Source organism: Mycolicibacterium insubricum (assembly GCF_010731615.1).
GTDB classification, from domain to species: domain Bacteria; phylum Actinomycetota; class Actinomycetes; order Mycobacteriales; family Mycobacteriaceae; genus Mycobacterium; species Mycobacterium insubricum.
In genome coordinates, this window is record NZ_AP022618.1 from 3,831,355 (window position 1) to 3,888,297 (window position 56,943).

The following is a 56,943-nucleotide window of genomic DNA, read 5'->3' on the forward strand; positions in this document are numbered from 1 at the left end:
TCCTCGGCCAGCGTGCGGGCCTGGGGTTTGATCTGCTGCGCGGCGAACACCCCGGCGACCGGCGCCAGCAGGCTGTCCCGGTTGAGCAGGTCGAGGTAGCGGGTCAGCTGCTCGACGCCGTCGATCTCCCCGCGGCGCTTGATCTCCACCGCGACCGACGTGCCGAGTTCGTCGCGGCACAGCAGGTCGACCGGCCCGATCGCGGTCGGGTACTCGCGGCGCACCAGCGTGTACCCCGCACCGAGCAGTTCGACGTGTTCGGCCAGCAGCGCCTGCAGGTGGGCCTCCACCCCGTCCTTCTGCAGACCCGGGTCCACGCCGAGTTCGTGCTGAGAGTCGTGCTCGATGTCCTCCAGGGTGATCCGCAGCTGCTCGCCCGCCTTGTTCTCCACCACCCAGACCGGGGTCGCCCCGTCGTCCGCCTCGGTGAGCCAACATGGCGGGCTCATCCAGTTCAGTGGTTTGTAGGCGCGGTCGTCGGCGTGCACGCTGACCGAGCCGTCCGCCTTGATCAGCAGCAGCCGCCGGGCGGAGGGCAGATGGGCGGTCAACCGGCCGACGTAGTCGACGGTGCACTGGGCAATCACGAGGCGCACCCGGACGAGCTTAGGGCACCCGTGACCGGACGCCGTCGCCCGACCGAACCACCGGGGTTCGTGCGGCGGATAGGCTGCCCAACGATGAGTGACGACCCGGAACCGGAGCGGCGCGTCGACCGCCTGCTGGAGCGCGCGACCCGGCAGAGCGGGCGGCTGACCTCGTCGCCCGAGTATGGCTCCTGGCTGCTCGGCAGTTCCAGCGAGAGTCCGCGCCGGCGCCGCGTCCGCATCCAATTCCTGCTGACGGTCGCCCTGATCACCTCGAACCTGGTCGGTATCACCGTCGCCATCCTGCTGATCACCATCGCGCTGCCGGAGCCGTCGGTGTTCCGCTCGGACGTGTGGTGGATCGCCGTCATCGTCACGCCGGCCTACATCGTGGCGGCGCTGGCCGTCGGCACCGCCTGGGTGACCGGGCGCACCGTGAAGGCGCTGAGGTGGGCAACCGAGGGACACCCGGCAACCCGCGCCGATCAGCGCCGCACACTGGCCACCCCCCTGCGGGTGGCGCTGATGAACCTGGTGCTGTGGCTGATCGGGACGGCCCTGCTGACCCTGCTCTACGGCCTGCACGATCCGCGTTACATCCCGAACGTCGGCTTCGTCATGCTGTTCTGCGGGATCGTGGTGAGCGCGGCCTGCTATCTGTTCACCGAGTTCGCCCTACGCCCGATAGCCGCGCGGGCACTGCAGGCCGGGCGCCCCCCGGGCCGGCTGCCGTCCGGGGTGACCGGCCGGATCATGAGCACCTGGCTGTTCACCACGGCGATCCCGGTGGCCGGGACCATGGTCACCGCCCTGTTCACCATCATGATCCACCAGCTCACCGCCACCCAGCTGTCGGTCACCGTGCTGTTCATCGGCGCCTTCGCGCTGACCTTCGGGTTCCTGCTGATGTGGGTCGCCTCCTGGCTGATCTCCACCCCGGTCCGGGTGGTGCGTCAGGGGATGGCCCGGGTGGAGGAGGGCGACCTGACCCCGACCCTGCAGGTGTTCGACGGCACCGAACTCGGCGAGCTGCAGCGCGGCTTCAACGCCATGGTGGCGGGGTTGCGGGAACGCGAACGGGTGCGCGACCTGTTCGGCAGGCACGTGGGTCGCGACGTGGCCGCGGCCGCCGAGGCTCAGGACGTGGAGCTCGGCGGCGAGGAACGCTTTGCCGCCGCGCTGTTCATCGACATCATCGGGTCCACCACGATGGTGTCCAACCGTCCGCCGACCGAGATCGTCGACCTGCTCAACCAGTTCTTCGCCATCGTCGTCGACGAGGTCAACGGTCACCAGGGCTTTGTCAACAAATTCGAGGGCGACGGCTGCCTGGCCGTGTTCGGCACCCCGAACCAACTGGACTGCCCCGCCGATGCCGCGTTGGCCGCGTCCCGGTCGATCGCGGCGCGGATCCGCACCGAGTTGTCCGGCGTCCACGCCGGCATCGGGGTCGCCGCCGGCATCGTGGTGGCGGGCAATGTCGGGGCGCACGAGCGCTTCGAGTTCACCGTGATCGGCCCGCCGGTCAACACCGCCGCGCGGCTGTGCGAGCTGGCCAAGTCCACGCCCGGGAAGCTCCTGGCCGCCGCCGATACCGTGCGCAGCGCCGGCGCCGCCGAGCAGGCGCACTGGAGCTTCGGCGACACCGTCACGCTGCGCGGCCAGCACCACGAGACCGTCCTCGCCCTGCCCCGCGACGGCGACGACCGCTAGCGGCCTCGTCAGGTCCGGCGACCGGGACCGTCATGTCGGTTTTCCGCTAGTAATCGCTTCCGGACCGTGCCAGGCTGGCAGTGTGCACCAGGATTTCGACCGCTGCTACCGCGCCGTCGGTTCGCGCGACGCCCGGTTCGACGGCTGGTTCGTCACCGCCGTGTCCAGCACCGGAATCTATTGCCGCCCAAGCTGCCCCGCCCGTACCCCGCTGCCGGCCAACGTCTCGTTCTTCCCGACGGCGGCGGCCGCGCAACGGGCCGGTTACCGGGCCTGCCGGCGCTGCCGTCCCGACGCCTCCCCCGGTTCACCGGCCTGGTCTGTGCGCGACGATCTCGTCGCCCGGGCCATGCGGCTGATCGCCGACGGCACCATCGACCGCGAGGGGGTTCCCGGGCTGGCGGCCCGGCTCGGCTACACCACCCGACAGGTGGAGCGGGTGCTGTCCGCTGAGCTCGGTGCCGGTCCGCTGGCTCTGGCCCGCGCGCAACGCGCCCAGACGGCGCGGCTGCTGACCGAGTGCACCGACCTGGCGTTCGGCGAGGTCGCGTTCGCGGCCGGGTTCGCCAGCATCCGGCAGTTCAACGACACCGTGCGAACGGTATTCGGCTGCCCGCCGAGTGAACTGCGCCGCCGCGCGGCGATGATCCCGGCTGCCGACTCGGCCGGTGCCATTGCCCTGCGGCTGCCGGTGCGCCGGCCGTTCTCCTACTCGGGGCTGTTCGGGCACCTGGCGGCCACCGCGGTGCCCGGCGTCGAGGAGGTCCGCGCCGGGACGTTTCGCCGCACCCTGCGGTTGCCGAACGCCACCGGCATCGTCGCGTTGAGGCCGCGCCAGGATCACGTCGCCTGCGTGCTGAGACTGGCCGACTTCCGGGATCTGCCGATCGCGGTCGCGCGCTGCCGTCGCCTGCTCGATCTGGACGCCGACCCGATACCCATCGCCGAGACACTGGCCGGTGATCCCGCGCTGGCGGGCGCCATCGCTGCCGACCCGGGCCGCCGCCTTCCCCGGACCGTCGACGAACATGAACTGGCGATCCGGGTGGTGCTCGGCCAGCAGGTATCCGTCCGCGCCGCCGGAACGCTGGCCGCGCGACTCGCCTCCACCCGGGGTTTGCCGATCACCGATCCCGACGGCGGCCTGACGCACTGCTTCCCGACGGCCGCCGAGATCGCCTGCCTCGATCCGAATGACCTCTCGATGCCCGAATCCCGTCGGCGAACCGTGCTGGCGCTGGCCGAAGCACTGGGCAACGGCGCCATCCCGCTGGGGCCGGGCTGCGACTGGGCCGCGACCCGCGCCCGGCTGATTGAGCTACCCGGGATCGGGCCGTGGAGCACCGAGCTGATCGCCATGCGGGGACTCGGTGATCCCGATGCCTTCCCGGCGTCGGACCTCGGTGTCCGTACCGGGGCCCGGATTCTCGGATTGCCCTCCGGCGCAGCCGTTCTGGCCACACGTGCCCAGAGCTGGCGACCCTGGCGGTCCTATGCCACCCAGTACCTGTGGGGCGCGGCCGCGTCGCATCCCATCAATCAATGGCCCCCGAAGGAGGCGGCATGACCAGCTACCGCATCATCGACAGCCCGATCGGCCCGCTCACCCTGGCCGGTGACGACGGGACGCTCACCCATCTGCGGATGGTCGACCAGACCTACGAACCGGACCGCGACGACTGGATCCGCGACGATACCGCGTTCGCGACGGCCGTCGAGCAGCTGGACGCCTACTTCGCCGGGGACCTGCACGAGTTCGACATTCCAATGGCCATGGACGGCACGGAGTTCCAGCGGCGGGTGTGGCAGGCGCTGTGCACCATTCCCTACGGCGAGACCCGGTCCTACGGCGAGATCGCCGCGCAGATCGGGTCTCCCGGCGCATCACGGGCCGTCGGACTGGCCAACGGGCACAACCCGATTGCCGTCATCGTGCCGTGCCACCGGGTGATCGGCGCCAACGGCAGCCTCACCGGCTACGGCGGTGGGCTCGACCGTAAGAAGCTCCTGCTGGCGCTGGAACGTGAATCGTCGCAGCCCGCGCTGTTCGACTGATCCCGATGACCATCTTCGATTCGCTGCCCACGCACCGCCCGGGCGTGGTGTGCTCGCGGTGCGCACCGACGGAATCGCGACGGGGTCCGGCCCTCCTGTCGGGCACCGGCACGATCTGTATCTGGCACTGGATCCGACCCGGCCCGAAGGCCCCGGCGCCGGACGGCTCATCGTTGCGGAGTTCAGGGTGCAGGAGGCGTTCCGCGCGACATACCGTGCGGACCTCGCCGAGCTCGGCGACGGCCTCTACCACGGTTACCTGGGATCCCGGCGCTGAATCCGATCAATCGTCGGTCCCGACAACCAGCGCCAGCTCGCCGGCCTCCCGGTCCAGCAGGACGAACTCGGTGAAGTGGAAGTTGATTTCGTAGTCGACGCGGCGGTCCTTCGGCAGACGCGCCAACCGGTAGACGGCCGTCGCGCGCCTCATCCGGGAGTAGACCTGCAGCTCCAGTTCCTCGCGCTGCTGATCGTCCAGCTTCCAGTAGTACTCGGCCCAGCCACGTAGCTCCGCCGATGCGTCGGCCGCATTCGTGGCAACGAAATCCGAAACACGCATCTGTTCAATGACGTAAGGGCCGTGGAGCACTCCGCAATTCCTGGCCTCGGGCCCGCAGTAGCCGTCGCGGTAGTACGACGATTTCAGCAGACACGCCAGTGCGGACGCATCGTCCACTTCCACGGACAGCCCGAACAGCTTCATGTGCACCCACTGGTAGGTGCCGTTGGAGAAGTTGACGAAGACCGAGTCCCGGTACGGCAGCATCCCATCGGCGGTTCTTGACATCGTGCCTTTCTCCTGCACCCGAGGGTCCGCGGTCTCGTCGGCCGTCAGGACAACAAGAACAGTTCGTTGGAGAAATCCGCTGAACTGGAGCACCAGAGCGCGGTGCCCCCGCCGAAGGCCAGCACCCGGTTGCGCGGGGATTCACCCTGCCGGCACGGACTGGCCACCATGCTGACATCGGCTCCCTGCGCGGACAGCGACACCACGGTCAGCGGGGCAGTCTGGGGCACCGACCCGCTCACCGGGTGCGGGTCGCGGTAACCGGCCGCGGTGAGCCAACTGTTGGTGAGCGCCCCGTGGTTGACGGGCACCAGCATCCCGCCGTAGTCGACGTTCTGTTGCAGGGACGGGTAGGACAATCGCGGTACCTCGAGGCCCAGGTCGGTGACCCGAAGCACGGTCGACTGGGTGGGGTAACCGACGTCCATGACCACCAGTCGGCGGTCGCGCCGGACAGCCAGGACGGTGTAGCTGTAGAAATCGGCTTTGAGCACCGCGGTGATCACGTACCCGTCCGGGGCCGACGGCGCAGTGAGGGTACCGGTGACCTCGGAACGCAATGCCAGACCGCCGGCATCCACCACGCCGATCACCCGGACCTCCCCCGACGTGTCCAATATGACGGGCCGCTCGTCGGCTATGCCCGTGGAGACCGCCGTGTCCTCCACCGGCTCACCCGAGTCCAGGGCAAAGGTCAGCAATCGCGAATCGTCGGTGCCGCCGCAACCCTGCACCACCATCGCCAGTGCCTGACTGGCCTTGCGGGTGAGGTGCACGTCGGTGGGAACACGGCAGTCGGCTTTCCACGGTTGGGTGCCATCCCCAGCGGCGCGGAATTGCCGGCTCGACGTCGGTGTGCCCGTCGCGGCGTCGATCATCACCAGGTCGGTACCCACAATCAACCCGGTGTCTTCGAATCGGCTCGCCGAAACCAAGGCCGCGAAGACCCAGCGCCAGTCGTTGCCGTAGGTTCGACCGCCGGCGGCCGACACCAATTTTCCGAAAGCATCGCTGCTCCAGGCGATCCGGCCGGTTGCGGCTTCGATCCCGTACGTGAGGGTCACCGGCCCCTTCGACGCGGTCTGCACCAGCAACCAGGGACCGTCGCGCTCGTACCGCAAATCCGGGCCGAAGGCGTAACTCACCGCCGACGGGAACTCGACCGTCCACAGGGTCCGTCCTTCGGGGCCGTAGGCGCGCAGAACCCGATCCGCGGCGACGGCCACCCCACCCGTCAGGGGCACGACGGCAGAAATCTTCCCGCCCGACGCTGGCGACGGATCCACCCGCACCACCCGGAAGATCCCCGATGGCCCCGAGCTCGCATACATGGCGGTCGACGCCGACGCCGCGGGACCGGGCTTGGTCCGCGCAATACCGACCATCCCCACCGCGGCCACGCATACGGCAGTCAGCACCGCCACCGAGGCCGTCGACCGCAAACGCCATCCGTCCAACCCGTCGCGACGTGCGCCGAGGATGATCCCGACCACCGTTACCGCGCACACCAGGCACACCCACCGGAACCCGAACCGCAGGTCGGGGACTTCCGGCAGATCCCGCACGGCCTCGACGCCCGCAACCGCGACGAATACTCCGCTCCCGCGCAGCGCGACCACCACCCCTGTCGCACTCAGAATCACCACTGCGGCGACGACGGCGCGTGCCCGGCGGCCCGGGAGCCACTTCGCCACCGCCACCCGGGCCACCGCCAGCAGCAGCGTGGCCACCGCGACGACGAGGGCCCAGCGGCCGACGGTCGCTCCGGTCCACCAGGAACCACCCGATCGGTACCACGACGGCGCGGCCCCCAGCATCCGGAGACCGACGGCGACCGCCCCAATCCCTGCGCCGACGAGGCACCCGGCCCGCAGCCACGGTCGATGGTCCGGCGAAACGTCATCGTTGTCGTCGTCCTTCGGCTCCGTACCGTTGGCGTCAGCAGATTCGGGCTCCACGCCCCAATCGTGTCACCCGTTCCCCGCAGCCCTCGTCACCAATCAGCCTGCCGGTAGTTTCGCTGTGACTTCCCTGTGATAGTGCTAGCCTCCGAAAAGGGACGCTGGGGAGGCGTCAGAAATGGGGAACCATGAAGGCTTTTCGAATCGCGGTGGCGGCCACGATGCTCTCCGGAGCAGCGATCGGACTCGCCTGTCCTGCCAACGCAGCGCTCGACGCCGGAACCTACAAAATGAAGATCACGTCGACCAACCAACCCCGTGATTTCAAGGTGGGCAGCGGGCAATACTGGAACGCCGAGGACTGTGGCCAGGACTGCCGGCACGTCACCATCCCCAACGGGGACGTCCCCTACGACTTCCAGCGAAGCGGTTCGACCTGGACCGCCGTCAATCCGAACCCTCCGGTCGGACCTGGTTTCACAGTCACGGTTGACGACAATTCCCTGGCCGGTTCGATGGCCTATGCGGACGGCGCTCAGTTCGGTTTCCAATTGACCAGGAACTGACCGGCAATAAGACATCCAATTACAAAACCCCCCGTTTTTGCGGGGGGTTTTGTGTGTGTTCGGCGGTGTCCTACTTTTCCACCCTGTTGGGCAGTATCATCGGCGCTGGTAGGCTTAGCTTCCGGGTTCGGGATGGGTCCGGGCGTTTCCCTGCCGCTGTGGCCGCCGTAACTCTATTTTATTGTATCTGGTGTCGTGGTGGTGGGTGGCGCGGCCCCGTTTGTGGGGGGTGCTGCCGGCCCGGTTGTCACCGTGGTCACCATTGAAGTGTGTTTTTGGTGGTGGGGTGTGGGTGGTTTGTGGTGGTTGCGAGACAGTGTGTCTATGTTTTCGTCATTGGTTTTGGCTTACATTTGTTCCCGGTCCGACCCTTTTGTGGGGGTTGGTGGGTGTTGTAAGTTTTCGGCCGGTTAGTACCAGTTCCCTGAACACCTTGCGGTGCGTGTAGGTCTGGCCTATCGATCCCGTGGTCTGCGGGGGGCCTTATCCCTCCTAGAGGGTGAGAAGCCTGGTCTTGGAGAAGGTTTCCCGCTTAGATGCTTTCAGCGGTTATCCTGTCCGAACGTAGCCATCCAGCGATGCCCCTGGTGGGACAACTGGTATACCAGAGGTTCGTCCGTCCCGGTCCTCTCGTACTAGGGACAGGTTTCCTCAAGCTTCTGACGCGCGCGGCGGATAGAGACCGAACTGTCTCACGACGTTCTAAACCCAGCTCGCGTGCCGCTTTAATGGGCGAACAGCCCAACCCTTGGGACCTGCTCCAGCCCCAGGATGCGACGAGCCGACATCGAGGTGCCAAACCATCCCGTCGATATGGACTCTTGGGGAAGATCAGCCTGTTATCCCCGGGGTACCTTTTATCCGTTGAGCGACACCCCTTCCACTCAGAGGTGCCGGATCACTAGTCCCGACTTTCGTCCCTGCTTGACGTGTAGGTCTCGCAGTCAAGCTCCCTTGTGCACTTACACTCAACACCTGATTGCCGTCCAGGTTGAGGGAACCTTTGGGCGCCTCCGTTACATTTTAGGAGGCAACCGCCCCAGTTAAACTACCCACCAGGCACTGTTCCTGAACCGGATATACGGTCCGAGGTTAGAGGTCCAATACGATCAGAGTGGTATTTCAACAATGACTCCACCCACACTGGCGTGCGAGTTTCACAGTCTCCCACCTATCCTACACAAACCGTACCGAACATCAATACCAAGTTGTAGTGAAGGTCCCGGGGTCTTTTCGTCCTGCCGCGCGTAACGAGCATCTTTACTCGTAGTGCAATTTCGCCGAGTCTATGGTTGAGACAGTTGAGAAGTCGTTACGCCATTCGTGCAGGTCGGAACTTACCCGACAAGGAATTTCGCTACCTTAGGATGGTTATAGTTACCACCGCCGTTTACTGGGGCTTAAATTCTCCGCTTCACCTTTAACAGTTAACGGGTCCTCTTAACCTTCCAGCACCGGGCAGGCGTCAGTCCGTATACATCGTCTTGCGACTTCGCACGGACCTGTGTTTTAGTAAACAGTCGCTTCTCACTGGTTTGTGCCACCCCCCACCGCTGCCCACCGCAAGGGTGTTGACAGTAGGGGGTCCTCCTTCTCCCGAAGTTACGGAGGTATTTTGCCGAGTTCCTTAACCATAGTTCACTCGTACGCCTTAGTATTCTCTACCTGACCACCTGTGTTGGTTTGGGGTACGGGCCGTGTGTTGGCTCGCTAGAGGCTTTTCTCGGCAGCATAGGATCACCGAATTCGCCTCAATCGGCTATGCATCACCTCTCAGGATTAATGAAACCCGGATTTGCCTAGGTTTCTCCCTACAGGCTTGCCCCAGTACAACCACTGACTGGTACGGCTACCTTCCTGCGTCACCCCATCGCTTGACTACTACCCGCCTGGGTCCCGCGCAGTAGCGGACTCCCGAAGGAGACCATCACCAGCCTTTTGGGCGGTTAGCAAAACGGATTCATCAGGGACGCTCACACACGGGTACGGGAATATCAACCCGTTGTCCATCGACTACGCCTGTCGGCCTCGCCTTAGGTCCCGACTCACCCTGGGCGGACTGGCCTGCCCCAGGAACCCTTGGTCTTTCGGCGGGCAAGGTTCTCACTTGCCTTATCGCTACTCATGCCTGCATTCTCACTCCCACACCCTCCACAACTCGTTCACACGGCTGCTTCACCGGATGCAGGACGCTCCCCTACCCAATACTTACGTATTGCCGCGGCTTCGGCGGTGTGCTTGAGCCCCGCTACATTATCGGCGCACAATCACTTGACCAGTGAGCTATTACGCACTCTTTCAAGGGTGGCTGCTTCTAAGCCAACCTCCTGGTTGTCTTCGCGACTGCACATCCTTTTCCACTTAGCACACTCTTAGGGGCCTTAGTACGATCTGGGCTGTTTCCCTCTCGACGCACGGAGCTTATCCCCCGCCGTCTCACTGCCACACTTACACGTACCGGCATTCGGAGTTTGGCTGACGTCAGTAACCTAGTAGGGCCCATCGGCCATCCAGTAGCTCTACCTCCAGCACGCAACATGTGACGCTGCACCTAAATGCATTTCGGGGGAGAACCAGCTATCACGGAGTTTGATTGGCCTTTCACCCCTACCCACAACTCATCCCCTCAGTCTTCAACCTAAGTGGGTTCGGGCCTCCACGCGGTCTTACCCGCGCTTCACCCTGGCCATGGGTAGATCACTCCGCTTCGGGTCCAGAACATGCCACTACACCCCTTACGGGGATACGCCCTATTCAGACTCGCTTTCGCTACGGCTACCCCACACGGGTTAACCTCGCGACATGCCCCTGACTCGCAGGCTCATTCTTCAAAAGGCACGCCATCACCCCACGTTAAAAACGAAGGCTCTGACGGATTGTAAGCGCACGGTTTCAGGTACTATTTCACTCCCCTCCCGGGGGTACTTTTCACCATTCCCTCACGGTACTAATCCGCTATCGGTCACTGAGAAGTATTCAGGCTTACCGGGTGGTCCCGGCAGATTCACAGCAGATTCCACGGGCCCGCTGCTACTCGGGAACCAACGACAACAGAGTTCGAGTTTTCACCTACCGGGCTCTCACCGTCTACGGCAGACCATCCCAGGCCACTTCGACTAACACGAACTTTTCTCACTGCTGCCCAGATCGGCGGATCTGAGAACGCTGGCCCCACAACACCGCATGCACAACCCCCGCCGGGTATCACATACACACGGTTTAGCCATCCTCCGCTTTCGCTCGCCACTACTCACGGAATCACAATTGTTTTCTCTTCCTACGGGTACTGAGATGTTTCACTTCCCCGCGTTCCCCCCCGACACCTATGTATTCAGTGCCGGGTGACACGACATCACTCGTGCCGGGTTTCCCCATTCGGACATCCTCGGATCACAGCTCGGTTGACAGCTCCCCGAGGCTTATCGCAGCCTCCTACGTCCTTCATCGGCTCCCAGTGCCAAGGCATCCACCATGCGCCCTTAAACACTTACAACACAAAACAAACCAAGAAAAATGAGAAAAAAGAATCACACTACAACAAACCACACCAACCAACACTGACGAAAAACCATCCCCCACAAAGAGACAGCCCCGCCAGAGCCGGCCACATCGTGCGGCTTGATGCTCGCAACCACTATCCACAAATCAAACACCACACCCCACCACCAAGCAGGGCGACAATCAGAACCCCCAACCAACAGTCAGGGACCAGCACCCACCACACCCAAAAAAACAGGGGGCGAGCCTGCGGGCCTGTTGCCTCAGGACCCAACAGTGTGTTCAGCGACCCCAGCCCCACGTTCCCGTAGACCAGGCGACACCCCCGAAACCGGGACGTGCCTCAATGTTTGTTGTGCACCCACCAGAATCCCACTACAGAACCCTGGCACCTCTCCCAACCACCAGATCCCACACGATTGCGGGGGCGGGGGAACCTTTACGGTATCGGTGCTCCTTAGAAAGGAGGTGATCCAGCCGCACCTTCCGGTACGGCTACCTTGTTACGACTTCGTCCCAATCGCCGATCCCACCTTCGACAGCTCCCTCCCACAAGGGGTTAGGCCACCGGCTTCGGGTGTTACCGACTTTCATGACGTGACGGGCGGTGTGTACAAGGCCCGGGAACGTATTCACCGCAGCGTTGCTGATCTGCGATTACTAGCGACTCCGACTTCACGGGGTCGAGTTGCAGACCCCGATCCGAACTGAGACCGGCTTTCAAGGATTCGCTCCACCTTACGGCATCGCAGCCCTTTGTACCGGCCATTGTAGCATGTGTGAAGCCCTGGACATAAGGGGCATGATGACTTGACGTCATCCCCACCTTCCTCCGAGTTGACCCCGGCAGTCTCTCACGAGTCCCCACCATAACGTGCTGGCAACATGAGACAAGGGTTGCGCTCGTTGCGGGACTTAACCCAACATCTCACGACACGAGCTGACGACAGCCATGCACCACCTGCACACAGGCCACAAGGGAACCGACATCTCTGCCGGCGTCCTGTGCATGTCAAACCCAGGTAAGGTTCTTCGCGTTGCATCGAATTAATCCACATGCTCCGCCGCTTGTGCGGGCCCCCGTCAATTCCTTTGAGTTTTAGCCTTGCGGCCGTACTCCCCAGGCGGGGTACTTAATGCGTTAGCTACGGCACGGATCCCAAGGAAGGAAACCCACACCTAGTACCCACCGTTTACGGCGTGGACTACCAGGGTATCTAATCCTGTTCGCTCCCCACGCTTTCGCTCCTCAGCGTCAGTTACTGCCCAGAGACCCGCCTTCGCCACCGGTGTTCCTCCTGATATCTGCGCATTCCACCGCTACACCAGGAATTCCAGTCTCCCCTGCAGTACTCTAGTCTGCCCGTATCGCCCGCACGCCCACAGTTAAGCTGTGAGTTTTCACGAACAACGCGACAAACCACCTACGAGCTCTTTACGCCCAGTAATTCCGGACAACGCTCGCACCCTACGTATTACCGCGGCTGCTGGCACGTAGTTGGCCGGTGCTTCTTCTATAGGTACCGTCACTTACGCTTCGTCCCTACTGAAAGAGGTTTACAACCCGAAGGCCGTCATCCCCCACGCGGCGTCGCTGCATCAGGCTTGCGCCCATTGTGCAATATTCCCCACTGCTGCCTCCCGTAGGAGTCTGGGCCGTATCTCAGTCCCAGTGTGGCCGGTCACCCTCTCAGGTGGCTACCCGTCGTCGCCTTGGTAGGCCATCACCCCACCAACAAGCTGATAGGCCGCGGGCCCATCCCACACCGCAAAAGCTTTCCACCACAACCCATGCAGGCCGTAGTCCTATCCGGTATTAGACCCAGTTTCCCAGGCTTATCCCAAAGTGCAGGGCAGATCACCCACGTGTTACTCACCCGTTCGCCACTCGAGTACCCCGAAGGGCCTTTCCGTTCGACTTGCATGTGTTAAGCACGCCGCCAGCGTTCGTCCTGAGCCAGGATCAAACTCTCCAAACAAAAACCCCCACACAACAGTGCAGGCACGATTTTCAATCAGAAAAAATGATCACAAACAAAAGACACCAAAAACTGGCATCCAAAAAAACAACCACACCCTAAACGGGAAAAAGAATGCGGCCAAAAAACAACAAACAAAAACCACCAAACACACTATTGAGTTCTCAAACAACAGGCCGTGACAGTACCGAAGGCTTTTCGGCCTCCAGACTTTGACTTTCTGTCTTTGCTGCCCTCTCCGGGGCAACCCGACCAGCTTAAGCCGATCCGGTCTGGCAAGTCAAGCTGGCATCTGGGGGATCTTTTGTGATCGCGCCCACACGCTGCCGGACTCTGCCTATACTACCCGCTCGATCTCGGCTCCCAAACCCTTGAGGTTCTCCACGAACAGCGGATAGCCCCGATCGATGTGGTAGACGTCGTGCACCTCGGTCTGGCCGTCGGCCACCAGGCCGGCCAGAACCAGCCCGGCGCCGGCCCGGATGTCCGAGGACCAGACCGGCGCACTGGACAGCTGCGGGATACCGCGGACGACGGCGTGGTGGCCGTCGGTCCGGGCGTCGGCTCCCAGGCGGATCATCTCCTCGACGAACCGGAACCGCGCCTCGAAGACGTTCTCGGTGATCATCGAGGTGCCGTCGGCGATGGCGGCCAGCGCGATCGCCATCGGCTGAAGGTCCGTCGGGAAACCCGGATAGGGCAGCGTCGAGACATTCACCGCCCGGGGCCGCTCGTACTGGGTCACCCGGAAGCCGTCGTCGCTCTGGGTGACGGTGGCGCCGGCGTCGTGCAGCTTGTGCAGCACGAGTTGCAGATGGGAGGGATCGACCCCGGTGATGGTTACGTCACCGCGCGTCATCGCTGCCGCGATCCCCCAGGTGGCCGCGACGATGCGGTCGCCGATGCACCGGTGCCGGGTGGGATGCAGCTTGTCGACCCCGGTGATGGTCAGGGTGGAAGTGCCGGCGCCCTCGATCAGGGCGCCCATCCCCACCAGCATGTCGCACAGGTCCACCACGTCGGGCTCCCGGGCCACGTTGTGGATCACCGTCGTGCCCTCGGCGAGCACCGCCGCCATCAGGATGTTCTCGGTGGCCCCCACCGAGGGGAACTCCAGCTGGATCTCGGCGCCGTGCAGCGCGTCGGCGGTGGCGACCACGCAGCCGTGCTCGATCGAGCACTGTGCGCCCAGCTGGCGCAGTCCGGATTGATGCATGTCCAGCGGCCGGGAGCCGATCGCGTCGCCGCCGGGCAGCGCAACCCGGGCCCGTTTGCACCGGCCCACCAGCGGGCCGAGCACGCACACCGATGCCCGGAACTGGCGCACGGCGGCGAAGTCGGCGTCGTACTTGGGTTCGTCCGGGGTGGTGATCCGGACGACGTCTCGGTCCAGCTCGACAGTGGCACCCAGGCCACGCAGCACCTCGGCCATCAGCGGGACGTCGAGGATGTCCGGACAGTTGCTGATGGTGGTGGTGCCCTCGGCCAGCAGCGCGGCAGCCATCAGTTTCAGCACACTGTTCTTGGCGCCGCCCACCGCCACCTCACCGGCCAGCCGCGCACCGCCGGTCACCACGAACACCTCGCTCACCCGCGCCAGTGTAGTGAGCGCGGGCGGTACGGTTGGCCCATGGCCGTACATCTGACCCGCATCTACACCCGGACCGGTGACGACGGCAGCACGGGACTGTCCGACTTCTCCCGGGTTTCCAAGAACGACCCGCGGTTGATCGCCTACGCCGACTGCGACGAGGCCAACGCCGCCATCGGGGTCGCCGTCGCGCTCGGTTCTCCCGGCCCGGAGCTCACCGCGGTGCTCCGGCAGATCCAGAACGACCTGTTCGACGCCGGCGCCGATCTGTCCACCCCGGTGGTCGCCGACCCCGAGTACCCGCCGCTGCGGATCACCCAGGACTACATCGACCGGCTGGAAGGCTGGTGCGACGAGTTCAACGAGGATCTGCCGAAGCTCAACTCGTTCATCCTGCCCGGCGGTACCGCGCTGTCGGCGCTGCTGCACACCGCGCGCACGGTCACCCGGCGCGCCGAGCGGGCGGCCTGGGCGGCGATGGACGAGCACGGGGAATCGATGAGCCCGCTGCCGGCGAAGTACCTCAACCGGCTCTCGGATCTGCTGTTCATCCTGTCGCGGGTGGTCAACCCCGACGGCGACGTGCTGTGGCGGCCGGGCCAGACCGGGGCGGAGTAAACCGGCGGAGTCGGGTCCTCCGCCATCCCGTCAGTTCTCGGTGCGGCGGGCGCGCGGTGACGGGCGGGCCTCCAGCCAGGACAGGAACGCCGTCAGGACGCCGCGGTCCAGCGACAGTTCGTAGCTGCGGCCGGTCTCGCCGCCGTCGCGCAGCTGCACGACGACCAGCTCGTTGGTCATGATGTCGAATTCGTCGCCGCGCGGTGCGCGTCGGCCCAGCACCTCCAGGCCGCGCCGGCTCAGCCGTCGGTCCGGCCACCAGCGCAGGCTGGAGAGCCGGTAGAAGACCAGCTCGCCGCCGCGGTAGCGCATCACGCCGTGGCGCCAGCCCGCGCCGCCGACGGCCGGCAGGTCGCGCATGATCGCCATGGTTCCGCCTTGGCGCAGGTTCCACAGCCGGTATCCGAGCGCGGCGACCAATGCGGCCAAGACGCCGATGAGCACGACCATAACGATCATGGTCGTGCTCATCGGGACAACACCGTCTTAGCCCAGTTGGCCGATCGCGCGCAGTCGCGCGCGGCCGTGTGCGGCGATCACCGGATCTTCGGACTCGGCCTCGCTCTTCGCCTGCTCCGCGTCGACCTCGGTGTCGAAGGAGGCCGACTCGACCAGGATGATCACGCCCTCCTCGGTCACCGTCATGAAGCCGCCGTCGATGGCGATCCGCAGGTCCTCCTGTGCCTCGCGCTCGACGCGCACCACGGCGTCGTCGACCAGCTGAGCCACCAGTGGGATGTGCCGCGGCATGATGCCGATGTCGCCTGCGGTGGTACGGGTGAAGATAAACGTCGCCTTGCCCGACCACAGCTTGCGCTCGACGGCGACGATCTCGACGTCCATTTCGGCCGCCATCTAGTCACCTCCTCCTCGAGTCTGGGCGTTGCTCACAGCTTGGCGCCGAGGCTCTCGGCCTTCTTGGCCAGGTCGTCGAGCCCGCCGATCAGGAAGAACGCCTGCTCGGGCAGGTGATCGAAGTCGCCCTTGGCGAGCTTGTCGAACGCCTCGATGGTCTCCTTCAGCGGCACCGTCGAGCCCGGCTGGCCGGTGAACTGCTCGGCGGCCATCATGTTCTGGCTCAGGAAGCGCTCGATCCGGCGGGCCCGGTTGACCAGCTGCTTGTCCTCTTCGGACAGCTCGTCGATGCCGAGGATCGCGATGATGTCCTGCAGGTCCTTGTAGCGCTGCAGGATCCGGATGACTTCCTGGGCGACCCGGTAGTGCTCGTCGCCGACCACCGACGGGTCCAGGATCGTCGAGCTGGAGGCCAGCGGGTCCACCGCCGGGAAAATGCCCTTGGAGAACACCGTGCGGGAGAGCTCAGTGGTGGCGTCCAGATGCGCGAAGGTGGTCGCCGGGGCAGGGTCGGTGTAGTCGTCGGCAGGCACGTACACGGCCTGCATCGAGGTGATGGACCGGCCGCGGGTCGAGGTGATGCGCTCCTGCAGCTCACCCATCTCGTCGGCCAGCGTCGGCTGGTAACCCACCGCCGAAGGCATGCGGCCCAGCAGGGTCGACACCTCGGAACCGGCCTGGGTGAACCGGAAGATGTTGTCGATGAACAGCAGCACGTCCTGGTTCGCCTCGTCGCGGAACCACTCGGCCATGGTCAGGGCCGACAGGGCGACGCGCATACGGGTGCCGGGCGGCTCGTCCATCTGGCCGAACACCAACGCCGTGTCCTTGAGCACGTTGGCGTCGGCGAGCTCGACCCACAGGTCGTTGCCCTCACGGGTGCGCTCCCCCACGCCGGCGAACACCGAGGTACCACCGAAGTTGCGGGCGATGCGGTTGATCATCTCCTGGATGAGCACCGTCTTGCCCACACCGGCGCCGCCGAACAGGGCGATCTTGCCACCACGCACGTACGGGGTCAGCAGGTCGACGACCTTCAGGCCGGTCTCCAGCATCTCGGTGCGCGGCTCCAGCTGATCGAACGCCGGCGGCTTGCGGTGGATCGACCAGTGATCGAAGTTCTCGCCGTAGCCGGGCTCGTCGAGGCAATGGCCGAGCGCGTTGAACACGTGGCCCTTGACCTCGTGACCGACCGGCACGGTGATCGAGGTGCCGGTGTCGCGGACGTCGACGCCGCGGACCAGGCCGTCGGTGGGCTGCATGGAGATGGTGCGCACCATGCTGTCACCGAGGTGCTGGGCAACCTCGAGGGTCAGCGTCTTGGCCATCTCACCGTAGGTGATGTCGGCGTGCAGCGCGTTGAACAGGTTCGGCACCGAGCCCCGCGGGAACTCGACGTCGACCACGGGTCCGGTGACGCGGACGACGCGTCCGGTGTCCTTCTTGGTGGCGGTGGCAGTCATTCTTCTTCGCTCTCTGCTTCGTTACGGGGTTCAGTTGGCGTCGGCCAGGGCGTTGGCGCCGCCGACGATCTCGGAGATTTCCTGGGTGATCTGCGCCTGACGTTCGCGGTTGGCTTCCAGCGTCAACGCCTTGATCAGGTCGTCGGCGTTGTCGGTCGCGGACTTCATGGCACGCCGACGCGACGCGGACTCGGACGCGGCCGCCTCCAGCAGCGCGGCGTACACCCGAGTGGCGATGTAGCGCGGCAGCAGCTGCTCGAACAGCGTGGTGGCGTCCGGCTCGAAGGAGAACAGCGTGGTCGGGCCGGCCGACGCCGACTCGTCCTCACCGACGTACTCCACCACCATCGGCGCGATGCGCCGCGCCTCCGCCGACTGCGACAGCATCGAGCGGAATTCGGTGAAGACGATGTGCAGTTCGTCGACGCCGAGAATGCCGTCGGCACCCGGGCCGTCACCCTCGTCGTCCTCGCCCGCCAGGAACGTCGCCACCAGGGTGTCGGCGATCTCCTTGGCGTGCGCGTACGTCGGCCGCTCGGAGAAGCCAGTCCAGGACTTCTCCACCTTCCGGTTGCGGAAGCTGTAGAAGCCCAGGGCCTTCCGTCCGACGACGTAGATCTGCGGCTCCTTGCCCTGCTCGCGCAGCAGCGTGAACAGCTCCTCGGCGTGGCGCAGCACGTTGGCGTTGTAGCCACCGCACAGACCGCGGTCCGAGGACACCACCAGAACGGCGACCCGCTTGGGGTGTTCGCGCTCCACCAACAACGGGTGGTCCAGCGCGCTGTGGCTGGCCAGCTGGGTCAGCATGTGGGTGATCTCGACGGCATAGGGCCGGGACGCCTCGACCCGGGCCTGTGCCTTGACGATCCGCGAAGTGGCGATCAGCTCCTGTGCCTTGGTGATCTTCTTGATCGCCCCGGCCGAGCGGATACGTCCACGCAATTCGCGCAGTGTGGCTGCCATGTGGTTACCAGACCCTCCGGTCCTACTTCTTCGGCGCGGACTTTTGGACCTTCACCGTCTCGGTACCGACGGCCGCGGCGTCGAGCGCCTCGACCTCGGGATCGACCGGGACGACGGAGCTACCGTCGGTGGTCTGGAAGCCCTTCTTGAAGTCGTTGATCGTCGAGATCAGCTTGGCCTCCAGCTCCTCGGAGAGCTTCTTGGTGTCGCGGATCTCGGTGAGGATCTCTTTGTGCGAGGTCTTGACGTGCTCGAGGAATTCGGCCTCGAAGCGCTGCACGTCCTCGACCGGCACCGAGTCCAGGTAGCCCTGGGTACCGAGGAAGATCGCGACGACCTGGTCCTGAACGGGCATCGGCGAGTGCTGCGGCTGCTTGAGCAGCTCCACCAGGCGCGCACCGCGCTCCAGCTGGGCCTTGGAAGCGGCGTCCAGGTCGGACGCGAAGGCCGCGAAGGCCTCCAGCTCGCGGTACTGCGACAGATCCAGACGCAGCGATCCGGCGACCTCTTTCATGGCCTTGATCTGGGCGGCGCCACCGACGCGGGACACCGAAACACCGACGTTGATGGCCGGCCGGACACCCTGGTTGAACAGGTCGGTCTCCAGGAAGCACTGGCCGTCGGTGATCGAGATGACGTTGGTCGGGATGTAGGCCGAGATGTCGTTGGCCTTGGTCTCGATCAGCGGCAGACCGGTCATCGAACCGCCACCGAGCTCGTCGGACAGCTTTGCGCAACGCTCCAGCAGACGCGAGTGCAGGTAGAAGACGTCACCCGGGTAGGCCTCGCGGCCCGGCGGGCGGCGCAGCAGCAGCGAGATGGCGCGGTAGGCCTCGGCCTGCTTGGTCAGGTCGTCGAAGACGATCAGCACGTGCTTGCCGTTGTACATCCAGTGCTGGCCGATGGCCGAGCCGGTGTACGGGGCCAGCCACTTGAAGCCGGCGGGATCCGAGGCCGGGGCCGCGACGATGGTGGTGTAGTCCATCGCGCCACCTTCTTCCAGCGCCCGACGGACGCTGGCGATGGTGGTGCCCTTCTGGCCGACGGCGACGTACACGCAGCGCACCTGCTGCTGCGGGTCGCCGGTCTCCCAGGCGTCGCGCTGGTTGAGGATGGTGTCGACGCAGACCGCGGTCTTACCGGTCTTGCGGTCGCCGATGATCAGCTGACGCTGGCCGCGGCCGATCGGGGTCTGGCTGTCGATCGCCTTGATGCCGGTCTGCAGCGGCTCGGACACACTCTGGCGCTGAACCACCGACGGGGCCTGGAGCTCCAGGGCACGACGGGTCTCGGCGACGATGTCACCCTTGCCGTCGATCGGCTCACCGAGCGGGTTGACCACGCGGCCCAGGAAGGCGTCGCCGACGGGCACCGAGAGCACCTCGCCGGTCCGCTTGACCTCCTGGCCCTCCTCGATCTTGTCGAAGTCGCCGAGGATGACGGCGCCGATCGCGTGCTCGTCGAGGTTGAGCGCGACACCGAGCACGCCGCCGGTGAATTCCAGCAGTTCCTGGGTCATCGCCGAGGGCAGGCCCTCGACGTGGGCGATACCGTCGCCGGCATCGATGACGGTACCGACCTCCTCGCGACCGGAGGCCGGGGTGAACGAGGATACGTAGTCCCCGATCGCGCCCTCGATGTCAGCAGCCGAGATAGTCAACTCTGCCATGGCTTTTCGTCTTCCTGCCTTTGTGTTTCTTGGATTGGGGGTCAGTTGCCGGTCAGTCGGGGAGGCCGAGTCGGGCCGCCGCCAACCGGGAGGCGATGGCACCGTCGATGACCTCGTCGGCGACCGTGATGTGCAGACCACCGAGGACCTCGGGGGCGACATCGGACTTCAGCGCGATGGGATGCCCGTAGATGCGGGCCAGGATGGTGCCGAGCCGGGTGCTCTGCGCATCCGTCAGCGGCGCCGCCGATTTCACCTCCGCCACCAGCTCGCCACGGCGGGTCACCGCGACCTCGGCCAGCGCATTGACCTCTAGGTCGATGCGCCCACCGTGCAGCAGGTCGACGATCTGCTCCAGCAGTTCCCTGGTGACCTCGTGCACCGATCCGCCGCGGGTCAGCAGATCGTTGAGCAATGCGATGCGGCCGTCCAGCGCGCGGCCGTGGTCACTGAGCAGCTGGCTCAGCTCGGGGGAACCGTCGAGGATCCGGCCGAACCGGAACAGTTCGTTCTCCACCCGCTCACCGGCTTCCAGCCGCTCGGCGCGAACCAGTAGCGCCAGCTGGGCCAGGTAGGCGAACGCCGGGGCCAGATCCTTGTCCGACGACCAGCGATGGGCCGCCGCGGTCTGCAGCAACTCCAGCGGCTTGGGGCCGAGCTGCGAGCCGAACAACCGGCTCACCAGCGCGGTCTTGGCCGCCGCGTCGTCGGCCGGCGAGACCAGCACCTTGGTCAGGGTGGCCTCGGCGCGCAGCAGCTTGGCGATCGCGGCGAGCTCGTCGGCCAGGCCGCGCAACTCATCGGTGCCGACGGTGTTGCTCACCGCCTCGAACTTGGCCGTCACCGCGGCCAGGGCGGCGCGGCTGGTGGCACGCAGCTCCAGCGGGTCAGCCGCACCGAGTGTGGCCGGTGCCGGGGCCATGGCGTCGAGTTCGTCGAGGTAGCGGTCGACGGTGCCGGCCAGGGCCGCGGGATCGGCGACGTAGGCCCGCACGATCTCCTCGGCGCGGGCCACCGCGTCGGCACCCAGCTGCGAGCGCAGCGCGCGGATCTGCTGAGCCCGCAGGCTCTCGATCTGCGAGACGCCCTGAGCCTTGATCCGGTCGGCGTCGGCGACGGCCTGCTCACCGAGCTGCTCGGCGATGCGGACCGAATCCGCCTGTGCGCCTTCGACCATCCGGGCGCCCTCGACCTTGGCGTCGGCGACGGCCTTGGCCGAGGTCGCATCGGAGTTGGCCAGCTTGGCCGCAGCGGCCTCGCTTTCGGCCAGCGCCACCCGGATGGCTTCCTGTTGCTTGGCCACCATGCCGCGCAGCAGCGGCAGCGCATATTTGATGAACAGCCAGGCGATCAGCGCGAAGCCGACGAGCTGGCCGACGAACGTCGACCACGTCTCCGCCAAGATGCCGTAATGCATCCCCGCCCAGAGAACGGCGCCGATGCCGACCAGCAGGCCGATTACCTTGAGCATTTACCGATTACCTCCAGCCGACGCACCCTCGATGCCGAGGATGCGGTTGGCCAACGTGGTCGAGAGGGGATCCACCGAGGCGTTGAGCTCGGTGGCGGCGGCCTCGGCGTTCGCCGACAGCTCGGCGCCGGCACCGGCCAGCGTCGCGGCGACCTCGTCGGCAGCGGCGGCCTTCGAGGCGTCGACGGCCTGGCGGCCGGCGGTGCGTGCCTCGTCACGGATGGCGGAGGCTTCGGTGCGCGCCTCGGCCAGCGTTGCCTCGTACTCGGCCTCGGCGGCTGCCATCTGCTCGACGGCCTTCTTGCTGTCCGCGGCGGTCTTGGCCAGCATTGCCTCGCGCTCGGCGAGCACCTTGCTGACCGGCGGCACCACCCACTTGGCGATGACCGCAAGCACGATCAGGAAGATCGCCAGCACGACGAAGAAGGTGCCGTTGGGGACCAGGAAGTTGCTCTGTCCGCCACCTTCCTCGCTGTCCGCGAGGATGTTGATGCCGTCCGCGAGGACGACGGTGCCAAGTTCACCCATGACGCTGATTTACGAGGCGCCCGGGGTGGCGAACACGAACAGCGCCATGAAGGCCAGGTTGATGAAGTACGCGGCTTCCACCAGACCGACGGTGATGAAGAACGGGGTGAACAGGCGGCCCTGCGCCTCCGGCTGCCGAGCGATACCGGAGATCAGCGCGTTACCGGCGATACCGTCACCGATACCGGCACCGATGGCGCCGCCGGCCATGATGAGGCCGCCGCCGATGAGGGCGCCCTGGATGATGGCGGGATCTGCTGCCATTGTTTTCTTCCTCCTTGATAGCTGACAGTGCTGTCAGGTCTGTTGTGATGCGGTTGGTCTGGACGAGCTAGAAGGCGTGCGCCTCGGTTTCCTCGTGGTCGTGGTCGAGCTCCATCGCCTGCCCGAAGTACAGAATGGTCAGCAGGGCGAAGATGAACGCCTGGATCAGGCCGACGAACAAGTCGAAGGACTTCCAGATCGAGTTGGGCAGCCAGAGGATCCACGCCGGGAACAGCGCGATCAGCGTCACCATGATGCCGCCGGCAAACATGTTGCCGAAAAGACGCAGCGACAGCGAGACCGGCTTGGCGATCTCCTCGACGATGTTGATCGGCGCCAGAACCGCGACGTGGCCCTTGATCACCTTGACCGGGTGGCCGATCAGGCCGCGGCGCCAGAAGCCGGCCGCGTGGTAGCAGATGAACACGAACAGCGCGAGCGCCAGCACGAAGTTGATATCGGACGCCGGCGGCTTGAGCAGCTCCTCGGCATGCCCATTCGCATCCGTGTACTGCACCGGCAGCACCGACAGCCAGTTGGCGACGAGGATGTAGATGAACAGCGTGACCGCCAGCGGGAGCACGAACGGCGCGATCTTCATCCCGATGGCGCTCTCGATCTGATCGCGCATCTGGATGGTCAGCGTCTCCCACAGCAGCTGGACCTTGCCCGGCACCCCGGTGGAGGTCACCTGCGAGCGGAGCACGAACGCCAGCGCGATAACGATCACCGCAGCCACGGCCGAGGCGATCACGGTGTCGCCGTTGATGGCGTACCACTCACCCTTGAACCAGACCGGGCTGTGGTGGCCGACCTGGATCTTGGCCTCGGCGAGAATGCTCTCTGTCATCAGCGGATTAATCCTTCTGTCTTCATCCGTCGTTGGCGGCGGTGGCGGCGTCCTCGGCCGCACCCGCGCGAAGTTTCTTCAGTACCGGCAGGGACGTGGTGGCGACCAGCAGCGCCTCGAAGAGCGCGATGCCGAACAGCGTGCCGAGCCCGTCCGGCCGCCATTGGTAGGCGATGGCCAGGCCGACGACGCTCATCACCAGCAGCCGGACCGCCGAGTTCACCGCCATTTGGGACTTCAGCGGGTGGTCCTTGGCGGTGATGTTGGTGACCGCGCGGCGGATCAGCAGCGCATTGCTCAACCCCATCGCCAGCCCGACGGCGAAGAACAGCCCGAACATCGGGTGCTCGAGATAGGCGGAGAGACCGGCTGCGAGCCCGGCGAGCACCAGGCAGATGATGCCCAGCCGAACGGGACGAAACGCCACGGCCGGAAGCACGAAGGGCGCTTCCTGCGCTGGGGTCGTCACTGCTCACCTCATCGTTCGGGGTGCCGTCAAAATCTGCTGGGCCCGATGAGCGTATCGGAGGCCGACGGGCACGTGGGAACCACCCAGGGTTTTCCCATGATCGGTCGAACTCCGGCTCGGATCCGCGTGTTCCCGGCCGTCTCACGGGCCGTCGACACGCAGGTCATTCGGGGGTTCGCGAAAACCGTACCACATGGTAGAGGCCGGAAAATCTGCCCTACTACCCTTCGTCGTACATCACCTGTCCCGTGCGGCTCTACAGCCCCCGGGAGCGCCAATCGTAGGGCTCGGCACCCGCCTCGGAGTCGGCCTCCCGCGCCCCGCCGACGTTGCCGCGCAGCAGCGGAATGAGCGTGACGATGACGGCCACCACGATGGCCGCCAGCATCACCGAACCGGTGTAGCGCGGCGCGACGAAGATGGTGCTCGCCGCACCGAACGCGACGATGCCGACCCACAGGTAGATCAGCAGCACGACGCGGCGATGCGAGTGGCCGATCTGCAGCAGCCGGTGGTGCAGGTGCATCTTGTCGGGGCTGAACGGGCTGCGCCCGGCCCGAGTGCGCCGCACGATCGCCAGCAGCATGTCCAGCGCCGGCACGAACATCACCGCGACCACCAGCAGGAACGGCGACAGCAGGGCGAAGACGTCGCGGGCGCCGTAGGCGCTCTGCGAGATCGGGCCGGCGGCCGTCGTCGACGCGGCGGCCAGCATCAGTCCGATCAGCATCGACCCGGAGTCGCCCATGAAGATCTTCGCGCGGTGGAAGTTGTGCGGCAGGAAGCCCAGGCAAGCGCCGGCCAGCACCACCGAGATCACCGCCGGCGGGTAGAACAGCACGTCGCCGCCGTGGTCGCGCAGCAGTCCGACCGAGAAGGCGCAGATGGCCAGCGCGGTGATCAGGCCCAGCCCGGCGGCCAGGCCGTCCAGGCCGTCGACGAAGTTCATCGCGTTGACGATCGACACCGTCAGCGCCAGGGTCAGCAGGATCGAGGCCGTCTGGTCCAGCACCAGGGTGCCCACTCCCCCGATCGGGATGTAGAGCACGCTCCAGGCCACGCCCATGGTGACCAGCACGCTGGCCGCGGTGATCTGGCCGGCGAACTTGGTGAGCGCGTCCAGGCCCCAGCGGTCGTCGATCAAACCGACGACCAGGATCACCCCGCCGGCCACCAACACCGCCGGCATGCCGGTGGAATAGACGAAACCGCGGGTCAGGGCGGGCAGCTGGGATGCCAGGAAAACCCCGGCGACCACGCCGAGGTACATGGCCAGCCCGCCCATCCGGGGCACCGGGGTGACGTGCACATCGCGTTCTCGGGGTACGGCGACCGCACCGATGCGGCAGGCCAGCACCCGCACCGGGCCGGTGGCGAAGTAGGTGATGACGGCCGCGGCCAGACCGACCAGCGCCAGCTCCCGCAGCGGCACGCCGGCGCCGCGCTCCCCCAGCGCGAGCAGAACCTGAGCTCCACGGGTGTCACCTGCGCTGAACATCGGGTAAACCGTACTGCACCGCACTGGGACGAACCTGGACGGCGGCGAACCTCAGCGGGTGAGGGTTTCGGCGTCGACGCCGAGGACCTCGGCGATGGCGGCGGCGCTGATCGGCCCGGCCCGCAGGATTCTCGGCGCCGGGCCGGACAGGTCGACGATCGAGGACGCGGCCCGCCGCGGCGAAGGTCCCCCGTTCAGGTACACCGCCACGGACTCGCCGAGCTGGCGTTGCGCCTCATCGACCTGCACGGCCGGCGTCTGCCCGGAGATGTTGGCCGAGGACACCGCCATCGGGCCGACCTCGCGCAGCAGCTCGATGGCCACCGGGTGCAGCGGCATCCGCAGCATCACGGTGCCGTCGGAGTCGCCGAGGTCCCACATCAGCGACGGCACCTGGCGCACCACCAGGCTCAGCGCACCGGGCCAGAACGCGGCGATCAGCTCGCGGGCGGCGTCGGGCACCGGGAACACCAGACCGTCGATGGTCTGCCAGGACCCGACCAGCACCGGCACCGGCATATCGCGGCCGCGGCCCTTGGCGGCCAGCAGCGCGGCGACGGCCTGCGCGTCGAACGCGTTGGCCCCGATGCCGTAGACGGTGTCGGTGGGCAGCACCACCAGGTCGCCGTCACCGGCGGCGCGGGCGGCTGCGGCGATGCCCTCGCGCCGCTGCTGCGGATCTGCACAGTCGTATAGCCGGCTCACGGGTGCCTCATCTTCTCGGCGGATCGGCGGATGGCGGTGACGAACCGGGGCCGCCCGGTCAGGTCCGCCCTGGCCAGAATGTCATCGAACGCCTCGGTGCGGGCCAGCGCCTCGCGGGTCTGCGCCGACGTGGTGTCGTCGTGTTCGATCCCGACGGCCCCGCCCGGGCGCAGCCAGCGGGCGGCCGCCGCCGCGACGGCCGGGATCACCGACATGCCGTCGGGTCCGCCGAACAGGGCGTGGTGCGGATCGTGGTCGACGACCTCGGGGTCGAGCTCCGCGCCGTCGGGAATGTAGGGCGGGTTGCACACCACCAGGTCGACGCGGCCGTCGAGCTCGGCCAGCAGACCGGGATCGGTGAGGTCGCCCTCCACGACCCGGATCGCGGTGCCCGCGGTGTTGCGTTGGGTGTAGCCCAGCGCCTCGGGGCTGTCGTCGATGGCGATGATCTGCGCGCCCGGATGGTCGTGGGCCAGGGCCAGCGCCAGCGCGCCGCTGCCCGTGCAGGCGTCGACGATCAGCGGCGCGTCACCGGTGAGTTGGCGGGAGGCCCAGTCCAGCAGCGCCTCGGTCTCCGGGCGCGGGGTGAACACCCCGGGGCCGACGGCGACGGTGACCGGCCCGAAGGCGGCGGTGCCGGTGAGGTGCTGCAGCGGGATCCGTCGGGCCCGGGCGGTGACCAGGTCGTGCAGCCGCGCGGCGACGTCGTCGTCGATCGGGTCGCCGGTCAGTGCCAGCACCGCCAGCCGGCCGCGGTCGGTTCCGGCGGCGTGCGCGGCGAGCAGTTCGGCGTCGGCGCGGGCGGAATCCACTCCGGCACGGGCCAGCACCGCCTCAGCGTCGGCGATGAGGTCACGCAGGCGTGGACCGGGCCTGGGGGTCATCAGTCCTGCTGCTGCAACCGAGCTTGCCTGTCGGCGGCGGCCAGCGCGTCCAGCAGGTCGTCGAGGTCGCCGTCGAGCACCTGATCGAGGTTGTGCGCCTTGAAGTTGATCCGGTGGTCGGCGATCCGGTTCTCCGGGAAGTTGTAGGTCCGGATGCGTTCGCTGCGGTCCACGGTGCGGATCTGGCTGGCCCGGTCGGCCGACGCGTCGGCCGAGGCCTGCTCCTCGGCCAGCGCCTGCAGCCGCGCGGCCAGCACCGCCGTGGCGCGGGCCTTGTTCTGCAGCTGCGAGCGCTCGTTCTGGCAGGTGACGACGATGCCGGTGGGCAGGTGCGTGATGCGGACCGCGGAGTCGGTGGTGTTGACGCCCTGGCCGCCCTTGCCGGAGGACCGGTAGACGTCGATGCGCAGATCGGATTCGTCGATCTGCACCTGCTCGACCTCTTCGGGCTCCGGGTAGACCAGGACGCCGGCGGCCGAGGTGTGCACCCGGCCCTGGGATTCGGTGACCGGCACCCGCTGCACGCGATGCACGCCGCCTTCGAACTTCAGCCGCGACCACACGCCGTCGGCCGAATCGCCCTTGCTGCGGATCGACAGCGTGGCGTCCTTGTAGCCGCCCAGGTCGGAGGTCGTCTCGCCGAGCACGGTGACCGTCCAGCCGTGCCGTTCGGCGTAGCGGGTGTACATCCGGGCCAGGTCGGCGGCGAACAGCGCCGATTCCTCGCCGCCCTCGCCGGATTTGACCTCCAGCACGATGTCGTCGACGTCGTGCGGGTCACGCGGGGCGAGCATGTCGGTCAGCGCGGTGTCCAACTCGGCGACGGTAGCCTCCAGATCCGGGATCTCGGCGGCGAACGACGCGTCGTCGGCGGCCAGTTCCCGGGCGGCGTCCAGATCATCGCGGGCGGCGGTCAGCTTGCGGTGAGTGGCAACGATCGGCGCCAGCTGGGCGAATCGGCGGCCGACCTTGCGGGCGGTCGCGGCGTCGGCGTGCAGCGCCGGGTCCGACAGCCGCAGTTCCAGGTCGGCGTGTTCGGTCAGCAGGGCTTCGATCGCGGGTGCGGTCTGCGTCATGACGTCCTCCTGCCTGCCGATGGTGATGTGGTCTGTCGTGCGCCGGACATGAAACCGGCGCCCGTCCGGTCGTTGAAACGACGGTTACGGGCGCCGGTGTCATGGCTAGCTCTGCGCGTCGGCCTTCGCGCCGGCGGTGCGCTTGCCGTAGCGCTTCTCGAAGCGGGCGACGCGGCCGCCGCTGTCGAGGATCTTCTGCTTACCGGTGTAGAAGGGGTGGCACTGCGAGCAGACCTCGACCACGATGTGGCCGCTGTCCTTGGTGCTGCGCGTGGTGAAAGAGTTCCCGCAACCGCAGACCACGGTGGTCTCTTTGTAGTCGGGGTGAATGCCGCTTTTCATGGTGTCCTCTGCAATCGTCGGCCGCCGGGTCGCCCACCCAATCCTGGGGTTATGGACGTGAACCGGAACCTTGAGGTGGTCGACGGTCGATTATGCCAGGTCATCCGCCATCGGCCTAAACAGCGGTTGAGGCGGGGCTATTCCGGCACGTAAGCCCGGCCGTGGCGGTGCCACAGGGCGCGGCCGTCGGCGGCGGAGCCGCGGGCGATCAGCTCGCGCTTGAGGATCTTGTTGGTGGCGGTGCTCGGCAGGTCGGGCGCCAACCAGACATGGCGCGGCCAAGCCTTCGGGGACAGATCGGGCTGAGCGGCCAGGAACTCGGCGAGCTCCTCCGGGGTGAGTTCGGCGCCGTCGCGCAGCACGATCGCGGCCATCACCGCGTCGCCGACCAACTCGTCGGGCACCGGGTAGACCGCCACCCGGCTGATCGCAGGGGCGCGCAGCAGGATGCGCTCGATGGGCGCGGCGGTGAGATTCTCTCCGTCGACGCGCATCCAGTCCGACGTGCGCCCGGCCAGGTAGATCCAGCCGTCGGCGTCGCGGTAGGCCAGGTCCCCGGACCAGTACATGCCGTGGCGCAGTCGCTCGTCGGTGGCATCCGGATCGTTGTGGTAGCCGCGGAACATCCCACTGCCGCCGGTGTTGACCAGTTCTCCGGTGGCGGCCTCGGCGTTGACCAGGGCTCCGGTGTCGTCGAAGCGGGCGACTTCGCACTCGGTGAGGGTCACCGGGTCGTAGATCGCGACGCCGGGGAAACCCTGGCCGACGCTGCCCGGCGGGGTGTCCTCGGAGCGGGTGATGATGATGGCCAGCTCGGTGGAGCCGAAGCCGTCCCACACGCTGCAGTCGAAGCGGCGGCTGAACTCCTCGATGTCGCGGTCGGCCGCCTCGTTGCCGAACGCCACCCGCAGCGGGTTGTCCCGATCGTCGGGTGATTCGGGGGTGGCCAGGATGTAGGCCAGCGGTTTGCCGACGTAGTTCATGTAGGTGGCGCCGTAGCGGCGGATGTCGGGCAGGAACGCCGACGCGGAGAACGCGGCCGGTGCCATGGCGGCGCCGGCGGCCAGAGCCACTCCCCACCCGGCATAGACGGCGTTGGAGTGGAACAGCGGCATGGCCAGGTAACAGGTGTCCTCGTCGGTCAGCCCGTAGCGGGCCACCAGCGCGCCGGCGGAAAACAGCACGATGGCGTGCGGGACCCGGACCGCCTTGGGTGCGCCGCTGGTGCCCGAGGTGAAGATCATCATGAAGGTGTCGTCGGGACCGACCTCACGCTGCGGTGTCAGTTCCCGCTGCGGCCACGCCGCGGTGCCGACGTCGATGACTGCGACGCCCGGCAGTTCCAGGCCGTCGAGCAGTTCCCGGTGGGCCTCGTCGACCAGCAGGATCTGGCATTCCACCTTGGCGATATCGCCGGCCAACGCCGCACCGCGGCGGGTGTCGTTGATACCGCACAGCACGTAGCCGCCGAGCGCCGCGGCAGCCAGCGCGGTCAGCATGTCGGGGGTGTTGCCGAGCAGGGTGCCGACGTGCAGGGTCCGGCCCGATTCGGCGAGTGAGATCAGGGCCGCGGCCTGCGCCGACGCCTCCGCGACGTGCTCGCGCCAGGTCTGCCTGCGGTCACCGTACTTGACGGCGACGCCGTCGTGCCCGGCGCGTTCGCGGAGCAACTGCTGAAGCGTCTCGGCCATCTGAGCTCCCGGGATTGTGAACAGATTTACAGAAGTGTCTACCAGCCAGGTGCGGCGCCCGGTAGCGTCGGGATCCTGGCAGAATCCTCGATCACCCTGCACACCCGCAAGGAGGAGGCCGGTGGAAACCGCCACACCGTCGAAAACGGTACGTGAGCGCCTGATGGACGCTGCCGAAACGTGTCTTCGGGACAAGGGCATCCGGGCGACGACGGTTTCCGAGGTGGCCGAGCTGGCCGGGGTTTCCCGCGGCTGGCTCTACCGGCACTATCCGGACAAGGTGGCCCTGCTGGGCGCCGCGCTGGTCCGGCTCAACGACGCCTACTGGGGCGAAGCGCACGCCACCCTGGAGGCCGTCGACGGGCTCATGGAACAGATCGCCGCGGGTGTGCAGCTGGGCCGCTCGGCCTACGACTCCCCGGGGGCGCTCCTGATGCGACTGCGCCAGGAGGAGCCCGAGGAGTTCGCCGCCTGCGCCGGCGCGGGTGTCTCCGGCCTGGTGCCCGATCTGGCGGCCTTCTGGCGCCCGTATCTGGTGGCCGCGGCCGACCGCGGCGAGATCGACGCGGAGAACCTCGACGAGTCGTGCGAATGGGTGGCCCGGGTGGTGCTGAGTGTCACGACCATCCCGTCGGACCTGCTCGATCCCGACGACGGCGCGGCGCTGGTCGGCCAGTTGCGGCGCTATCTCCTGCCCGCGCTGCGCCGAGGCTGATTCCCAGACTGCCGAACTAACCTGGGCGGTCCACCCCGACATTCCCAGGAGCCGTGATGAAAGCCGCCGTCGTCGACACCTTCGGCACCCCGCGTTATACCGACTTCCCTGACCCGATACCCACCGGCCGCACCGAGGTGGCGACCGTGGTGGCCGCGGCGATCAAGAACCTCGACCGGGGATTGGTCGCGGGCACCCACTACGGCAGCGCCGGGTTGGCCCTGCCGTTCGTAGCCGGGATCGACGGGATCGCCCGGCTCGACGACGGGCGCCTGGTGTACGCCAACGCCACCCAGCCGTACGGCCTGATGGCCGAGCGCACCCTGGTCGACCCCGAGCTGGCCGCCGACGTACCGGCGGACATCGATCCGGCGCTGGCCGCGGCCGTCCCCAATGCCGGATTGTCGGCCTGGTTCTCGTTGGAGTACGCCGCGAGTGTCCGGCCCGGTCAGACCGTCGTGGTGCTGGGTGCGACCGGGGTCACCGGATCGGTGGCCGTCCAACTGGCCAAGGCACGATTCGGCGCGGGCCGGGTGGTGGCCGTCGGGCGCAATCGGGAACGGCTGGATCGGCTGCGCACCGCGGGTGCCGATCAGAGCATAGTTCTGGACGGCGACGCCGGTGAACACCTCGTCGAGCTGCACCGGGAATACCCGATCGACGTCGTTCTGGACTACCTGTGGGGAGCGCCGGCCGAGCAGCTGCTCGCCGTTCTGGGCAACGCCGGCCTGACCGCGTCGTACCACCGCACCCGCTTTGTCCAGATCGGATCGATGGCCGGGCCCACCATCACCCTGCCCGCAGGCATTCTGCGCAGCGCGGGCGTGGAGCTGATCGGCACCGGTTTGGGCAGCGTGCCGCAGGAGGGCCTGGCCCGGGTCAGGACCGAGCTGCTCCCGGAGTTGTTCACCCTCGCCGCCGACGGGCGGTTGCACATCGACACGCAGGCCCACCCTCTGCGTGAGGTCGCCGAGGTGTGGGCCGACGGCGAGCCGTCCGGGACACGCACCGTGTTGGTCCCCTGACGGGGACTAGTCGGCGTCGACGCCGCCCGGGGCGGTCTTGGACACCTGCACCAGGAACTCGTAGTTGTTCTTGGTCTTGCGCAGCTGGCTCATCAGCAGGTCGATCGCCTGGTGCGAATCGAGCCCGGAGAGCACGCGGCGCAGCTTGTGCACGATCGCGAACTCGTCGGGGCTCAGCAGCAGCTCGTCCTTGCGGGTGCCGGACGGGTTGACGTCGACGGCCGGGAACACCCGGCGCTCGGCGATCTTGCGGTCCAGCTTGAGCTCGGCGTTACCGGTGCCCTTGAACTCCTCGAAGATCACCGTGTCACCGGTGGAGCCGGTCTCCACCATCGCGGTGGCGATGATGGTCAGCGAGCCGCCGTCCTCGATGTTGCGGGCCGCGCCGAGGAACCGCTTGGGCGGGTACAGCGCGGTGGAGTCCACACCACCGGAGAGGATGCGGCCCGACGCCGGGGAGGCGTTGTTGTAGGCGCGGCCCAGCCGGGTGATCGAGTCGAGCAGCACGACGACGTCCTTGCCCTGCTCGACCAGGCGCTTGGCCCGCTCGATGGCCAGCTCGGCGGCCTGGGTGTGGTCTGACGGCGGCCGGTCGAAGGTCGAGGCGATGACCTCGCCCTTGACCGAGCGCTGCATGTCGGTGACCTCTTCGGGCCGTTCGTCGACCAGCACGACCATCAGGTGGCACTCGGGGTTGTTGCGGGTGATGGCGTTGGCGATGTCCTGCATGATCGTGGTCTTGCCGGCCTTGGGCGGCGACACGATCAGCGCGCGCTGCCCCTTGCCGATCGGCATGATCAGGTCGATGATCCGGGTGCTGAGCTTCTCCGGGGTGGTCTCCAGCCGCAGCCGCTGATTCGGGTACAGCGGGGTCAGCTTGCCGAACTCGGGCCGGTTCTTGGCCGCCTCGACCGGGCCGCCGTTGACGGTGTCCAGGCGGACCAGCGGGTTGAACTTCTGCCGCTGGTTCTTGTCGCCACCACCGCCCTCGCCCTCGCGGGGCACCCGGACCGCGCCGGTGACCGCGTCACCGCGGCGCAGGCCGTTCTTACGGACCATGTTCATCGAGACGTACACGTCGTTGGGTCCGGCCAGGTAGCCCGAGGTCCGCACGAACGCGTAGTTGTCCAGCACGTCGAGGATGCCGGCGACGGGCTGCACGACATCGTCCTCGCGCAGGTCGGTGTCACCGCCCTCACCGGCCGGACCGCCGCGTTCCCGGCGACGACGATCGCGGAACCGCCGGCCCCGACGGCCGCCGCGGCCGTCGTCGTCATCGGCGCTGCCGTTGTTGGCGTTCTGGTTCCCACCCTGATTGGCGTTCTGGTTGCCGCCGCCCTGGTTGGCGTTCTGGTTCCCACCGCCCTGGTTGGCCTGGTTGCCGCCCTGGTTACCGCCGTTGCCGCGGTTGCCGCGGTTGCCGTCCTGGCCGGTGCGCTCGGGGCGCCCTTCGGCGCCACCGGCGCCGGCCTGCTGCCCCTGCTCACCGGCGGTGGCGCCGGCGTCGCGGGAGGCGCCGCGACGCTCGCGACGCGCGGGCTCGCCGCCTTCGCTCGCGGGCTCGGCAACCTGCGTCTGGGTGGGTGCGGCCGGCGCCTCGGCGGCGGCCGGACGGTCGGTGGCCTGCGCGGCGGGGGCGTCGGTGGCGGGAGCCTGCGCGGCGGGTGCCGCTTGTGCGGCCTTGGCCGGCGCGGCGCCCTTGGCGGGCGACCCGCTGCCACCGGCCTGGTGCGCGCGAATAGCGGCGATGAGGTCGCCCTTGCGCATCCCCGAGGTGCCCTTGACGCCGACCTGGCCGGCCAGCGCCTTCAATTCGGGCAGCAACATCGAGGTCAGGGCGTTGTCGAGCTTCCCTCCGGGCGCACCGTTGCCGGTTGTGGCCGTCATGAGGTCCGTATCAGTCACGGATTTCCTTTCTTACCCCGGCTTTTGTTGTCATGCAGGGGGTTGGGTGCGCTCAGCAAGACACTGGGCGCGCAGTTCCGCCGGCGCCTCGGCAACGGCAATCGCCGGGATTCGCGGCATACGGCGGGCAGTCCATCCACGTGTGGAACACAAGAAGAATTGGTGGTCGTCGGAGTATCGGCGCTGGAAACACCGCAGTCACCCGGGACGGCACGAGAATAACCCGCCTCGTTAGTCTACGCAACAACCGCCCCGCGCGGCGTGGCAGGTCAGTGCGCCGGTCGCGGACCCGCGCCCCAAGCCAGCGGGTGCCCGACCGTCAGCGGCTCGACGGCGAACCCGTGCTCGTCGGCGTACTCGTAGGCCCGGGCCGGGATATCGGCCGCGGTGGTCAGTCCGAGGACCGACGGCCCCGCTCCCGACATCACCGCCGCTATGCCACAACCGCGCAGCAGCCGAAGATATTCCGCCGACGACGGCATCGCCGGGGCTCGTTGTGCCTGATGCAGCGCGTCTTCGGTGGCCGCCATCAGCAGGTCGGGCCGTTCGGTCAGCGCCAGCACCAGCAGCGCCGAGCGGCTGAGGTTGAACCGGGCGTCCTCGTGGCTGACCTGGGCGGGCAGCAGCACCCGGGTCTCCGCGGTGGAGGACCGCACCGACGGAATCGCCGCGAACAGCCGGATCTCCGGGTGCAGCCGCAGGCCGACGGCCCGGTAGACCCGAGGGCACCCGGCAGCGACCGGCGGGGTGGTCCACGACACGACCGCCCCGCCGAGCACCGACGCCGAGGCGTTGTCGGGATGGCCCTCGAACTCCGAGGACAGCTGAATCAATTCCGGTACGCCCAGCGGCAGGCAGTCCGCCGCCACCGCAAGGCCGTTGGCGATGCCCAGACCGCCGACCACCGCCGCGGCCGAGGAACCGAGGCCCCGCGAGTGCGGAATCACGTTGCGGCACAGGATGTTCAAGCCTGCGGCCCGCAGTCCGCAGGCCCCCAGGCCGCGCTGCACGGCCCGCACCACCAGATGGTCGGCGCCGAGTGGAACCTGACCGGCGCCCTCCCCCTCGACGGTGACCGACAGCCCCGAATCCGTTGTCTGCGCGTCGATCTCGTCGTACCGGCTCAACGCGAGACCGAGGCTGTCGAAGCCCGGGCCCAGGTTGGCGCTGGACGCCGCCACCGAGGCGTGCGCGCTCAGGCCGGCGGGAAGCAGCTGCACAGACATCAGCGGTACCGCTACCCCAGTCCGAGTTCGGCGACGACGGCCGACGGGTCGACGGCGACGGTCACCGGGGTCTCGATGCCCTTCAACGCGGAGTCGGGGTCCTTGAGTCCGTTTCCGGTGACCGTACAGACGACCGTCGAACCCCGCTGCACCCAACCGTCTTCCACGGATTTGAGCAGGCCCGCGATGCTGGCGGCCGAAGCCGGCTCGACGAAGACGCCCTCGCTGCGCGCGACCAGGCGGTAGGCCGACAGGATCTCGTCGTCGGTGGCGGCCAGGAAGCGTCCGTCGGACTCCTGCTGCGCAGCGACCGCGGAGTCCCAGGAGGCCGGGGATCCGATCCGAATAGCGGTGGCGATGGTCTCCGGGTTGCTGACCGGGTGCCCGAGCACCAGCGGCGCCGCACCGGCGGCCTGGGTGCCGAGCATCCGCGGACGCTTGTCGGCCACTCCGTCGCGGTGGTATTCGCTGTAGCCACGCCAGTAGGCGGTGATGTTGCCCGCGTTGCCGACCGGCAGCGAGTGGATGTCCGGGGCGTAGCCCAGCACGTCGACGATCTCGAACGCCGCGGTCTTCTGCCCCTCGATGCGCACCGGGTTCACACTGTTGACCAGCGAGATGTTCGGATAGTCGGCGGTGAGCTTGCGGGCCAGTTCCAGACAGTCGTCGAAGTTGCCGTCGACCTGGATGATCTTGGCGCCGTGCATGACCGCCTGGGCCAGCTTGCCCATCGCGATCTTGCCCTGCGGGATCAGCACCGCGCAGGTGATTCCGGCGCGCGCCGCATAGGCCGCGGCCGAGGCCGAGGTGTTGCCGGTCGATGCGCACAGCACGGCCTGCTGCCCCCGCTCGACGGCGTCGGTGACCGCCATCGTCATCCCGCGGTCCTTGAACGACCCGGTCGGGTTGAGCCCCTCGACCTTCAGATGCACGGTGCAGCCGGTCATCTCACTGATCCGGCGAGCGTGGATCAGCGGAGTCCCGCCCTCCAGCAGAGTCACCGGCGTCCAGTTGGCGGCCACCGGCAACCGATCCCGGTACGCCTCGATCAGCCCCGGCCAGCGCCGGTGCACGGGTTGGTTCATTCCTCGGTTCCTTCCATCCGCAGCACACTCGCCACGGTCGACACCACATCGAGATCCTTCAGCGCGGCAACGGTTTCCGACAGCGCGGCGTCGGTGGCGCGGTGGGTGAGCACCGCGATCCGCGCGCCGATGCGCTGACCATCCTCGTCGACCATGCCCTCCTGGCGGACCTCGGCGATGCTGACCTCGTGGCGGGCGAACTCGGCGGCGACGGTGGAAAGCACACCCGGCCGGTCCGACACGTGCAGGCTGACGTAGTAGCGGGTGGGCACCACCCCGATCGGGGCGATCGGCAACTGGGCGTACTTGGACTCCCGCGGTGCGCGGCCGCCCTGCACCCGGTTGCGCGCAGCCATCACCACATCGCCCATCACCGCGGATGCGGTCGGTGCACCACCGGCGCCCTGCCCGTAGAACATCAACCGGCCCGCGGCCGCGGCCTCCACGACGACCGCGTTGAACGCCCCGTTGACCGAGGCCAGCGGGTGGGTCAGCGGGACCAGAGCCGGATGGACGCGAGCCGAAACACGCTCGGAGCCATCGGCATCGGTGATCCGCTCGCAGATCGACAGCAGCTTGATGGCACAGCCCAGCGCGTGCGCCGACTTGACGTCGTCGGCACTGACCTTGGTGATGCCCTCACGGTAGACGTCGTCGGCGCGCACCGGGGTGTGGAAGGCGATCGACGCCAGGATCGCGGCCTTGGCCGCGGCATCGTAGCCCTCGACGTCGGCGGTGGGGTCGGCCTCGGCGTAGCCCAGGGCGCTCGCGTCGGCCAGCGCGTCGGTGTAGGAGGCGCCGGTCTCGGCCATCGCCGAGAGGATGTAGTTGGTGGTGCCGTTGACGATCCCCGCCACCCGCAGCACCCGGTCACCGGCCAGCGACTGGGTCAGCGGCCGGATCACCGGGATCGCGCCCGCCACCGCGGCCTCGAAATACAGGTCCACATGCGCGCTTTCAGCGGCATCGGACAGCTCGCCGGTGGACTGCGCCAGCAGCGCCTTGTTCGCCGTCACCACCGACTTGCCGTGGCGCAGGGCGGTGAGGATCGCGCGGCGCGCCGGTTCCACCGGTCCCATGAGTTCGACCACGATGTCCACGTCGTCGCGGGCGGACAGGCCTTCGATGTCCTCGGTGAGCAGGTCCACCGGAACACCGCGGTCCGGCGCCACCCGGCGCACCCCGATGCCGCGAAGCTCCAGCGGCGCACCGATGCGCGCCGCGAGGTCGTCGGCGCTCTCGTGGAGTATCCGCACCACCTCGGTACCGACGTTGCCCAATCCGAGCACCGCCACGCCCAGCGGGCGTTGTCCAACCGTCATCACCGTCATACCTCCAGACTCAACAGGTCGGCGAGCGTCTCCCGGCGCAGCAGCGGGCGGGACCGGCCGTCGGCAACGGCCACCACGGCCGGGCGCGGCAGCAGGTTGTACCTGCTCGACATGGAATAGCAGTAGGCGCCCGTCGCGGCGACCGCGATCAGGTCGCCGGGGCCGACGTCACCGGGCAGCCAGGCGTCGCGGACAATGATATCGCCGCTCTCGCAGTGCTTTCCGACGATCCGGCAGAGCACCGCCGGGGCCTCGGTGGCCCGGGAGACCAGCCGGACGTCGTATTCTGCCCCGTACAGCGACGGGCGGATGTTGTCACTCATCCCACCGTCGACGCTGACGTAGCGGCGCTGCGCGGTGGCGCTGACGGCGACATCCTTGACCGTGCCCACCCGGTACAGGGTGACGGTGCCGGGTCCGGCGATGGCCCGGCCGGGCTCGACCACCAGCGTGGGTGCGGGCAGGCCGACGGCGGCGGACTCGCTGGCCACGATCGCCCGCAGCTTCTCGGCGAGTTCCTCGACCGGCGGCGGGTCGTCGTCGGGGAGGTAGGAAATACCCAGTCCGCCACCGAGATCGACGATGTTCATCTGGGCGGTCTTGGCGACCCCGAAATCGGCGACCACCTCGGCCAGCAAACCGATCACCCGGTGCGCGGCGAGTTCGAAGCCGTCGACCTCGAAGATCTGCGAGCCGATGTGGCTGTGCAGGCCGACCAGTCGCAGGTTGGCCGCCTCGAACACCCGGCGCACCGCGTCCATGGCGGCGCCGCTGGACAGGGACAGTCCGAATTTCTGGTCCTCGTGTGCGGTGGAGATGAATTCGTGGGTGTGTGCCTCAACGCCGACGGTCACCCGGATCAGCACGTCGACGACCGCCCCGGCCTCCCCGGCGATGGTGTCAAGACGGTCGACCTCGGCCATCGAGTCGATCACCACGTGCCCAACACCGGCCTGCACCGCGGTGGTCAGTTCGTCGACGGATTTGTTGTTGCCGTGCAGGGTGATCCGCGACGGCGGGAATCCGGCGTGCAGCGCCACGCCCAGCTCGCCGCCGGTGGCCACATCCAGCGACAGGCCCTCCTGCTCGACCCAGCGGGCGATCTCGCTGCACAGGAACGCTTTTGCCGCGTAGTGCACGTGCTCGCCGCCGCCGAACGCCGCGGCGATCCGGCGGGCGCGGGTGCGGAAGTCGGCTTCGTCGATGACGAACAGCGGTGTGCCGTAGCGCTGCGCGAGTTCTTCGGCACCGACTCCGGCGAAACTCACCTGTCCGTCGGGCCCGCGGTCCGCCCCCATCGGCCACACGTTCTCGGCCAGTCGGGCCAGCTCGGCAGCCGAGCCCGGGCGGGCCGGGACTCCGGGCGCGTGGATCTCCTCGGCGTGCCGGGGACCGGCGGGGTGGGCGTTCACATCCGCTCCGGGGCGCTGACGCCGAGCAACTGCAAGCCGTTACCGATCACCTGGCGGGTGGCCGCGCACAGCGCCAGCCGGGCGCTGTTGAGCTCACCGGCCGGCTCGTCGCCCTGCGGCAGCACCCGGCAGGAGTCGTAGAACCGGTGGTAGTCGCCGGCCAGGTCTTCCAGGTAGCGGCAGATCCGATGCGGTTCGCGCAGCGCGGCAGCGGTTTTCACCACGCGGGGAAACTCCCCGAGGCTGCGCATCAGCACACCTTCCTTCTCGTGGGTGAGCAGACCCAGGTTCGCGGTGTCCGCCGCCAGGCCCAGTTCGGCGGCGTTGCGGGCCAGCGCGCTCAACCGGGCGTGCGCGTATTGCACGTAGTAGACCGGGTTTTCACTCGACGCCGAGGACCACAGCTCCAGGTCGATATCGATCGGGCTGTCGACCGAGGACCGGGTCAGCGAGTAGCGGGCGGCGTCGACACCCAGCGCATCGACCAGGTCGTCGAGGGTGATGACGGTGCCGGCCCGCTTGCTCATCTTGACCGGCTGGCCGTCGCGCACCAGGTTGACCAACTGCCCGATCAGCACCTCGACGGTGTCGGGGCTGTAGCCGAACGCCTGGGCGGCCGCCTTGAGCCGAGCGATGTAGCCGTGGTGGTCGGCCCCGAGCATGTAGATGCATAGCCCGAACCCGCGTTCCCGCTTGTCCAGGTAGTAGGCCAGGTCGCCGGCGATGTAGGCCGGGTTGCCGTCGCTCTTGATGACGACGCGGTCCTTGTCGTCGCCGTAGTCGGTGGTCCGCAGCCAGGTGGCGCCGTCCTTCTCATAGACCGCGCCGTTGGCGCGCAGCCGCGCGATGGCCTCCTCGACGCGCCCCGAGGTGTGCATCGAGTCCTCGTGGGTGAACACGTCGAAATCGGTGCCGAACTCGTGCAGCGACTCCTTGATGTGGGTGAACATCAGGTCCACACCGATGCGGCGGAAAGTTTCCTGCTCCTCGGTCGGCGGCAGGCTCAGGACATCCGGGGACTTCTGGAGCACCTGGGCGGCGATGTCGATGATGTAGTCACCGGCGTAGCCGTCCTCCGGGGGCGGTTCCTTGTGCGCGGCGGCCATCAGCGAGCGGGCGAACCGGTCGATCTGGGCGCCGTGGTCGTTGAAGTAGTACTCCCGGACCACCTCGGCACCACTGGCGGTCAGCAGCCGGCCCAGCGCGTCGCCGACGGCGGCCCACCGGGTGCCGCCGATGTGGATGGGCCCGGTGGGGTTCGCGGAGACGAACTCCAGGTTGATCTTCAGGCCGGCGAGGTCGTCGCCGGTTCCGTAGCCGGCCCCGGCGGCCAGGATGTCGGTGACGACCACGGCCTGGGCGTCCGCGGTGATCCGCAGGTTCACAAAGCCCGGCCCGGCGACCTCGGCCGCGGTGATGCCGTCGGCGCGAGTCAGCGCCTCGGCCAGCCAGCCGGCCAGCTCCCGCGGGTTGACGCCGACCTTCTTGCCCAGCTGAAGGGCGAGGTTGGTGGCGTAGTCGCCGTGCTCGAGGTTGCGCGGACGCTCCACCGTCACGGTCTCCGGCAGGGCGGTCACATCGAGATCGTGCTCGGCGAGCACCGCTGCGGCGGTGGACTTCAACAACTCGGCGAGGTCGGCGGGGGTCACGGGGGTTCATCCTATGGTCTGCGGTGCTGCAGGCACCGGTCAGGCTGGCCCTGGCGGCGGCCGCGCACCCGGGTGCTGCCCGATGGAGAAAGCATCCGCTGGGATGCGTTACGCTATCGGGGCCCAATGGCGCCGTCATTGACCGCGCCCCCGTAGCTCAGGGGATAGAGCGTCTGCCTCCGGAGCAGAAGGCCGCAGGTTCGAATCCTGCCGGGGGCACCACGTGTGTTGAAGCGAGCCCGACGCCAGCGGCCGATCAACGGCGAAAGTCACTCCAAAGTCACAACAGGCCCGAAAAAGGTCTGACTCCCCCGCCGAACTTCTTTGCCGCACGGGGTAGCTTCCAGAGCCCGTCGGTGGCCACTCAGCACACGCCGATTGCACATCTGATGCAGTAGCATCAGATGTATGCGCACTACCCTGTCTTTGGACGATGACGTGCTGCTTGCGGTGAAGGAGCGGGCACGCCGGGAGAAGCGCACGGCGGGCGAGGTGCTTTCCGATCTCGCCCGGCAGGCTTTGCAACAGCAGAACGCCGAGCCGGGGCCAACTGCCGGAAGCTTTCACGGCTTCGAACCGTTCGGCCACCGCGGACCGGCGATATCGAACGCACTCGTCGACAAGTTGCGCGAGGAAGAAGCCGTGTGACACGCGCTCTGCTGGACGTCAACGTTCTGATCGCGCTCTTCGACAGCGATCACGTCGATCACCGGCGCGTTCGCCAGTGGCTCGACTCCGAGATTGTTCACGGCTGGGCGTCCTGCGCGATAACCCAGAACGGCTTCATCCGCATTGTCAGTCAGCCTCGGTACCCAAGTCCGGTAACACCGACCCAAGCAATCGAGCGGCTCACCCATGCCACCGATACCGTCCACCACGAGTACTGGCCGTGCTCGATCAGTCTGCTCGACACGAAGCTCTTTGACCACTCCAAACTGCACGGCCATCGCCAGGTCACCGATGCCTATCTGTTGGCGCTCGCGACCGCCAACAAGGCCCGGTTCGTCACCCTCGACCAATCGATCGCCCTGACCGCCGTGCGACATGCCGGTCCCCAGCACCTGACGGTGATCTGACCGGGAGTCACCACCGTTGACCGTCAGCAGCGACTCGGAGCGTCACACCTTCTTGGTGGTCCCGTAGTAGGCCTGGATGGAGTCGGAGACTTCGGTGGAGCGGGTCAGCACCGCATAGGAGCGGATGAACGATTCGCCCACACAGCCGTCGATCTTGACGCGGAAACCGTTAACGGACACCCACGGATCTGCGCCCCGGTACTCCTTCTTGGAGACCGGGACCATGTGCACAATGCCCGGTTTCATGCCGATCGCGATGCCCCCCACCACCGGCGTCGCCAACTGCGGCAGGATGCCGTCGGCCACCGTACCGGTCCCGTCGTCGAGGCCGAGGACGCCGATCGCCGGAGTCACCCCGACGCTGCCACTGAGGGTGACGCCCTGCGAGGTGGACATGTCGACGCCGCAGCCGATCTGATAGCCCACCTCGAGCACGCCCCGCGGGGACTCCCCCTCGTCGGGGCCGCTGACCGAACCGTTGAACACCCCGCCCACCTCGTAGTCGCGCGAGGACAACGCCGTGGTCAGCGGGGCCACCGGCCGCAGGGTCTCGTCCTTGGCGCCGACGGTCAGCGTCCAACCGTCCGGCGACACCGAGGTCACCGGCGGCGCCGAGACCACCGTGCCGTCGGGTGCGGGTGCCATCGGGTCCGTCGGGTCCAGCATGGCCGCCGGGCCCGGCCGGCCCGGGAGGGCAGCGGGGTCGACGTGCATCTCCTCGGCGACGACCGGATCGGCACCGGCGGGGACAGCACTACCCAGCGCCAGGACCCAGGCCCCCAGGACGGCGGGCAGCCTCACCCGCATTCCGGCGCCTGAACCTCCGGCCTGCCGATACCCCAACACCACGTTGCCTCTCCGGGGCCGGCACCGGCCCCTCGATTCCGCGAACGGCCCGGTGCAGCGACGGTCACGGAGCCCTGTTCCGAACGTAGCCACGACCCTAGCCGCCGACCGCGGATCTGCGGCCGAACAACATCGGCTCGAACGCGTAACAGACCGGGCCCGGGCGCATAACGGAACACGTTGCCCGGCCAGCGGTCCCGATCAGCATGCCCAAAGCGAGTTACCGGCGCGCCCCGTCGACCGGATGCTGGTAGGCGGCGTCGAAGAACGCCAGTTCGATCGCGACGGCCCGGGCGAAGAAATCCTCCGCGATGGCGCTCCGCGCGGGCCCGACCCGGTCCAGTTCGGCACGCAGGAACGCGACGATCTGGCGGAACTCGGGATAGTCGTGCAGCGTGATCCAGTCCGCGTGCACGAAGTTCTCCGGCAGCGGCTTGGGGGCCCGCGACGCCCAGTCCAGGTAGAGCCACTCGGCGACTAGCAGCACCGCCAGGATCGCCGCGTACTCGCGGGTCTCGGCGGCCTCCCGGAACAGCGCCGTGAATGCCGTCGTCGGCGCGGTGTCCGGAATCTCTCGTCGCTGTTCCTCGGTCACGCCGAGTGCGTCGAAGGCGCGCAGGAAGTAGGTGTTCTCCTCCCCCGCGATCTCGCCGATGAAGCGGGCCAGCCGCAGCCTCGGCGCCAGCGCGTCGGCGCTGGCGACGGCCGACCCGAGCAACACCAGGAAGCTGTCGATGAACCGGTAGTCCTGCACGAGATAGCCGGCCAGCACTCCGTCGTCGATGCTCCCGTCGAACAACTCGCGGACGAATCGGTGCGATACCGACCGGTCCCAGATGTCCCGGTTCTGTTCGCGCAGCGCATCGGTGAATCTGCCGATCGCCGATTCAGCGGTGCCCATCAACATCCCTCCGCGAGTGCGAACTCGATCAGGTTCTGCGGGTGTGTTCTCAGCCCGTTGCGGGCACCCCGTGTCTTTCGCCCCAACGATAACCCCGGGCCCACGATGCGCGTAGCGGCGCGGTGGGCAGATCACCTCGGGCCGAGCCGCACTGCGGCTAACATCGAGCACGCAATCGCCGGGTAACGGTCGGGGGACATCATGGGCACCACACGAACCGTTCTGATCGCCACACTGATCATCGGCGCCGTGCCGGGCACAGTCGTGACCGCGGCACCGGCCACGGCGGACTGCACCACCTCCGGCGCCACCACGATCTGCTCCCAGGGTGAGGTTCGGGGCTCACCGAACGCGTCGCCGCCACGGACCAGCGGTCCGGCCTACCCGTATCCCTGTACCTATGACTATCTGTGCGGTAACGGCGGCGCGTCGATCATCTTCACGCCCGGCCGCCGCGGCGGCCGGGGACCCATCGGTGGCTGGTGACCCGCACGGACATCACCGGAACCCCGCAGCCCGAACCGTCCAAGGAGTCAGCATGGCCTTCCACACCCCCGGAATTCACCGGACCCTCGCAAGCGCAATCGGCGTCGCCGCTCTGGTAGCGACTGCGCCGACAGCAGCAGCCGAACCACCGAACTGCACCGCCGCGGACCTGGCCGGCGTCGCGGGCGGAGTGACCGTGGCAACCTCGGCCTACCTGTTCACCCACCCCGAGGTCAACGGATTCTTCACCGGGCTCAAGGGCCTGACCAAGGACGAGATGCGCAACAGGGTCGCCGACTATATGACCGACAATCCGCAGGTGGAATCGGAACTGCAGGGCATTCGTCAGCCGCTGGTCGACTTTCACGCCCGGTGCGGCGGCGAGCCCGGCGACGTCACGCCCGGAGCCTGACACGCTGCTTCTCGCGACCGTGAGATCGGCGCCTCGTTTCCAAATTGAGTGAACACTCGTACACTCAATGCTCATGAGTAGTAGCAGCGACGAGGAACGACGCCGCGAGGAACGACGCCGCGAGGTCCGCGCCCTGTCCGAGTTGGGGCTCACCGAGATCTCCAAGGCATCCGAAGGCATCCACGACACCCACCGCGCCATCTCAGATCGAGTGTTCCGGATCGTCCGGCTCGGCCTGGGACCGACGGTGCTGCCGGTGAAGGTGATCCACGACCTGATCACCGACGGCGTGTACAAGACCATCAGCGTGTCCACCCGGGCCGCGGGCTGGGCCAGCGGCAAGGTCGCCGACCTGCCCATGGAGTACGCGCCGTCGGAGACCGTGTACGGAGCCGGAATCATCGGCGCCGTCAACGGCCTGATCGGCGACGAACTCGCCGACGCGCGTTCCCCGCTGGCCGCGACCGACGACGACGGGATGACCGTCCGGGAGGACGGGCTGGCGGTCCCGGTGACCCGAACCCGGCTCGCCGAGGCCTTCCCCACCGCCACCGGGCGGATTGCGATCTTCGTCCACGGCCTGGTCGAAACCGAGCACGTGTGGTGGTACCGCGCCGACCGCAGCTACGGCGAGCACCTGGCCGACGCGCACGACATCACCCCGGTCTACCTGCGCTACAACACCGGCCGCCGGATCTCGCACAACGGGCGCACCATGGCCGCGCTGATCAACGACCTGGTACGGGACTGGCCGACACCGGTCACCGACATCAGCCTGATCGGCCACTCGATGGGCGGCCTAGTGGCCCGCAGCGCGGCGCACCACGCGGTGGCGGCGGGGATGAGCTGGCCGGCGCTGGTCGGCGCGACCATCAGCCTGGGCACCCCGCACGCGGGGGCGCCGCTGGAGAACATCGCCCATCACGGTGCGGCGCTGCTGGAGAAGCTGCCGGAGACTGAGGCATTCGCGCGGCTGCTGCGCCGTCGCAGCGGCGGCATCCGCGACCTGCGCGCCGGATCCCTCGTCGACACCGACTGGTCCGGGCGCGATCCCGAGGACCTCGGCAAGGTAATCGCCGCCGAGATCCCGCTGCTGCCGGATACCCGGCATTACTTCGCCTCGGCGACGGTGACTCGCAGCCCCACCCATCCCATCGGCCGGCTCATCGGCGACGGCCTGGTCATGCACACCAGCGCGTCGGGTACCCACCGGGCCCGCCGTATCGAATTCGACCCGGGCAACGGAGTACACGTCGGCCGGGCCCACCACTTCACGTTGCTCAGCCATCCCGAGATCGCCGAATCGCTGACACTGTGGCTCGGGCCCGACGCCCCAACGGTTTTCGTCGTGGCCTCCGACGGCACCATCGATGCGCCGAAGGGGTTCACCACTCCCCGACGGCAACGGCCGACCCGGACCGTCGGGCTCCCGGTGACCCCGGATGCCGCAGCCCCCGACGGCACGGCTCCCGAGGACACGGCACCCGAGACTCCCGACGCCGAGACGGAAAGCCCGGAGACCGGCACTCCCGACGCCGAAGCTCCCGAGCCTGCCGCACCCGACTCCGCCGCATCCGAGTCCGCACCCGCCCCGGAGGCCGACGCCTTCGACCGGTTCACCGCGGCCGCCTGCGACGCCGTCATCGCGGCGCAGGACATCGCCCGCGCCGCGCGCAACGAGGCCATCACCCCCGGCCATCTGACCCTGGGCCTGCTCGGCGACCCGGACTCGCGGGCGGTGAAACTGCTTGCCGCACAGGGTATCGAACCGAGTGCCGTGCGTGCGGCCGTCGTCGTCACGCCGGGCGACGGAGAGCCCGACGAGGTGCTCCCGCTCGAGGACGCGACGCGCGCGGTGTTCGAACTGACCTTCCGGGAGGCGGTGCTGCTCGGCCACGACTACATCGGGACCGAGCATCTGCTGCTGGCACTGGTGGAAGCCGAGGACGACGGCGGACCGCTGCACCGCCTCGGCGTCGTCGGCAGCCGCCTGCGCGCCGACGTTGCCGCGCCGCCGGCCCCCGAGGTCCCGACGACGGTGTCCTGACGGCCACGCGTCGCATCGATCTGCCCGGGTCCGGTTCCGTCACCAGGCGGGCCGGCAAACTCCAAACCGCTACGCGCAGCGACGCCCGCACGGTATGAATCTTGACCATGGCGATCAATCTGCATGACGTGTTGAGCGAATCGGACTTTCAGCTCGTCCACGCGACCCGGCCCGCCGAGCTGCGCGAACTCGATGAGGACGCATTGCTCGATCTGCATGCCCGGGTCCGGCGGGCCCGCAACAAGCATGTCGGGGTGTACCGTCGCGAAGCCGCCGCGCGGGTGGTGCGCAAAGGTGCCCGCGGCGCCGCCCGGCCGGCCAACGTACGCAACGCCACGCGCGCGGAGGTCTTCGAGGATGCCCTGGCCCGGGTGAGCCGCCAGCTCGGCGTCGCGGCACGTCAGAGCGCGCTGGAGCTCAAGGAGCTGCGGCTGGCCCAGGCCACCGGCGCCCCGGCCAAGAAGGCTCCGGCGAAGACCGCCGCGAAGAAGTCGGTGAAGGCCGCCCCCAAGTCCGCCGCCAAAAAACGGGTGACCACGGACCAGACTCGAGCCAATCCCGGCCGAATCAAGCGTGAGGCCGGAACAAAAGCCGCCGGCGCCCGTCGCCAGGCCAAGCGCGACGCCCGCTGACGGGCGCCGCGTCGATCAGCCCGTGATCGATGGGTGGCCGGATTCCCCGCCCGGCACCCGGGCCACATCTATGTCTGGACCGAGCACCTGCTGGAGGCCGAGCCGCCGGACGGGCCGCTGCACCGGCTCGGGCTGGACAAGCTGGCCGATCTTCCGAGGCTGCTTCCCGGGGGGGGCGACCCGACCGGCTGCTGAGCAGTGGCTGCGGGCCGGCGGCATTCGGCCGACATTTCGGTCCGCCAAATGGTGATCACGCGCCGCCGGGGAATGTGTTTGACTGACCCGGACAGCAAAATCCCGGGTCGCACACCGACCCGCAACGACGTGTGAGGTACTCCATTGACAAACCCTTATGAAGGTCAGCCGGGCGGCATGCCGGCAAACGGTCCGGGTCAACCGGGCGGGGCTCCTGGACCGGCACCGGACAATAACTTGGTTTGGGCCATCCTGTGCACCGTGCTCTGCTGTCTGCCGCTGGGCGTCGTATCGATCGTGAAATCCACCCAGGTCAACGGGCTGTGGGCACAGGGCCAGTACGACGCGGCCCGCAAGTCCGCCGACGACGCCAAGAAGTTCGCCATGTGGGGCGCCATCGCCGGCGCCATCGTCTTCGTGATCGCCATCATCGTGAACGTGGCGAGCTATTCCAGCATGTCGAGTATGTAAAGGGTCACCCGTCATGCTGCCCACGCAGCAACCCACCGAACACCCGACCGCCGGCCACCGGTGCACGACGCCTCCGGGCCTCGCGCGCCGGTTGGTCGCGCCGGTTGCAATGGCCGCGGGTGCGGGGTCGGTGTGCGCCGCGATCTGGTTCGCCGATCCGACCACACCGGGCGGCCTCATCCCGCCCTGCCCGACCCGGACGCTGCTGGGTATCGACTGCCCGGGCTGCGGGACCTGCCGGATGCTGTACTCGTTGCTGCACGGCGACCTGCCCGCAGCGCTGCACTACAACGCGCTCGCGCTGGTGGCCGTGATCGTCCTCGTCGTGACATTCGTGCTGTGGACCCGCAACCGAATTCTCGGCCGGGCCCACAGATCCTGGACGACACTGCGTTTCGCGCCGATCGTGACACTGGTCATCGTCGGCATCTGGTTCGTCATCCGGAACATCCCGGTCGCACCGTTCACTGGCCTCTACGTCTGACTCCCCCCGGCCATCGGGGATCACCAGGAGGCGCAACCGAAACGACGCACGAATACACCGGCCGCACCGCCGCCGCCCGGTACGGTGGCAGCCATGTGCACCCGAGTGATGTGGCCCGACGCCAACGGCGCTGTCCTGGTCGGCCGAAACATGGACTTCCACTTTGACCTCGACACCAACCTGTGGAAGCTGCCCCGCGGCGCGAAGCGCGACGACGGGGTCGCCGGGAAACTGACCTGGACCGCCAAGTACGGCAGCGTGGTGGCCACCGCCATGGACATCTTCACCGTCGACGGCATGAACGAGGCCGGATTGAGCGGGCACATCCTGTGGCTGGCCGAGTCGAACTACGGCACACTCGACGACTCCCGTCCGGCACTGAGCCAGGCGATCTGGCTGCAGTACCTGCTGGACAACTTCGCCACCGTCGCCGAGGCGGTGGAATGGATGGCGCAGAACAACGTCCAGGTCGCGCCGATGATCGATCCGGCCTCCGGGGAGAAGCCTCAGCTGCACCTAGCCCTCGACGATGCCACCGGGGACTCGGCCATCATCGAGTACATCGATGGGGAGCTGCAGATCCACCATGACCGCAGCTACCACGTGATGACGAACTCCCCGCCGTTCGACGAGCAGCTGAAGCTGGTCGGCCAGTTCGACGGGTTGGGCGGGGACAAACCGCTGCCCGGGTCGACGCTGGCCGCCGACCGCTTCGCCCGCGCCACCTACTACGTCGGCCGGCTGTCAGAACCCAAGACCCAGCTCGAGGCGATCGCCGCGATGTTCAGCGTGATGCGCAACGCCGCCCAGCCGTTCCGCATCCCGGATCCCGGCAAACCCGACGCGTCCCAAACCATCTGGCAGACGGTGTGCGACTTGACGAATAAGCGGTTCGTCTACGAGTCGACGACGCGGCCCAACATCGTCTGGGTGGACCTGGCCGACCTCGATTTCAGCGAGGGCAGTCCGGTGCTGAAGCTCGATCTGATGGGCAAGCTGTCGTTGGAGGGTGGTATCGCCGGCAACGTCAGCTCCCAGTTCGCCGACTGCGGTCCGTTGAACTTCCTGACACTCACCGTGATGAACGAGTTGCTGGCGGCCAAACAGAAACAGAGCTGACCCGAGTGGGCCGGCCCGGACCCCGGGCCGGCCCGCGCATAAAAATGCGGCCGTACACAGTCACTGTGTACGGCCGCCGAAGTCGGGACGGGTGGTTAGCGGGCGGGGTGGTGCCGGTGGAACAACCGGAACGGCACCCAGCGGAGGTCGAGCAGCATGTCATCACCTCTCAATCTGGCTAACTCGTCGAGCCCTGACGGCTCCTGTGATACCTAAGTTAGACCCGGTTTTTAAGGCGCCCGGTATTGAAACGTAATTAATCCCTAAGATCTTGCGCGGCCACCGGAACGCTGCCCCGGGGCACGACCAGGGCGGATCGCGCCGCCATCAACGCACGTCAGAGCGCTGTGGGTGCGATCTGCACCCACACGGCGGCGTCCGGAGCCAGTTCTTTTCCAGACCGTGCGACAGCATCGGGTACCGATGCCAACAACACGCTGAGCCCATCCGGCAGCGTCACCGGACGCTCCGAGGTGTTCACCCAGCAGCCCAGATCACCGCGGCGCAGAGCCAGCACGCCGTCCAATGACTCCAGCCAGCGCGGCGGCCCCGCGTCGCGCCACCACCGGTTGCGCAGCGCCAGGGCCGCGCGGTACAGCGACAGGAACGACGACGGGTCGTCGCGCTGGGCGGCGACCGAATGGGCACCCCAGTGCGGGGGTTGCGGCAGCCAGGTTGGCACCGCCGCGGGTGAGAAACCGTAGGGCGCGGCGCCGCCCGACCAGGGCAGCGGCACCCGGCAGCCGTCGCGCCCGACATCGGTGAATCCGGACTGGGCGAACGTCGGGTCCTGGCGCACCTCGTCGGGCAGCACCTCGACCTCCTCCAGGCCGAGCTCCTCGCCCTGGTACACATACGCCGTGCCGGGCAGCGCCAGCTGCAGCAGCGCGCACGCCCGAGCCCGGCGGCGCCCCAGTTCGTGGTCGGCCGCCTCCTGTGCCCAGCGCTTGCGCTCCCAGTCGGTGCCGACGAGATGTTCGGGCTGCGAGCGCGCGTAGCGGGTCACCGTGCGGGTCACGTCGTGGTTGGACAGTACCCAGGTGGGCGGCGCCCCGACCGACGCGGCGGCCACCGTGGCGTCGTCAATCACCTCCCGCAGGCTCGCCGCCCGCCACGGTGCGCGCAGGAAGTCGAACTGGAACGCGGTGTGCAGCTCGTCGGGGCGCAGGTACCGGGCCAGCCGCTCGTTGTCGGCCACCCAGGCCTCGGCGATGAACACCGGCTCCGGGTCGTATTCGGCGGCCACCGACCGCCAGCCGCGGTAGATCGCGTGCACCCCATCCTGGTCCCACGCCGGATGCGTTGCGCTGTCGAGCATTCCGATGCCGGCGTCGCGGTCGGGCAGACCGGCGGCCTTCACCAGACCGTGCGCGACGTCGATGCGGAACCCGTCGACACCGCGGTCGAACCAGAACCGCAGCACGTCCTCGAACTCCCGGCGCACCTCGGGGTGTTCCCAGTTCAGGTCGGGCTGGGCGGGAGCGAACAGGTGCAGGTACCAGCTGCCGTCGGGCACCCGGGTCCAGGCGGGCCCGCCGAACACGCTCTGCCAGTCGTTGGGCGGCCGTTCGCCGCCGGGGCCGCGGCCGGGCCGGAAGTGGTAGCGCTCACGCGCACCCGGCTCGCCGGCGAGTGCGGCGGTGAACCACCGGTGCGCCGACGAGGTGTGGTTGGGCACGATGTCGAGCAGCACCCGCAGCCCGGCGGTGTGCGCCTCATCGAGGAAATCCTGTGCAGCGCCCAGTGTTCCGTACACCGGGTCGATGTCGCAGTAGTCCGCGACGTCGTAGCCGGCGTCGGCCTGCGGGGACGGGTACCACGGGTTGATCCACAGGGCGTCGACGCCGAGGTCTTTCAGGTAGTCCAGCCGGGACCGCAGTCCCGCGATGTCCCCGATGCCGTCGCCGCTGCCGTCGGCGAAGCTGCGGATGTAGACCTGGTAGACGACGGCGGTCTGCCACCACCCGGCGGTGCTCACCGGGCGGCGGTGACCCGCCGCAGCGTGTCGGGGGTCAGGTCGGCGAGGCCGGGGTAGCCGTCGATGGCCATGATCAGGTCCGCCTCGGCCAGGATGGACCGCAGCACATGCACCACCCCGGCGACCCCGCCCAACGCCAGCCCGTAGAGGTACGGCCGCCCGATGCCGACCGCGCTGGCGCCCAGCGCCAGGGCCTTGACGACGTCGGCGCCCGAACGCACCCCGGAATCGAAGAGCACCGGGACGTCTCCGGCCGCCGCGGCGACGTCGGGCAGGCAGTCCAGCGCGGGCAGCCCGCCGTTGGCCTGACGGCCGCCGTGGTTGCTGCAGTAGATGGCGTCGACGCCGTGGTCGATGGCCCTGCGGGCGTCGTCGGGGTGGCAGATGCCCTTGACGATCAGCGGCAGTTCGGTCAGCCCGCGCAGCCACACCAGGTCGTCCCAGGTCAACGGGCGCCCGAATATCGAGGCCCAGAACCCAACCACGTCGCGCGGGTTGCCGCCCTCGGCGAAGCCGGCCTTCTCCCGGAACACCGGGTCTGAGGTGTAGTTGGCCAGGCACTGTCCGCGCAGCTGCGGGAAGTTCGCCGTGCTCAGATCGCGCGGACGCCAACCCAGCACCCAGGTGTCCAGGGTGACCACGATGCCGGCGTAACCCGCCGCTTCGGCGCGGCGCACCAGGCTCTCGGCGATGTCCTTGTCGGTCGGGCAGTACAGCTGGAAAAAGCCCGGGGTTTCGGTGAATTCAGCGGCCACGGTCTCCAGCGGGTCCTCGACCAGCGTGGACACGCACATCGGCACACCGGCCTGGTTGGCGGCGCGCGCGGTCAGCACGTCACCGTGTCCGCCCTGCGCGCACAGCCCGGTCACCCCGATCGGCGCCAGGAAAAGCGGTGCAGCCCAGCGCTTTCCGAACAGTTCGACGGACAGGTCGCGCTGCGCGGCGCCGACCAGCATCCGCGGGATCAGTCCCCAGCCGTCGAACGCGGTGACGTTGGCGTCCTGGGTGCGCTCGTCCCCGGCACCACAGCTGACATAGGACCACACCGACGGCGGCATCGCCTGGGCCGCGCGGGCCGCCAGCTCGGCGTGGGTCATCGGCAGATCGGGCAGCACACCCATCAGGCCCTGGAAGAAGATCTCGTATTCGTACGCGCCGAAATTGGTGGTCACCCGGTCTCCTCGCCGCTGGATCGTCTGGCGTCCACCCTACGTTCCGCTCCCGCGCGGCCCGCCGAAGTCGGCGACGACATCGGAGACGCGGCGCAGCTGGTCGAGGTCGGTGCTCGTCGGGATCAGGTGGATCTCGTCGGTGCCGATCGCGGCGAAATCGCGCAGCACCCCGGCCAGCGCCTCCTCGTCGCCGGCCCATCCGGTGTTCGGCGCCATCGCCTCGACGAATTCAGCGGGAATCCAGTTCATATAGCGCAGCAGATGCCGGCGGATCTGGACGCGGGCGTCCTCGATCGGCCCGAGCGCGAACCAGAACGAGGTGGCCAGGTGCGGCGCGGGTTTGCCGGCGCGGGACCAGGATTCGCGGGCGACGTCGAACAACTCCGCCTGGCGGGTGAGGTCGAGATCCATGGTGGTGCCCGCCAGCCCGTCGGCCCAGACCGCCGACCGGCGCACGGTCTTGGGGCCGACGGTGCCGACCAGCAGCGGCGGGCCGCCGGGGCGGGTCGGTGCCGGGCCCACCGGCAGCACCGAGTCGGTGACCTTCTCCCCCGCCCACACCCGGCGCATGATCGCCACCTTCTCGGCCATGCCGGCAATGGTCTGGGTCCCCGGGTCGGCGCCGACCGCGCGGTAGTCCTCGTGCCGGCCGCCGACGCCGAAACCGACGGTCAGCCGCCCGCCGCTGAGCATGTCGCCGGTGGCGATTGCCTTGGCGCACATCACCGGATCGTGCAGCTGCGGCACGATCACCGTCGTCACCAGCTGCACCCGGTCGGTCCAGGCGGCCAGCGCGCCGAGCAGGGTGAGGCTGTCCGGGTTGTCGAAGGCAATACGCTCACCCCAGCACAGCGAGGAGAACGGCCCGTCGTCGATGGCTCGGGCCCAGGTCCGCAGGGTCGCGGCGTCCAGGTCCGGCTCCATCACCGGCATCGTCATTCCGATCCGCATCACGCTCACCGCACCGGGTCCTTGCCGACCGGGACCGCGGCCGTCGGCACCGGGCCGAACAGTTGTCCGCGCAGGCTGCCGCCGGTGGTGCGGACCGCGACCAGCAGCCAGGTGGCCAGCAGCGCGGTGTAGCAGGCGACGGCGGCGACCCGAAACGCCGGAAGTCCGGTGTGCAGGGCCAGCTGCGTGGTCCCGGTGACGAAGGTGCCGACGGGGAACGTCAGGCTCCACCAGGTCAGAGCGAACGGCATGCCGCGGCGCACGGTGCGGATCGTCAGCAGCAGCGCCAGGGCGATCCACAGCAGGGCGAATCCCCACACCGGCACCCCGAACAGCACCGCGAACACCGCCATCCCGGTGGCCAGCTGGGGGGTGACCACTCCTGCGGCGTGTGTGCCGAGCATGCCGGCCACGGTGATCGACTGCCCCAGCGGACCCAGCACGATCCACAGCGTCGGGATCCGGGCGCTGCCGGAGGTGCCGTAGAGCACCAGCCGACTCCAAATCATCGAGATGATGATCAGCGAGGCCACCAGCGACAGACCGAACATCGCGTAGCAGCCGTAGAGCATGGTCGCCCGCCCGGTGCCCGGCGCCATGTGCGGGATCAGCAGCGCGCCGCCGGCCGCCGACACCATGGGTGGCACGACGGGCATCAGCCAGCCGCCGAACGCCGAGTCCGGTTCGACGACCAGCTGGGTGAACATCAGGTACGGGATGCTCGCAGCGGTGAACAATCCGCCGACGAGCCCGGCGGTCCACAGCACCCAGGCCAGGTCGATCGCCACCCGCTCGCCGATCAGGTTGGGACCGATCAGCACCGCCCCGGCGCCCACCGTGCTGAACGCCATCGGTGCGGCGCCGTAGAAGTGCGCCATCTGCGGGTTGCGGGCGTGGGTGCGCGCCACTCTCGGGTGCCGCAGCCAGTGGCCGCCCACCACGACGATCAGCACCAGCAGCATCAGCGCCGCGATGACCCAGACGATGTCGGTGAAGACCGACAGGCCGGGCAGCCGCACCGGCAGGATCGCGCCGGCCGTCGCGACGATGCCGGTACCCATGACCGAGGCGAACCAGTTGGGTCCGATTCGGCCGAGCACCTCGACGCCGGTGCGCGACGCGGGTGCGCCGGTTGATTCGGTGGCCATGAGTTCAGCACGCTACCGGTGCCCGGTTCACCCCGCGGCGGTTCCGGTACCTGGCGACCTCCCGCGCGCAGTGCTTGACTGGTGAACACAGCGACGGGAAGAAACCATGAGTATCGCCTTCAACCACACCATCGTCGCGGCGCGCGACAAGGCCGCCTCTGCGCGGTTTCTCACCGATCTGTTCGGTCTGCCCGATCCGGTGCCGATGGGCCGGTTCATGGCGGTGCAGGTGGCCCACGGCGCCACCCTGGATTACGCGGATGTGCCCGACGGCGCCGAGATCCACCCGCAGCATTACGCGTTCCTGGTCGGCGACGACGAGTTCGACGCCATCTACGGCCGGATCGTGGCCGCCGGGATGACGCACTGGGCCGATCCGGCGGGCACCCGCGTCGGCGAGATCAACCACAACGACGGCGGGCGCGGCGTCTATTTCCGCGACCCCGACGGGCACCACCTGGAGATCTTGACCCGGCCGTACGAAAACTGAACCCCGACGGCCGGGCGGTCGCTACACCGTGCGGCGGTGACCCCGGGTGTGCTCCTGGCGCCGGTAGGCGTCGGCCAGTGCGCCGACGTGCGCGGGCAGCCGGCCGCCGGCCACATCCGCGAGGCTGGTCTCCTCCAGGACCGCGCGCATGGAGGCGCGCAGTGCCCGCCACACGTCGGTCAGCGCGGCCGTCGGCCCGCCGTAGGGCAGGTCCCCCAGGCCCATGTCCCGGACGCTGGCCAGCGGACCGTCGACGCAGCGCAGCACGTCGGCCACGCTGATCTGCTCGGCGGGACGGGCCAGCGTGTATCCGCCGTCGCGGCCGCGGTGGCTGCGCACCAGCTGGTCGGCGCGCAGTGCGGAGAGGATGTCGGCCAGGAACTGCGCCGGGATGCCCTGTGCCTGGGCCAGGTCCTCGGTCTTGGTCAGCGCGCCGGGTTCGGCGGCGGCGAGCTCGACCATCGCCCGCACCGCGTACTCGGCCTTCGCCGACATCCGCATCGGGTCAGCGTCCCGGTGCGGTGACCGCCAGCACAGCCTCGGCGTACTCCGGCCGGCAGACGATCAGATCCGGCAGCGACGGGTCGATCTGGTTGTAGTGCAACGGCGAACCGTCGATCCGCGCGGTGAACAGCCCGGCGGAGCGGGCCACCGCGACCGGCGCGGCCGAATCCCACTCGTACTGCCCGCCGGCGTGCACGTACACATCGGCGCGGCCCTGCACCACCGCGGCCACCTTGGCGCCGGCCGAACCCATTTCCACCAAGACACCGTCGAGGGCGTCACGCACGGCCAGAGCGACGGCCGGCGGGCGGGTCCGCGACACCACCACGCGTACCGGACCGTCGTGCGCGGCCGGTGCGACCACCTCCGGGGTGGCCAGCGTCATACCCTGGGCCGGCAGTGCGACGGCCCCGGCGACCAGTTCCCCGTGGCTGCCGTTGCGCTGCCAGAGAGCCACGTGCACGGCCCAGTCGTCACGGCCGAGTTCGGAGAATTCCCGGGTGCCGTCCAGCGGGTCGACGATCCACACCCGGTCGGCGGTCAACCGCGCCGAGTTGGCCTTCTCCTGTTCGGTCGCCTCCTCCGACAGCACCGCGTCGTCAGGCCGGGCGGCGGCCAGTTCGGTCATCAGGAACTCGTGACTTCGCCTGTCCCCGGCTGCCTTTCGCTCGGCGGCGGGCGCCTCGGACAGTTCGGCGCGGACGTCGAGCAGCAGTTTCCCGGCCCGGCTCGCCAGTTCGGCGGCCAGCCGGTGATCACTCACCGGGGCGCTCCAGCATCTCGACGACCAGTTGCGCCTGCTCGTCGAGGCTCGCCTCCGGGGTCAGCCGCAGGTCCGGGTCCTTGGGCCGCTGATACGGGCTGTCGATTCCGGTGAAGTGGGTGAGCTCTCCGGCGCGGGCCTTGGCGTAGAGGCCCTTGGGATCCCGGCGTTCGCAATCCTCCAGTGGCGTGTCGATGAAGACCTCGAAGAACTCGATCCCGGCGGCCTCGTGCACCTTACGGGCCAGCTCGCGGTGCTCGGCCAGCGGGCTGATGGCCGGCACCATGACGGTGAGCCCGGCGTCGGCCATCAGGGTCGCGATGTGCGCCAGTCTCCGGAGGTTCTCCGAGCGATCATCCATGGAGAAACCGAGGTCGGCGTTGAGGCCGTGACGCAGATTGTCGCCGTCGAGAATGTAGGCGGGGCAACCGTGTTCGATCAGCTTGCGCTCGACGAGCACCGACACCGAGGATTTGCCCGAACCCGACAGCCCGGTCAGCCACACGGTGCGCCCCTTGGACAGGCGTTCCCGCGCGGTCACCAGCGACTTGTGCACGACGGTGTTCGGGGTGGCCTGGCGGTCGGCGACCGGGGCGGTGTCGCGCACCATGCCCGCCGCGACGGTGCCGTTGGTGACCGGGTCGATCAGGATGAACGAGCCGGTGGCCGGGTTGCGCGAGTACTCGTCGAGCAGCAGCGGCTGCTGTGTGCGCAGGGTGACCCTGCCGAGTTCGTTGAGTTTGAGCGCGGTGGCGCTCTTGTCTCGGTGCAGGGTGTTGACGTCGAGCCGGTAGCTCAGCCCGCTGACCCGCGCGCGGGTGGTGCGGGTGGTGTGCTTGATGACGTAGTCGCGGCCCGGTTCCAGGGTGGCATCGTCGGACATCCAGCACACGGTGG

Annotated in this window: 54 protein-coding genes, 1 tRNA gene, 3 rRNA genes and 1 riboswitch (2 of these 59 cut by a window edge); of the genes, 20 read left to right on the forward strand and 38 right to left on the reverse strand. The window is 68.0% G+C overall.

What is annotated here, in order from left to right; genetic code table 11:
* Positions 1-596, reverse strand: partial view of an endonuclease NucS gene (gene nucS / locus G6N16_RS18035; protein ID WP_083033405.1) — the 5' portion only. The gene continues 76 nt to the left of window position 1, outside the view; only the first 596 of its 672 coding nucleotides appear in the window; its start codon is at positions 594-596; its stop codon lies off the left edge, out of view.
* Positions 597-680: 84 nt separating this feature from the next.
* On the opposite strand from nucS, the gene G6N16_RS18040 reads away from it, so the two are divergent.
* From G6N16_RS18040 to G6N16_RS18055, 4 genes are all read left to right on the forward strand, one after another.
* On the forward strand, positions 681-2,300 hold the full coding sequence (locus tag G6N16_RS18040; protein ID WP_083033407.1) for an adenylate/guanylate cyclase domain-containing protein: 1,620 nt from the start codon (positions 681-683) through the stop codon (positions 2,298-2,300).
* 82 nt (positions 2,301-2,382) lie between these two features.
* Complete coding sequence (locus G6N16_RS18045) at positions 2,383-3,867, forward strand: DNA-3-methyladenine glycosylase 2 family protein (RefSeq protein WP_083033410.1); 1,485 nt, start codon at positions 2,383-2,385, stop codon at positions 3,865-3,867.
* Positions 3,864-4,355, forward strand: a complete 492-nt coding sequence (locus G6N16_RS18050) for a methylated-DNA--[protein]-cysteine S-methyltransferase (protein ID WP_083033411.1) — start codon at positions 3,864-3,866, stop codon at positions 4,353-4,355. The genes G6N16_RS18045 and G6N16_RS18050 overlap by 4 nt, the downstream gene beginning before the upstream one ends.
* A 58-nt stretch (positions 4,356-4,413) precedes the next feature.
* Positions 4,414-4,632: a hypothetical protein gene (locus tag G6N16_RS18055; RefSeq protein ID WP_133053010.1), complete on the forward strand. Its 219-nt coding sequence runs from the start codon at positions 4,414-4,416 to the stop codon at positions 4,630-4,632.
* A 6-nt stretch (positions 4,633-4,638) separates the two neighbouring features.
* Here G6N16_RS18055 and G6N16_RS18060 read toward each other — a convergent pair whose 3' ends face one another.
* Positions 4,639-5,142: a hypothetical protein gene (locus tag G6N16_RS18060; protein ID WP_133053011.1), complete on the reverse strand. Its 504-nt coding sequence runs from the start codon at positions 5,140-5,142 to the stop codon at positions 4,639-4,641.
* A gap of 44 nt (positions 5,143-5,186) precedes the next feature.
* Entirely contained in the window at positions 5,187-7,100 is a 1,914-nt protein-coding gene (locus G6N16_RS18065) for a hypothetical protein (RefSeq protein WP_083033416.1), read from the reverse strand.
* A gap of 131 nt (positions 7,101-7,231) precedes the next feature.
* Between G6N16_RS18065 and G6N16_RS18070 the strand changes: the two genes are divergently transcribed.
* A complete protein-coding gene (locus G6N16_RS18070; RefSeq protein WP_133053012.1) occupies positions 7,232-7,609 on the forward strand; it encodes a hypothetical protein in 378 nt (125 codons plus the stop codon).
* Between the two features lie 57 nt (positions 7,610-7,666).
* Here the strand turns inward: G6N16_RS18070 and rrf are convergent.
* From rrf to murA, 4 genes are all read right to left on the reverse strand, one after another.
* Positions 7,667-7,779: ribosomal RNA gene (gene rrf / locus G6N16_RS18075) — 5S ribosomal RNA — on the reverse strand.
* Between the two features lie 220 nt (positions 7,780-7,999).
* Positions 8,000-11,102 (reverse strand): 23S ribosomal RNA (locus G6N16_RS18080).
* Between the two features lie 466 nt (positions 11,103-11,568).
* A 16S ribosomal RNA gene (locus G6N16_RS18085) occupies positions 11,569-13,086 on the reverse strand.
* Together the 16S, 23S and 5S rRNA genes form the textbook arrangement of a ribosomal RNA operon.
* Before the next feature lie 337 nt (positions 13,087-13,423).
* Positions 13,424-14,677: a UDP-N-acetylglucosamine 1-carboxyvinyltransferase gene (gene murA, locus G6N16_RS18090; protein WP_083029086.1), complete on the reverse strand. Its 1,254-nt coding sequence runs from the start codon at positions 14,675-14,677 to the stop codon at positions 13,424-13,426.
* Positions 14,678-14,716: 39 nt separating this feature from the next.
* Between murA and G6N16_RS18095 the strand changes: the two genes are divergently transcribed.
* Positions 14,717-15,295, forward strand: a complete 579-nt coding sequence (locus G6N16_RS18095) for a cob(I)yrinic acid a,c-diamide adenosyltransferase (RefSeq protein ID WP_083029087.1) — start codon at positions 14,717-14,719, stop codon at positions 15,293-15,295.
* A 30-nt stretch (positions 15,296-15,325) separates the two neighbouring features.
* On the opposite strand, the gene G6N16_RS18100 is transcribed toward G6N16_RS18095, so the two are convergent.
* The 16 genes from G6N16_RS18100 to fadD1 form a co-directional block, all read right to left on the reverse strand.
* Entirely contained in the window at positions 15,326-15,766 is a 441-nt protein-coding gene (locus G6N16_RS18100; protein WP_083029088.1) for a DUF2550 domain-containing protein, read from the reverse strand.
* A 15-nt stretch (positions 15,767-15,781) separates the two neighbouring features.
* Positions 15,782-16,150 (reverse strand): F0F1 ATP synthase subunit epsilon, encoded by a 369-nt coding sequence (locus G6N16_RS18105; RefSeq protein ID WP_234805703.1) that lies wholly within the window; start codon positions 16,148-16,150, stop codon positions 15,782-15,784.
* Between the two features lie 32 nt (positions 16,151-16,182).
* A complete protein-coding gene (gene atpD / locus G6N16_RS18110) occupies positions 16,183-17,613 on the reverse strand; it encodes a F0F1 ATP synthase subunit beta (protein WP_083029089.1) in 1,431 nt (476 codons plus the stop codon).
* A gap of 30 nt (positions 17,614-17,643) precedes the next feature.
* Positions 17,644-18,576 carry a F0F1 ATP synthase subunit gamma gene (locus G6N16_RS18115; protein WP_083029090.1) on the reverse strand — a complete coding sequence of 311 codons (933 nt, stop codon included), beginning with the start codon at positions 18,574-18,576 and terminating at the stop codon, positions 17,644-17,646.
* A gap of 22 nt (positions 18,577-18,598) precedes the next feature.
* Complete coding sequence (gene atpA, locus G6N16_RS18120) at positions 18,599-20,245, reverse strand: F0F1 ATP synthase subunit alpha (RefSeq protein ID WP_083029091.1); 1,647 nt, start codon at positions 20,243-20,245, stop codon at positions 18,599-18,601.
* A 52-nt stretch (positions 20,246-20,297) separates the two neighbouring features.
* Positions 20,298-21,662, reverse strand: coding sequence for a F0F1 ATP synthase subunit B/delta (locus G6N16_RS18125; protein ID WP_083029199.1), 1,365 nt, complete (start codon positions 21,660-21,662; stop codon positions 20,298-20,300).
* 54 nt (positions 21,663-21,716) lie between these two features.
* The gene (locus G6N16_RS18130; protein ID WP_083029092.1) at positions 21,717-22,244 is read right to left on the reverse strand and encodes a F0F1 ATP synthase subunit B; all 528 of its coding nucleotides are present in this window, start codon (positions 22,242-22,244) and stop codon (positions 21,717-21,719) included.
* Between the two features lie 9 nt (positions 22,245-22,253).
* Positions 22,254-22,508 (reverse strand): F0F1 ATP synthase subunit C, encoded by a 255-nt coding sequence (locus G6N16_RS18135; RefSeq protein WP_083029093.1) that lies wholly within the window; start codon positions 22,506-22,508, stop codon positions 22,254-22,256.
* A 67-nt stretch (positions 22,509-22,575) separates the two neighbouring features.
* Positions 22,576-23,358 carry a F0F1 ATP synthase subunit A gene (gene atpB, locus G6N16_RS18140; protein WP_083029094.1) on the reverse strand — a complete coding sequence of 261 codons (783 nt, stop codon included), beginning with the start codon at positions 23,356-23,358 and terminating at the stop codon, positions 22,576-22,578.
* 22 nt (positions 23,359-23,380) lie between these two features.
* Positions 23,381-23,827 (reverse strand): ATP synthase subunit I, encoded by a 447-nt coding sequence (locus tag G6N16_RS18145; protein WP_083029095.1) that lies wholly within the window; start codon positions 23,825-23,827, stop codon positions 23,381-23,383.
* Between the two features lie 256 nt (positions 23,828-24,083).
* Positions 24,084-25,325, reverse strand: a complete 1,242-nt coding sequence (locus G6N16_RS18150) for a glycosyltransferase family 4 protein (protein ID WP_083029096.1) — start codon at positions 25,323-25,325, stop codon at positions 24,084-24,086.
* Between the two features lie 51 nt (positions 25,326-25,376).
* On the reverse strand, positions 25,377-26,030 hold the full coding sequence (locus G6N16_RS18155) for an L-threonylcarbamoyladenylate synthase (protein ID WP_083029097.1): 654 nt from the start codon (positions 26,028-26,030) through the stop codon (positions 25,377-25,379).
* Positions 26,027-26,914 carry a peptide chain release factor N(5)-glutamine methyltransferase gene (gene prmC / locus G6N16_RS18160; RefSeq protein WP_083029098.1) on the reverse strand — a complete coding sequence of 296 codons (888 nt, stop codon included), beginning with the start codon at positions 26,912-26,914 and terminating at the stop codon, positions 26,027-26,029. The genes G6N16_RS18155 and prmC overlap by 4 nt, the downstream gene beginning before the upstream one ends.
* Positions 26,914-27,990: a peptide chain release factor 1 gene (prfA, locus tag G6N16_RS18165; protein WP_083029099.1), complete on the reverse strand. Its 1,077-nt coding sequence runs from the start codon at positions 27,988-27,990 to the stop codon at positions 26,914-26,916. Before prfA ends, prmC begins: the two co-directional genes overlap by 1 nt.
* 105 nt (positions 27,991-28,095) lie before the next feature.
* The gene (gene rpmE, locus G6N16_RS18170; RefSeq protein ID WP_083029100.1) at positions 28,096-28,332 is read right to left on the reverse strand and encodes a 50S ribosomal protein L31; all 237 of its coding nucleotides are present in this window, start codon (positions 28,330-28,332) and stop codon (positions 28,096-28,098) included.
* A gap of 137 nt (positions 28,333-28,469) precedes the next feature.
* Positions 28,470-30,023 carry a fatty-acid--CoA ligase FadD1 gene (gene fadD1, locus G6N16_RS18175; RefSeq protein ID WP_083029101.1) on the reverse strand — a complete coding sequence of 518 codons (1,554 nt, stop codon included), beginning with the start codon at positions 30,021-30,023 and terminating at the stop codon, positions 28,470-28,472.
* Between the two features lie 163 nt (positions 30,024-30,186).
* Between fadD1 and G6N16_RS18180 the strand changes: the two genes are divergently transcribed.
* Positions 30,187-30,738: a TetR/AcrR family transcriptional regulator gene (locus G6N16_RS18180; RefSeq protein WP_083029102.1), complete on the forward strand. Its 552-nt coding sequence runs from the start codon at positions 30,187-30,189 to the stop codon at positions 30,736-30,738.
* 56 nt (positions 30,739-30,794) lie between these two features.
* Positions 30,795-31,763: a quinone oxidoreductase family protein gene (locus G6N16_RS18185; RefSeq protein WP_083029103.1), complete on the forward strand. Its 969-nt coding sequence runs from the start codon at positions 30,795-30,797 to the stop codon at positions 31,761-31,763.
* A gap of 6 nt (positions 31,764-31,769) precedes the next feature.
* On the opposite strand, the gene rho is transcribed toward G6N16_RS18185, so the two are convergent.
* From rho to argS, 6 genes are all read right to left on the reverse strand, one after another.
* Positions 31,770-33,650, reverse strand: a complete 1,881-nt coding sequence (gene rho / locus G6N16_RS18190) for a transcription termination factor Rho (RefSeq protein WP_083029104.1) — start codon at positions 33,648-33,650, stop codon at positions 31,770-31,772.
* Positions 33,651-33,937: 287 nt separating this feature from the next.
* Positions 33,938-34,897 (reverse strand): homoserine kinase, encoded by a 960-nt coding sequence (gene thrB / locus G6N16_RS18195; RefSeq protein WP_234805708.1) that lies wholly within the window; start codon positions 34,895-34,897, stop codon positions 33,938-33,940.
* A gap of 8 nt (positions 34,898-34,905) precedes the next feature.
* On the reverse strand, positions 34,906-35,979 hold the full coding sequence (gene thrC / locus G6N16_RS18200; protein ID WP_083029106.1) for a threonine synthase: 1,074 nt from the start codon (positions 35,977-35,979) through the stop codon (positions 34,906-34,908).
* Positions 35,976-37,301 carry a homoserine dehydrogenase gene (locus tag G6N16_RS18205; RefSeq protein ID WP_083029200.1) on the reverse strand — a complete coding sequence of 442 codons (1,326 nt, stop codon included), beginning with the start codon at positions 37,299-37,301 and terminating at the stop codon, positions 35,976-35,978. The genes thrC and G6N16_RS18205 overlap by 4 nt, the downstream gene beginning before the upstream one ends.
* Before the next feature lie 5 nt (positions 37,302-37,306).
* A complete protein-coding gene (gene lysA, locus G6N16_RS18210; protein WP_083029107.1) occupies positions 37,307-38,722 on the reverse strand; it encodes a diaminopimelate decarboxylase in 1,416 nt (471 codons plus the stop codon).
* A complete protein-coding gene (argS, locus tag G6N16_RS18215; protein ID WP_083029108.1) occupies positions 38,719-40,371 on the reverse strand; it encodes an arginine--tRNA ligase in 1,653 nt (550 codons plus the stop codon). Before argS ends, lysA begins: the two co-directional genes overlap by 4 nt.
* A gap of 146 nt (positions 40,372-40,517) precedes the next feature.
* Between argS and G6N16_RS18220 the strand changes: the two genes are divergently transcribed.
* The 3 genes from G6N16_RS18220 to G6N16_RS18230 all read left to right on the forward strand — a co-directional run bounded on the left by G6N16_RS18220 (position 40,518) and on the right by G6N16_RS18230 (position 41,447).
* A tRNA-Arg gene (locus G6N16_RS18220) sits at positions 40,518-40,593 on the forward strand.
* Between the two features lie 186 nt (positions 40,594-40,779).
* Complete coding sequence (locus G6N16_RS18225; RefSeq protein WP_083029109.1) at positions 40,780-41,019, forward strand: ribbon-helix-helix domain-containing protein; 240 nt, start codon at positions 40,780-40,782, stop codon at positions 41,017-41,019.
* Entirely contained in the window at positions 41,016-41,447 is a 432-nt protein-coding gene (locus G6N16_RS18230) for a TA system VapC family ribonuclease toxin (protein WP_083029110.1), read from the forward strand. Before G6N16_RS18225 ends, G6N16_RS18230 begins: the two co-directional genes overlap by 4 nt.
* A gap of 42 nt (positions 41,448-41,489) precedes the next feature.
* Here the strand turns inward: G6N16_RS18230 and G6N16_RS18235 are convergent, their stop codons facing one another.
* The gene (locus tag G6N16_RS18235) at positions 41,490-42,254 is read right to left on the reverse strand and encodes an MspA family porin (RefSeq protein WP_083029111.1); all 765 of its coding nucleotides are present in this window, start codon (positions 42,252-42,254) and stop codon (positions 41,490-41,492) included.
* Between the two features lie 259 nt (positions 42,255-42,513).
* A complete protein-coding gene (locus tag G6N16_RS18240; RefSeq protein WP_083029201.1) occupies positions 42,514-43,194 on the reverse strand; it encodes a TenA family protein in 681 nt (226 codons plus the stop codon).
* Positions 43,183-43,275: riboswitch (TPP riboswitch) on the reverse strand. It overlaps the preceding gene by 12 nt.
* 120 nt (positions 43,276-43,395) lie before the next feature.
* Here G6N16_RS18240 and G6N16_RS18245 point away from each other — a divergent pair.
* From G6N16_RS18245 to G6N16_RS18280, 8 genes are all read left to right on the forward strand, one after another.
* Positions 43,396-43,680, forward strand: coding sequence for a hypothetical protein (locus tag G6N16_RS18245; protein WP_083029112.1), 285 nt, complete (start codon positions 43,396-43,398; stop codon positions 43,678-43,680).
* Between the two features lie 52 nt (positions 43,681-43,732).
* A complete protein-coding gene (locus G6N16_RS18250) occupies positions 43,733-44,092 on the forward strand; it encodes a heme-binding protein (protein ID WP_083029113.1) in 360 nt (119 codons plus the stop codon).
* A gap of 73 nt (positions 44,093-44,165) precedes the next feature.
* Positions 44,166-46,139 (forward strand): esterase/lipase family protein, encoded by a 1,974-nt coding sequence (locus tag G6N16_RS18255; RefSeq protein ID WP_083029114.1) that lies wholly within the window; start codon positions 44,166-44,168, stop codon positions 46,137-46,139.
* Positions 46,140-46,246: 107 nt separating this feature from the next.
* Positions 46,247-46,771: a hypothetical protein gene (locus G6N16_RS18260; protein ID WP_083029115.1), complete on the forward strand. Its 525-nt coding sequence runs from the start codon at positions 46,247-46,249 to the stop codon at positions 46,769-46,771.
* A gap of 33 nt (positions 46,772-46,804) precedes the next feature.
* Positions 46,805-46,966 carry a hypothetical protein gene (locus G6N16_RS18265; protein ID WP_163787704.1) on the forward strand — a complete coding sequence of 54 codons (162 nt, stop codon included), beginning with the start codon at positions 46,805-46,807 and terminating at the stop codon, positions 46,964-46,966.
* A gap of 144 nt (positions 46,967-47,110) precedes the next feature.
* Positions 47,111-47,437 carry a CD225/dispanin family protein gene (locus G6N16_RS18270; RefSeq protein ID WP_083029116.1) on the forward strand — a complete coding sequence of 109 codons (327 nt, stop codon included), beginning with the start codon at positions 47,111-47,113 and terminating at the stop codon, positions 47,435-47,437.
* A gap of 109 nt (positions 47,438-47,546) precedes the next feature.
* Positions 47,547-47,921 (forward strand): DUF2752 domain-containing protein, encoded by a 375-nt coding sequence (locus G6N16_RS18275; protein WP_234805709.1) that lies wholly within the window; start codon positions 47,547-47,549, stop codon positions 47,919-47,921.
* Positions 47,922-48,014: 93 nt separating this feature from the next.
* Entirely contained in the window at positions 48,015-49,040 is a 1,026-nt protein-coding gene (locus G6N16_RS18280; protein ID WP_083029118.1) for a bile salt hydrolase, read from the forward strand.
* A gap of 337 nt (positions 49,041-49,377) precedes the next feature.
* Here the strand turns inward: G6N16_RS18280 and G6N16_RS18285 are convergent, their stop codons facing one another.
* The 4 genes from G6N16_RS18285 to G6N16_RS18300 form a co-directional block, all read right to left on the reverse strand.
* Positions 49,378-51,018 carry a glycoside hydrolase family 13 protein gene (locus tag G6N16_RS18285; RefSeq protein ID WP_083029119.1) on the reverse strand — a complete coding sequence of 547 codons (1,641 nt, stop codon included), beginning with the start codon at positions 51,016-51,018 and terminating at the stop codon, positions 49,378-49,380.
* Positions 51,015-52,139, reverse strand: coding sequence for an alpha-hydroxy-acid oxidizing protein (locus G6N16_RS18290; RefSeq protein ID WP_083029202.1), 1,125 nt, complete (start codon positions 52,137-52,139; stop codon positions 51,015-51,017). The genes G6N16_RS18285 and G6N16_RS18290 overlap by 4 nt, the downstream gene beginning before the upstream one ends.
* 87 nt (positions 52,140-52,226) lie before the next feature.
* Positions 52,227-53,129, reverse strand: a complete 903-nt coding sequence (locus G6N16_RS18295; RefSeq protein ID WP_083029203.1) for an LLM class flavin-dependent oxidoreductase — start codon at positions 53,127-53,129, stop codon at positions 52,227-52,229.
* Positions 53,130-53,146: 17 nt separating this feature from the next.
* A complete protein-coding gene (locus G6N16_RS18300; RefSeq protein ID WP_083029120.1) occupies positions 53,147-54,289 on the reverse strand; it encodes a TDT family transporter in 1,143 nt (380 codons plus the stop codon).
* Positions 54,290-54,395: 106 nt separating this feature from the next.
* Between G6N16_RS18300 and G6N16_RS18305 the strand changes: the two genes are divergently transcribed.
* A complete protein-coding gene (locus tag G6N16_RS18305; protein ID WP_083029121.1) occupies positions 54,396-54,779 on the forward strand; it encodes a VOC family protein in 384 nt (127 codons plus the stop codon).
* Between the two features lie 21 nt (positions 54,780-54,800).
* Here the strand turns inward: G6N16_RS18305 and G6N16_RS18310 are convergent, their stop codons facing one another.
* The 3 genes in view from G6N16_RS18310 to cysN are tightly spaced (at most 4 nt apart) and all read right to left on the reverse strand, a layout consistent with a single transcriptional unit that may run on beyond the window.
* The gene (locus tag G6N16_RS18310) at positions 54,801-55,280 is read right to left on the reverse strand and encodes an Rrf2 family transcriptional regulator (protein ID WP_083029122.1); all 480 of its coding nucleotides are present in this window, start codon (positions 55,278-55,280) and stop codon (positions 54,801-54,803) included.
* 4 nt (positions 55,281-55,284) lie between these two features.
* Positions 55,285-56,046, reverse strand: coding sequence for a 3'(2'),5'-bisphosphate nucleotidase CysQ (locus tag G6N16_RS18315; RefSeq protein ID WP_083029123.1), 762 nt, complete (start codon positions 56,044-56,046; stop codon positions 55,285-55,287).
* Positions 56,039-56,943, reverse strand: the end of a protein-coding gene (cysN, locus tag G6N16_RS18320) for a sulfate adenylyltransferase subunit CysN (protein WP_083029124.1). 973 nt of this gene lie beyond the right edge of the window; the window shows 905 of its 1,878 coding nt (coding positions 974-1,878); the start codon falls outside the window, past its right edge; it ends in the stop codon at positions 56,039-56,041. The genes G6N16_RS18315 and cysN overlap by 8 nt, the downstream gene beginning before the upstream one ends.

Coding starts and splice junctions, on each gene's coding strand:
- G6N16_RS18280 (WP_083029118.1), top strand. CDS start 48,015: ATGTGCACCCGAGTGATGTGGCCCGACGCCAACGGCGCTGTCCTGGTC.
- G6N16_RS18185 (WP_083029103.1), top strand. CDS start 30,795: ATGAAAGCCGCCGTCGTCGACACCTTCGGCACCCCGCGTTATACCGAC.
- G6N16_RS18240 (WP_083029201.1), bottom strand. CDS start 43,194: ATGGGCACCGCTGAATCGGCGATCGGCAGATTCACCGATGCGCTGCGC.
- atpA (WP_083029091.1), bottom strand. CDS start 20,245: ATGGCAGAGTTGACTATCTCGGCTGCTGACATCGAGGGCGCGATCGGG.
- G6N16_RS18115 (WP_083029090.1), bottom strand. CDS start 18,576: ATGGCAGCCACACTGCGCGAATTGCGTGGACGTATCCGCTCGGCCGGG.
- G6N16_RS18205 (WP_083029200.1), bottom strand. CDS start 37,301: ATGACGGTTGGACAACGCCCGCTGGGCGTGGCGGTGCTCGGATTGGGC.
- fadD1 (WP_083029101.1), bottom strand. CDS start 30,023: ATGGCCGAGACGCTTCAGCAGTTGCTCCGCGAACGCGCCGGGCACGAC.
- thrC (WP_083029106.1), bottom strand. CDS start 35,979: ATGAACCAACCCGTGCACCGGCGCTGGCCGGGGCTGATCGAGGCGTAC.
- G6N16_RS18105 (WP_234805703.1), bottom strand. CDS start 16,150: ATGGCGGCCGAAATGGACGTCGAGATCGTCGCCGTCGAGCGCAAGCTG.
- G6N16_RS18050 (WP_083033411.1), top strand. CDS start 3,864: ATGACCAGCTACCGCATCATCGACAGCCCGATCGGCCCGCTCACCCTG.
- G6N16_RS18235 (WP_083029111.1), bottom strand. CDS start 42,254: ATGCGGGTGAGGCTGCCCGCCGTCCTGGGGGCCTGGGTCCTGGCGCTG.
- G6N16_RS18290 (WP_083029202.1), bottom strand. CDS start 52,139: ATGGGTGTGCTGCCCGATCTGCCGATGACCCACGCCGAGCTGGCGGCC.
- prfA (WP_083029099.1), bottom strand. CDS start 27,990: ATGACGCAGACCGCACCCGCGATCGAAGCCCTGCTGACCGAACACGCC.
- G6N16_RS18310 (WP_083029122.1), bottom strand. CDS start 55,280: ATGCGGATGTCGGCGAAGGCCGAGTACGCGGTGCGGGCGATGGTCGAG.
- G6N16_RS18100 (WP_083029088.1), bottom strand. CDS start 15,766: ATGAGCACGACCATGATCGTTATGGTCGTGCTCATCGGCGTCTTGGCC.
- G6N16_RS18070 (WP_133053012.1), top strand. CDS start 7,232: ATGAAGGCTTTTCGAATCGCGGTGGCGGCCACGATGCTCTCCGGAGCA.
- G6N16_RS18225 (WP_083029109.1), top strand. CDS start 40,780: ATGCGCACTACCCTGTCTTTGGACGATGACGTGCTGCTTGCGGTGAAG.
- G6N16_RS18260 (WP_083029115.1), top strand. CDS start 46,247: ATGGCGATCAATCTGCATGACGTGTTGAGCGAATCGGACTTTCAGCTC.
- G6N16_RS18135 (WP_083029093.1), bottom strand. CDS start 22,508: ATGGCAGCAGATCCCGCCATCATCCAGGGCGCCCTCATCGGCGGCGGC.
- G6N16_RS18255 (WP_083029114.1), top strand. CDS start 44,166: ATGAGTAGTAGCAGCGACGAGGAACGACGCCGCGAGGAACGACGCCGC.
- G6N16_RS18180 (WP_083029102.1), top strand. CDS start 30,187: ATGGACGCTGCCGAAACGTGTCTTCGGGACAAGGGCATCCGGGCGACG.
- G6N16_RS18125 (WP_083029199.1), bottom strand. CDS start 21,662: ATGCATTACGGCATCTTGGCGGAGACGTGGTCGACGTTCGTCGGCCAG.
- G6N16_RS18305 (WP_083029121.1), top strand. CDS start 54,396: ATGAGTATCGCCTTCAACCACACCATCGTCGCGGCGCGCGACAAGGCC.
- G6N16_RS18095 (WP_083029087.1), top strand. CDS start 14,717: ATGGCCGTACATCTGACCCGCATCTACACCCGGACCGGTGACGACGGC.
- G6N16_RS18150 (WP_083029096.1), bottom strand. CDS start 25,325: ATGTTCAGCGCAGGTGACACCCGTGGAGCTCAGGTTCTGCTCGCGCTG.
- rho (WP_083029104.1), bottom strand. CDS start 33,650: ATGACGGCCACAACCGGCAACGGTGCGCCCGGAGGGAAGCTCGACAAC.
- G6N16_RS18275 (WP_234805709.1), top strand. CDS start 47,547: ATGGCCGCGGGTGCGGGGTCGGTGTGCGCCGCGATCTGGTTCGCCGAT.
- atpB (WP_083029094.1), bottom strand. CDS start 23,358: ATGACAGAGAGCATTCTCGCCGAGGCCAAGATCCAGGTCGGCCACCAC.
- G6N16_RS18300 (WP_083029120.1), bottom strand. CDS start 54,289: ATGGCCACCGAATCAACCGGCGCACCCGCGTCGCGCACCGGCGTCGAG.
- G6N16_RS18060 (WP_133053011.1), bottom strand. CDS start 5,142: ATGTCAAGAACCGCCGATGGGATGCTGCCGTACCGGGACTCGGTCTTC.
- rpmE (WP_083029100.1), bottom strand. CDS start 28,332: ATGAAAAGCGGCATTCACCCCGACTACAAAGAGACCACCGTGGTCTGC.
- G6N16_RS18245 (WP_083029112.1), top strand. CDS start 43,396: ATGGGCACCACACGAACCGTTCTGATCGCCACACTGATCATCGGCGCC.
- G6N16_RS18250 (WP_083029113.1), top strand. CDS start 43,733: ATGGCCTTCCACACCCCCGGAATTCACCGGACCCTCGCAAGCGCAATC.
- G6N16_RS18040 (WP_083033407.1), top strand. CDS start 681: ATGAGTGACGACCCGGAACCGGAGCGGCGCGTCGACCGCCTGCTGGAG.
- atpD (WP_083029089.1), bottom strand. CDS start 17,613: ATGACTGCCACCGCCACCAAGAAGGACACCGGACGCGTCGTCCGCGTC.
- G6N16_RS18130 (WP_083029092.1), bottom strand. CDS start 22,244: ATGGGTGAACTTGGCACCGTCGTCCTCGCGGACGGCATCAACATCCTC.
- G6N16_RS18295 (WP_083029203.1), bottom strand. CDS start 53,129: ATGACGATGCCGGTGATGGAGCCGGACCTGGACGCCGCGACCCTGCGG.
- prmC (WP_083029098.1), bottom strand. CDS start 26,914: ATGACCCCCAGGCCCGGTCCACGCCTGCGTGACCTCATCGCCGACGCT.